At 41.5% G+C, this 57,671-nt stretch carries 49 protein-coding genes (2 of these 49 cut by a window edge); 26 read left to right on the top strand and 23 right to left on the bottom strand.

Features of this window, described 5'->3' with window-relative positions:
* The 3 genes in view from lpxK to BDD43_RS01600 are tightly spaced (each overlapping or abutting the next) and all read left to right on the top strand, a layout consistent with a single transcriptional unit that may run on beyond the window.
* On the top strand, positions 1 to 334 hold the 3' end of the coding sequence (lpxK, locus tag BDD43_RS01610; protein ID WP_121195943.1) for a tetraacyldisaccharide 4'-kinase. 734 nt of this gene lie to the left of the window's left edge; only the last 334 of its 1,068 coding nucleotides appear in the window; its start codon lies beyond the left edge, outside the window; the stop codon is at positions 332 to 334.
* Positions 297 to 1,112, top strand: coding sequence for a purine-nucleoside phosphorylase (locus BDD43_RS01605; RefSeq protein WP_121195942.1), 816 nt, complete (start codon positions 297 to 299; stop codon positions 1,110 to 1,112). The genes lpxK and BDD43_RS01605 overlap by 38 nt, the downstream gene beginning before the upstream one ends.
* Positions 1,109 to 3,193 carry a putative porin gene (locus tag BDD43_RS01600; RefSeq protein ID WP_246001402.1) on the top strand — a complete coding sequence of 695 codons (2,085 nt, stop codon included), beginning with the start codon at positions 1,109 to 1,111 and terminating at the stop codon, positions 3,191 to 3,193. The genes BDD43_RS01605 and BDD43_RS01600 overlap by 4 nt, the downstream gene beginning before the upstream one ends.
* Before the next feature lie 85 nt (positions 3,194 to 3,278).
* Here BDD43_RS01600 and BDD43_RS01595 read toward each other — a convergent pair whose 3' ends face one another.
* From BDD43_RS01595 to BDD43_RS01585, 3 genes are all read right to left on the bottom strand, one after another.
* Positions 3,279 to 4,544 carry an asparagine synthetase B gene (locus tag BDD43_RS01595; protein ID WP_394339621.1) on the bottom strand — a complete coding sequence of 422 codons (1,266 nt, stop codon included), beginning with the start codon at positions 4,542 to 4,544 and terminating at the stop codon, positions 3,279 to 3,281.
* A gap of 86 nt (positions 4,545 to 4,630) precedes the next feature.
* Entirely contained in the window at positions 4,631 to 4,888 is a 258-nt protein-coding gene (locus tag BDD43_RS01590) for a type II toxin-antitoxin system RelE family toxin (protein WP_121195940.1), read from the bottom strand.
* A gap of 3 nt (positions 4,889 to 4,891) precedes the next feature.
* Positions 4,892 to 5,098 carry a hypothetical protein gene (locus tag BDD43_RS01585; protein WP_121195939.1) on the bottom strand — a complete coding sequence of 69 codons (207 nt, stop codon included), beginning with the start codon at positions 5,096 to 5,098 and terminating at the stop codon, positions 4,892 to 4,894.
* 155 nt (positions 5,099 to 5,253) lie between these two features.
* Between BDD43_RS01585 and BDD43_RS01580 the strand changes: the two genes are divergently transcribed.
* The gene (locus BDD43_RS01580; protein ID WP_121195937.1) at positions 5,254 to 5,715 is read left to right on the top strand and encodes a peptidylprolyl isomerase; all 462 of its coding nucleotides are present in this window, start codon (positions 5,254 to 5,256) and stop codon (positions 5,713 to 5,715) included.
* Between the two features lie 66 nt (positions 5,716 to 5,781).
* Positions 5,782 to 6,315: a DUF5606 family protein gene (locus tag BDD43_RS01575; RefSeq protein ID WP_121195936.1), complete on the top strand. Its 534-nt coding sequence runs from the start codon at positions 5,782 to 5,784 to the stop codon at positions 6,313 to 6,315.
* Positions 6,316 to 6,405: 90 nt separating this feature from the next.
* Here the strand turns inward: BDD43_RS01575 and BDD43_RS01570 are convergent, their stop codons facing one another.
* The 3 genes from BDD43_RS01570 to rlmH form a co-directional block, all read right to left on the bottom strand.
* Positions 6,406 to 6,720, bottom strand: coding sequence for a four-helix bundle copper-binding protein (locus BDD43_RS01570; protein WP_121201844.1), 315 nt, complete (start codon positions 6,718 to 6,720; stop codon positions 6,406 to 6,408).
* A 62-nt stretch (positions 6,721 to 6,782) separates the two neighbouring features.
* A complete protein-coding gene (locus BDD43_RS01565; RefSeq protein ID WP_121195934.1) occupies positions 6,783 to 7,733 on the bottom strand; it encodes a cation diffusion facilitator family transporter in 951 nt (316 codons plus the stop codon).
* A gap of 59 nt (positions 7,734 to 7,792) precedes the next feature.
* Positions 7,793 to 8,266 (bottom strand): 23S rRNA (pseudouridine(1915)-N(3))-methyltransferase RlmH, encoded by a 474-nt coding sequence (gene rlmH / locus BDD43_RS01560; protein WP_121195933.1) that lies wholly within the window; start codon positions 8,264 to 8,266, stop codon positions 7,793 to 7,795.
* A 73-nt stretch (positions 8,267 to 8,339) separates the two neighbouring features.
* Here rlmH and BDD43_RS01555 point away from each other — a divergent pair, with 73 nt between their 5' ends.
* Positions 8,340 to 10,160 (top strand): MutS-related protein, encoded by a 1,821-nt coding sequence (locus BDD43_RS01555; RefSeq protein ID WP_121195932.1) that lies wholly within the window; start codon positions 8,340 to 8,342, stop codon positions 10,158 to 10,160.
* Between the two features lie 18 nt (positions 10,161 to 10,178).
* On the opposite strand, the gene BDD43_RS01550 is transcribed toward BDD43_RS01555, so the two are convergent.
* From BDD43_RS01550 to BDD43_RS01520, 5 genes are all read right to left on the bottom strand, one after another.
* Positions 10,179 to 11,522, bottom strand: a complete 1,344-nt coding sequence (locus tag BDD43_RS01550) for a deoxyguanosinetriphosphate triphosphohydrolase (RefSeq protein WP_162847200.1) — start codon at positions 11,520 to 11,522, stop codon at positions 10,179 to 10,181.
* 625 nt (positions 11,523 to 12,147) lie between these two features.
* A complete protein-coding gene (gene recA / locus BDD43_RS01540) occupies positions 12,148 to 13,155 on the bottom strand; it encodes a recombinase RecA (RefSeq protein ID WP_121195928.1) in 1,008 nt (335 codons plus the stop codon).
* 109 nt (positions 13,156 to 13,264) lie between these two features.
* Entirely contained in the window at positions 13,265 to 14,026 is a 762-nt protein-coding gene (gene nth, locus BDD43_RS01535) for an endonuclease III (protein WP_121195926.1), read from the bottom strand.
* Between the two features lie 51 nt (positions 14,027 to 14,077).
* A complete protein-coding gene (locus tag BDD43_RS01530) occupies positions 14,078 to 14,275 on the bottom strand; it encodes a hypothetical protein (RefSeq protein WP_121195924.1) in 198 nt (65 codons plus the stop codon).
* A 514-nt stretch (positions 14,276 to 14,789) separates the two neighbouring features.
* The gene (locus BDD43_RS01520) at positions 14,790 to 15,380 is read right to left on the bottom strand and encodes an RNA polymerase sigma factor (RefSeq protein WP_121195922.1); all 591 of its coding nucleotides are present in this window, start codon (positions 15,378 to 15,380) and stop codon (positions 14,790 to 14,792) included.
* A gap of 243 nt (positions 15,381 to 15,623) precedes the next feature.
* On the opposite strand from BDD43_RS01520, the gene uvrA reads away from it, so the two are divergent.
* From uvrA to BDD43_RS01505, 3 genes are all read left to right on the top strand, one after another.
* Positions 15,624 to 18,440 (top strand): excinuclease ABC subunit UvrA, encoded by a 2,817-nt coding sequence (gene uvrA / locus BDD43_RS01515; protein WP_121195921.1) that lies wholly within the window; start codon positions 15,624 to 15,626, stop codon positions 18,438 to 18,440.
* 183 nt (positions 18,441 to 18,623) lie between these two features.
* On the top strand, positions 18,624 to 20,255 hold the full coding sequence (locus BDD43_RS01510) for an ABC transporter substrate-binding protein (protein ID WP_121195919.1): 1,632 nt from the start codon (positions 18,624 to 18,626) through the stop codon (positions 20,253 to 20,255).
* Positions 20,256 to 20,638: 383 nt separating this feature from the next.
* On the top strand, positions 20,639 to 21,532 hold the full coding sequence (locus BDD43_RS01505; protein WP_121195917.1) for an IS982 family transposase: 894 nt from the start codon (positions 20,639 to 20,641) through the stop codon (positions 21,530 to 21,532).
* Between the two features lie 117 nt (positions 21,533 to 21,649).
* Here the strand turns inward: BDD43_RS01505 and BDD43_RS01500 are convergent, their stop codons facing one another.
* From BDD43_RS01500 to BDD43_RS01485, 4 genes are all read right to left on the bottom strand, one after another.
* The gene (locus tag BDD43_RS01500) at positions 21,650 to 24,202 is read right to left on the bottom strand and encodes an outer membrane beta-barrel family protein (protein ID WP_121195916.1); all 2,553 of its coding nucleotides are present in this window, start codon (positions 24,200 to 24,202) and stop codon (positions 21,650 to 21,652) included.
* A gap of 249 nt (positions 24,203 to 24,451) precedes the next feature.
* Positions 24,452 to 27,439, bottom strand: coding sequence for a leucine--tRNA ligase (locus BDD43_RS01495; protein WP_121195914.1), 2,988 nt, complete (start codon positions 27,437 to 27,439; stop codon positions 24,452 to 24,454).
* Between the two features lie 93 nt (positions 27,440 to 27,532).
* Positions 27,533 to 27,958, bottom strand: coding sequence for a hypothetical protein (locus BDD43_RS01490; RefSeq protein WP_121195913.1), 426 nt, complete (start codon positions 27,956 to 27,958; stop codon positions 27,533 to 27,535).
* 49 nt (positions 27,959 to 28,007) lie between these two features.
* The gene (locus BDD43_RS01485; RefSeq protein WP_147425542.1) at positions 28,008 to 28,199 is read right to left on the bottom strand and encodes a hypothetical protein; all 192 of its coding nucleotides are present in this window, start codon (positions 28,197 to 28,199) and stop codon (positions 28,008 to 28,010) included.
* Between the two features lie 217 nt (positions 28,200 to 28,416).
* Between BDD43_RS01485 and BDD43_RS01480 the strand changes: the two genes are divergently transcribed.
* From BDD43_RS01480 to BDD43_RS01440, 9 genes are all read left to right on the top strand, one after another.
* On the top strand, positions 28,417 to 29,295 hold the full coding sequence (locus BDD43_RS01480; protein ID WP_121195910.1) for a cell division protein FtsX: 879 nt from the start codon (positions 28,417 to 28,419) through the stop codon (positions 29,293 to 29,295).
* Positions 29,295 to 29,573, top strand: a complete 279-nt coding sequence (locus tag BDD43_RS01475) for a DUF3098 domain-containing protein (RefSeq protein ID WP_121195908.1) — start codon at positions 29,295 to 29,297, stop codon at positions 29,571 to 29,573. The genes BDD43_RS01480 and BDD43_RS01475 overlap by 1 nt, the downstream gene beginning before the upstream one ends.
* Complete coding sequence (locus BDD43_RS01470; RefSeq protein ID WP_121195906.1) at positions 29,570 to 30,358, top strand: undecaprenyl-diphosphate phosphatase; 789 nt, start codon at positions 29,570 to 29,572, stop codon at positions 30,356 to 30,358. Before BDD43_RS01475 ends, BDD43_RS01470 begins: the two co-directional genes overlap by 4 nt.
* 126 nt (positions 30,359 to 30,484) lie before the next feature.
* Positions 30,485 to 31,159, top strand: coding sequence for a tRNA pseudouridine(55) synthase TruB (gene truB, locus BDD43_RS01465; RefSeq protein WP_394339628.1), 675 nt, complete (start codon positions 30,485 to 30,487; stop codon positions 31,157 to 31,159).
* A 35-nt stretch (positions 31,160 to 31,194) separates the two neighbouring features.
* Positions 31,195 to 32,121: a bifunctional riboflavin kinase/FAD synthetase gene (locus tag BDD43_RS01460; RefSeq protein ID WP_121195903.1), complete on the top strand. Its 927-nt coding sequence runs from the start codon at positions 31,195 to 31,197 to the stop codon at positions 32,119 to 32,121.
* A gap of 140 nt (positions 32,122 to 32,261) precedes the next feature.
* Positions 32,262 to 33,314, top strand: coding sequence for a DUF2157 domain-containing protein (locus BDD43_RS01455; RefSeq protein ID WP_121195902.1), 1,053 nt, complete (start codon positions 32,262 to 32,264; stop codon positions 33,312 to 33,314).
* A 63-nt stretch (positions 33,315 to 33,377) separates the two neighbouring features.
* Positions 33,378 to 34,628 carry a DUF2130 domain-containing protein gene (locus BDD43_RS01450; protein WP_121195900.1) on the top strand — a complete coding sequence of 417 codons (1,251 nt, stop codon included), beginning with the start codon at positions 33,378 to 33,380 and terminating at the stop codon, positions 34,626 to 34,628.
* 414 nt (positions 34,629 to 35,042) lie between these two features.
* On the top strand, positions 35,043 to 35,603 hold the full coding sequence (locus BDD43_RS01445) for a C40 family peptidase (protein ID WP_121195899.1): 561 nt from the start codon (positions 35,043 to 35,045) through the stop codon (positions 35,601 to 35,603).
* 156 nt (positions 35,604 to 35,759) lie between these two features.
* On the top strand, positions 35,760 to 37,664 hold the full coding sequence (locus tag BDD43_RS01440) for a tetratricopeptide repeat-containing sensor histidine kinase (RefSeq protein WP_147425541.1): 1,905 nt from the start codon (positions 35,760 to 35,762) through the stop codon (positions 37,662 to 37,664).
* On the opposite strand, the gene BDD43_RS01435 is transcribed toward BDD43_RS01440, so the two are convergent.
* A complete protein-coding gene (locus tag BDD43_RS01435; RefSeq protein ID WP_121201843.1) occupies positions 37,633 to 38,253 on the bottom strand; it encodes a LysE family transporter in 621 nt (206 codons plus the stop codon). The two genes, BDD43_RS01440 and BDD43_RS01435, sit on opposite strands and share 32 nt — an antisense overlap.
* Positions 38,254 to 38,340: 87 nt before the next feature.
* Between BDD43_RS01435 and BDD43_RS01430 the strand changes: the two genes are divergently transcribed.
* Entirely contained in the window at positions 38,341 to 39,267 is a 927-nt protein-coding gene (locus BDD43_RS01430; protein WP_121195896.1) for a cobalamin-binding protein, read from the top strand.
* Here the strand turns inward: BDD43_RS01430 and BDD43_RS01425 are convergent.
* The 4 genes from BDD43_RS01425 to BDD43_RS01410 all read right to left on the bottom strand — a co-directional run bounded on the left by BDD43_RS01425 (position 39,264) and on the right by BDD43_RS01410 (position 44,672).
* Positions 39,264 to 41,306 (bottom strand): TonB-dependent receptor, encoded by a 2,043-nt coding sequence (locus tag BDD43_RS01425; RefSeq protein WP_246001401.1) that lies wholly within the window; start codon positions 41,304 to 41,306, stop codon positions 39,264 to 39,266. The genes BDD43_RS01430 and BDD43_RS01425 overlap by 4 nt on opposite strands.
* A 109-nt stretch (positions 41,307 to 41,415) precedes the next feature.
* Positions 41,416 to 42,714: a PQQ-dependent sugar dehydrogenase gene (locus BDD43_RS01420; protein WP_121195893.1), complete on the bottom strand. Its 1,299-nt coding sequence runs from the start codon at positions 42,712 to 42,714 to the stop codon at positions 41,416 to 41,418.
* 56 nt (positions 42,715 to 42,770) lie between these two features.
* A complete protein-coding gene (locus BDD43_RS01415) occupies positions 42,771 to 44,036 on the bottom strand; it encodes a hypothetical protein (RefSeq protein WP_121195891.1) in 1,266 nt (421 codons plus the stop codon).
* Between the two features lie 114 nt (positions 44,037 to 44,150).
* Complete coding sequence (locus BDD43_RS01410) at positions 44,151 to 44,672, bottom strand: NADPH-dependent FMN reductase (RefSeq protein WP_121195889.1); 522 nt, start codon at positions 44,670 to 44,672, stop codon at positions 44,151 to 44,153.
* Positions 44,673 to 44,916: 244 nt separating this feature from the next.
* Between BDD43_RS01410 and BDD43_RS01405 the strand changes: the two genes are divergently transcribed.
* From BDD43_RS01405 to lepB, 5 genes are read left to right on the top strand one after another with little or no spacing between them, the layout of a single operon-like run.
* Positions 44,917 to 45,723: a ParA family protein gene (locus BDD43_RS01405; RefSeq protein ID WP_121195888.1), complete on the top strand. Its 807-nt coding sequence runs from the start codon at positions 44,917 to 44,919 to the stop codon at positions 45,721 to 45,723.
* Positions 45,723 to 46,664: a ParB/RepB/Spo0J family partition protein gene (locus BDD43_RS01400; RefSeq protein WP_121195886.1), complete on the top strand. Its 942-nt coding sequence runs from the start codon at positions 45,723 to 45,725 to the stop codon at positions 46,662 to 46,664. The genes BDD43_RS01405 and BDD43_RS01400 overlap by 1 nt, the downstream gene beginning before the upstream one ends.
* 2 nt (positions 46,665 to 46,666) lie before the next feature.
* A complete protein-coding gene (locus tag BDD43_RS01395; RefSeq protein WP_121195885.1) occupies positions 46,667 to 47,356 on the top strand; it encodes a DUF5683 domain-containing protein in 690 nt (229 codons plus the stop codon).
* Positions 47,353 to 48,111, top strand: coding sequence for a 4-hydroxy-tetrahydrodipicolinate reductase (gene dapB / locus BDD43_RS01390; protein WP_121195883.1), 759 nt, complete (start codon positions 47,353 to 47,355; stop codon positions 48,109 to 48,111). The genes BDD43_RS01395 and dapB overlap by 4 nt, the downstream gene beginning before the upstream one ends.
* 4 nt (positions 48,112 to 48,115) lie before the next feature.
* Positions 48,116 to 49,579: a signal peptidase I gene (lepB, locus tag BDD43_RS01385; RefSeq protein ID WP_121195881.1), complete on the top strand. Its 1,464-nt coding sequence runs from the start codon at positions 48,116 to 48,118 to the stop codon at positions 49,577 to 49,579.
* Between the two features lie 286 nt (positions 49,580 to 49,865).
* On the opposite strand, the gene BDD43_RS01380 is transcribed toward lepB, so the two are convergent.
* Positions 49,866 to 52,883, bottom strand: coding sequence for a glycosyltransferase family 117 protein (locus BDD43_RS01380; protein WP_121195880.1), 3,018 nt, complete (start codon positions 52,881 to 52,883; stop codon positions 49,866 to 49,868).
* Between the two features lie 161 nt (positions 52,884 to 53,044).
* Positions 53,045 to 54,961 carry a DUF3857 domain-containing protein gene (locus tag BDD43_RS01375; protein WP_121195879.1) on the bottom strand — a complete coding sequence of 639 codons (1,917 nt, stop codon included), beginning with the start codon at positions 54,959 to 54,961 and terminating at the stop codon, positions 53,045 to 53,047.
* Positions 54,962 to 55,391: 430 nt separating this feature from the next.
* Here BDD43_RS01375 and BDD43_RS01370 point away from each other — a divergent pair, with 430 nt between their 5' ends.
* The gene (locus BDD43_RS01370) at positions 55,392 to 56,249 is read left to right on the top strand and encodes a sigma-70 family RNA polymerase sigma factor (RefSeq protein WP_121195877.1); all 858 of its coding nucleotides are present in this window, start codon (positions 55,392 to 55,394) and stop codon (positions 56,247 to 56,249) included.
* 78 nt (positions 56,250 to 56,327) lie between these two features.
* Here the strand turns inward: BDD43_RS01370 and BDD43_RS01365 are convergent, their stop codons facing one another.
* Complete coding sequence (locus tag BDD43_RS01365) at positions 56,328 to 56,654, bottom strand: hypothetical protein (protein WP_121195876.1); 327 nt, start codon at positions 56,652 to 56,654, stop codon at positions 56,328 to 56,330.
* Between the two features lie 149 nt (positions 56,655 to 56,803).
* Between BDD43_RS01365 and BDD43_RS01360 the strand changes: the two genes are divergently transcribed.
* On the top strand, positions 56,804 to 57,671 hold the 5' portion of the coding sequence (locus BDD43_RS01360) for a metallophosphoesterase (protein WP_246001400.1). 227 nt of this gene lie beyond the right edge of the window; 868 of the gene's 1,095 nt are visible here — the first part of the coding sequence; its start codon is at positions 56,804 to 56,806; its stop codon lies off the right edge, out of view.

Genomic DNA, 57,671 nt, shown 5'->3' with positions numbered 1-57,671 from the left:
CATTGCCAACCCGGCTCCGTTGTTAAACCATGTTAAAAAGCAGGCAAAACAGGTAATTCATCACAATTATCCCGATCATCATCAGTTTACCTTAAAAAATATTACTAAACTTGCCGATGAGTTTTTGGCTTGCCCGGCAGATAAAAAACTCATACTTACAACAGAAAAGGATATACAACGTTTACGTGAACACGAGTTGGTTGCAGGTTTTAAACAATTGCCGCTTTGGGTGTTGCCCATTGAGGTTCAGTTTTTAAATAACAACCAAGCCGGGTTTAATAATATTATACAAAACTATGTTAGACAATATAAGGCAAACCGCCAGTTACATTAAAAACCGCATTGGCAATTTTGAACCCGAAATTGGTATTATATTAGGCACCGGCCTGGGTGGCTTGGTTAGAGAGATTGAGATAGAAAAACAAATGATGTATTCTAACATTCCCGATTTTCCTATCTCAACGCTCGAGTTCCACTCCGGTAAATTAATATTTGGCCGTTTGGCGGGTAAAAATGTGGTGGCTATGCAGGGCCGTTTGCACTATTACGAGGGTTACAGCATGCAGCAAATTACCTTCCCGGTAAGGGTGATGAAAATGCTGGGCATCAAAACACTTTTTGTATCAAACGCAAGTGGTTCGTTAAACCCCGATTTTAAAAAGGGCGATTTGATGATAATTGAAGATCATATCAACTTACAGCCCGATAACCCGCTGATAGGCAATAACAATTCTGATCTGGGGCCACGTTTTCCGGATATGAGCGAGCCTTACAAGCATCACTTAATTGAGAAGGGTTTAAAAATTGCCGCCCATCATAATATTGCGTGCCATAAAGGTGTTTATGTATCGGTTACCGGCCCTAACCTTGAAACCAGGGCCGAGTATAAGTATTTGCGCATAATTGGCGGCGACGCTGTAGGGATGAGTACCGTACCCGAAGTAATTGTAGCTAACCACATGGGTTTACCCGTTTTTGCAATTTCGGTATTAACCGACGAGGGTTTCCCCGAAGTTTTGAAGCCCGTTTCGGTAGAAGAGATACTGGCCGTAGCAACCGAGGCGGAGCCTAAACTGACTATGATATTAAAAGAATTGATAGCCCAACTTTGATAACAAAAAAGCTTAAATATTTATTATTGCTGTTGCTATGCTCAACGGCCCCGGTTGCGTTTGCCCAGGTTACGCAGTCAACAAAGTTGCCAGTTGATAATACCAACCACATGCGCGATACGGTGCCGGTTACAAAGCCGTTAACCGACGACCAGATGCTGGATTCGCTTCGAAAAAAAGAGAATTCGAAAAAAGACAGTGTTATATTTAATTCTAAATTTATTAAAGTAACCAACGAGCGGTTGCTTAATGATAGTACACAGGTTTTTCCGTTAGATACCGGCTTAACTAATTACGAAAACTATAGCCCGCTTTACCAGCCGCGCAGCCCCAAAATTGGTTTGGGTAACCTTGGCCTTGCCGAACGCAATTTACTTTTTGAGCCCAGTAAAACCATTGGGTTTGATGTTGGCCAGCATTTTTTAGATGCCTATTTGCTGCACCCCGAGGATATACAATATTACCGGGCACGTGTACCGTGGACGAGTTTGTATTTAGTGAGCGGTGGGCAAATAGAGCAAATGTTTAAATTGGTACACACCCAAAACATTAAACCCAACTGGAATGTGGGTTTAAATTACAACAAATATGGGTCGGATGGTTTATACGCGCGGCAAAAGCCCGATCACCTTAATGCTGCATTTTTTAGCTGGTACGAATCGCCAAATAAACGGTACAATATTTTAGGCAACCTGTTTTTCAATAACCTTAAATCTCCCGAAAATGGGTCGATAACCAGCGATACCGTGTTTACAGGCACCGGCGGGCTAAGTTCAACCGGTATCCCCATCAGGCTCAATAACTCGCGCGATAACCTGAGCGATAATGGCTTATACCTTAAACAGTTTTATTACCTGGGCCGGGTTGATACGGTGGGCGGTGCCGGAACATCAAAAGTGTTGCCTACGCAGCGCATTGCTTACACCTTGTTTTACAACATACGCAAGTACCGCTTTTTGCAAGACGATTTAGATACCTACCACGTATTTCCCGATTTTTATTACGATAAAGGCGTCTCGCGCGATTCGCTGGCTTTAATGCATATCTCTAACGAGTTTTCGTATAGCTTTTACCTGCGGGGCAAATCATTAAAATTTGTAAAAAACGAGGCCAAGCTCGATTTGGGTATTAAGCACGATTATTACAGCTACTCGCAATACGTGCGCGATACTTTAACTACGCCTAACCAGCCGCAAACGGGTTTGCCTCAAATGGATCAAAAGCAGGCCAAATCTTTTCAGGACATCACCCTCAAGGCCAAAATTAGTTACCGCTTTAGCGATAGGATGGGCCTCGATGCCGATTTTCAGCAAATAGCCCAGGGCAGAGATTTTGGTGATTACCTGTACGAAGCCAAGCTAAACGTATCTGCCGGAGATAAAATAGGTAAAATTATATTGGGTGCTTACACCCAAAACAGCTCGCCACCGCTTGATTATACCAATTGGATAACCAACCATTACCGGTGGGTTATCACTAACTTTAAAAACGTTAAAACCACCAACCTGTCATTCAATTACATCAATAACAAATTACAGTTTGATGTAAAGGCCGAGTATTTTTTAATTGATAATTACCTGTATTTTGAGGCCGAACAAGGCGGTATTGATGCCTACCCAACTCAATTGGGCGCTCCTATTAATTTGTTAAAAATAAGCGTAAGCAAAAATATTATCCTGGGCAGGTGGCACTTTGATAACTTTGCGGTATACCAAAAAACCGATTACCAAAATACCCTGCGCACGCCCGAATTATATATCTACACTAGTTTATATTACAATAAACTGTTTTTTAACGTACTTAACTCAAGTATAGGTTTAAATGTACGTTACAATACGCCATACGCTGCCCCATCATACGCGGTAGGCCTGGGCGAGTTTTATAACGGCTCGGCAGTTAAATTTTCGTCGTACCCGGTTGCCACTGCTTTTATAAAAGCAACACTCAAGCGCACCAACCTTTTCCTGATGTATGATTATGCAAACCAGGGCCTGTTTAGTAACGGATACTACACCGTAAACCGCTACCCCATGCCAAGCGCCATCCTGAAATTTGGTGTATTATGGAGTTTTTATGATTAACCCCCCAACCCCCCTAAAGGGGGAGCTTTTTGATTGGCAAAGTATAACCGCCTTAATATTCCTCCCCCTTTAGGGGGTCGGGGGGTCATGTTTTCTGTTTCTTTTTCTTAGCTGCGGGGAATAGCACGTTGTTTAATATCAGCCTGTAGCCTGGCGAATTTGGGTGCAGGCTCAGGTCGGTTGGCGGGTCGCCTACTTTGTGTTGGTAGTCTTCGGGGTCGTGGCCTCCGTAAAACGTCCATTGGCCTTTGCCGTATTCGCCATGTATGTAGCGGGCCTCATTAAGCGTTTTGGTTTCGCCCATAATGGTAACGCCCGGTTTAATCAAATTTTCGCGATAAGCGGTGGTAAGCCCCATAAAGCCTTTAATAACCTTATCGTGGTTTTGGGTAAGCATGCTGGGCACCACATCCCACTTAGCCGAAAAATCAAACAGCGTAAAAAAATCGCGCGAACGCTCAACTATCCTTACCGGTGTATCGTCAATATTGCTAAACGAGTGCGACATGTAATTATTATCCAACGTAAAATTTTGAAAAGCAAAGGTTTGTGTAAAATCAAGCTTGCTCTGTGCATCCGGGTCGGCTGCGTCGCCGTCAAACATACGTTCGCAAATGTCGGTATTGCTGGCGGCCAGGGCAATATCAAAAGTATCGGTGCCGCAGCACATGGCAAATAAAAAGCCTCCACCGGCACAAAAATCGCGGATGTGCTGTGCCACAGCCAGCTTCATTTGCGATACCTTTTTAAAACCCAGTTTGTGTGCCATAGCCTCCTGGTTATTTACATCCTCAACATACCACGGGTACAAGCGGTATAGCTGATAAAATTTGCTGTACTGGCCCGTAAAATCTTCGTGGTGTAAATGCAGCCAATCGTATTTGGGTAAATCGCCATGTATCACCTCTTCATCGTAAATAACATCGTAGGGTATTTCGGCATATTTTAAAACCAGGGTAACGGCATCATCCCAGGGTAGTTTACTTTTGGGCGAGTAAACTGCCATTTTGGGGGCCTTTAGCAATTTAACCACATCCATATTAACCGATGGGTCGCTAACCTGGGTAATAATGGCGTTGGCCTTAACCTCGGGTATAATTTCGTAGCTAACGCCACGTATCTTGCATTCCTTTTCAATATCGGCATTATAAGCCATCATAAAACTGCCGCCACGGTAGTTGAGCAGCCAGTCAACCTCCTCGCCATTCTTCAAAGTCCAAAAAGCAATCCCGTATGCTTTTAGGTGATCCTTTTGCGCCTCGTCCATAGGTAGCAAAATAGACGATGCCCTGGTTATAAAAGCCGCAAGGCAAAAGGCAAAAGCTAAAAAGTATTTTACACGATGCTTCATTTTCAAAAGTAACGAATAATTGCAATTGGTATTGTTAAAATGAAGAACTATAAGGCTATACAGGAAAGGTGATGTCAAATGGAAGGTCAATCGTAAATATCTTTCCTGTGCCCCAGCGTTATGATATCAACGATAAGTTCCTGATCTAAAATATTGTAAATGATACGATAATTACCAACTCTGATTCTATAACCATCGCGTCCTTTTAGCTTTTTATACCCTTGTGGCCGGGGGTTTTGGGTAAGACTAACGATTGCTTCTTTGATATTTGAATAAAAAGGTGCGTTTATCTTTTCTAATTCTTTTACGGCTTGTCTGCTAAAATTTAAGGTGTAGTAGGGCATACCTTATTTTCGTTTAGCCTCTATCATGCTAAAAACCTCATCCATAGGGATGCGTTCGCCGGTATCGTTCTTTTTGGCTTCGTCATAAAGACGGATGTCTTCCAGGTCGTCCAATTCTTCCAAAATGGCGTCAAATTCATCAACCGGAATCACGACTAATGATTTATCGCCATTAGCATCTTTAATGTATTGTGGGTGCAACGTAAGCATGAGTTAACTCCTTTATGTAAAATTAACTATATTATAAATGTAGACCAAATTATTATATGCTTTCCAAAGTGCTTACCATCGTTTTATTTATCCGCTCTGCCTTTCCGCCTTCTGCTTTCTTTTACTAACTTTGCCGCTCTGAAATTTAGAACAAAATGAGTAAAGCGATAATTAAAACTGAAAAGGGCGACATGACCGTAGACTTCTACGAAAACGACGCACCTAAAGCTGTAGCCAATTTTAAAAAACTGGCTAAAGAAGGCTTTTATAACGGCATTGCATTTCACCGTGTAATACCTAACTTTATGGTACAAGGCGGTTGCCCGTTCTCAAAAGACCCTGCAACAGCTTACCGTGCAGGTAGCGGTGGCCCCGGTTATACTATTGATTGCGAATTAACCGGCGAAAACCAATACCATGATCGTGGTGTGTTATCAATGGCACATGCAGGCCGTAATACAGGTGGGTCGCAGTTTTTTATCTGCCACAGCCGCGCCAACACAGCACACTTAGACAGAAACCACACTTGCTTTGGCAAAGTTGTTGAAAATGTTGATATTGTTGATGATATTCGCCAGGGCGACAAAATAACAAGTATCGAAATTATTGAAGATTAAATAGCCGGGCGCAGGTAACACAACATATAACGTTTTGCTACCTGCACTTTGCTTTAAGCACACCACATGAATTTACACGGAATTGTTGCAGTATCGGGCAAACCAGGTTTATGGAGGGCATTGGCCCAAAATAAAACCGGTTTTATTTTAGAGAGCCTCGACGCTCAAAAAATAAAATTGGTAGCCAACTTATCAACTGCTAAACTGGCTGCTTTAGATGAGATAACCATTTTTAGCTACGACGAAGACATTCGTTTAAAGGATGTTTTGGCGAAAATGAAAACCGCCGCAAATGTGCCAGATACGAAGGCCGACGGTAATAAACTGCGTGCTTTTTTCAGAGAAGTTGCTCCGGACCACGATGAAGAAAAAGTATATTCGTCGGACATGAAAAAAATTGTTGGCTGGTTCCATATCCTAAAAGATATGCCTTTGTTTAACGAAGAAGAACCAGCAATAGCAGAACCTGTAGCAGTAGAAGCACCGGTTGCTGAAGAAACTGTAACAGCAGAAGCCCCACTTGCGGAAGCCGAACCAGAAGTAGTTGCCACCGAAAAACCAAAGGCTGCAAAAGCTCCTAAAAAGAAGAAAACAGAATAGAATTAGAATCAAGAAGCCAGACTCAAGAATCAAGAAAAGAAAGTGGCACAACCATTTTACATCTTGGTTCTTGAGTCTGGCTTCTTGCTTCTATTTACAAACTTCAGCGCAACGCCTGCAAGCTTCGGCGCAACGGCGGCAGTGTTCGTGCATATCGGCATGTTTGTCGCATTCTTTGGCACATGCTTCGCATATCCTGGCACACAGTTCACACAAATCTTCCGCAAAGGCCGATTGGCGGCTTAACCATTTAAGGCAAAGGTTACAAATATCGGCGCAATCGCGGCAAGCTTTAATACAGTCTGCATGGTCTTTTTCGCCCATTTCTATGCACTTGGTGGCGCATATCTCGCATGCTTTAAGGCAATTGAGGCAGGCTTCAATACATTCTTCAAGAGATCTCATATGCTTGTTAGTTTTTAATAACAACTACATATGGGTTAAATTGTTGGCGGTTGCTTCAAAAATCAGCAGTCAACCTGCTTGCATTTTTCGTTGCTAAACTCGGGTTCAAAAGTACTGTGGCTTATTTCCAGGTGCTCCAGCGCGTGGCGAAGCTCATGTTTAATATGGTCAAACTGCGGCATATCGTCCTTTTCAACAACCAAATGGGCCGTTAAAGCATTCTCGGTGGTGCTTAGTGCCCAAACGTGCATGTGGTGTACATCTACCACGCCTTTAACTTTAAGCAGTTCCTTTTTAATTTTCTCCAGGCTCATTTCTTTGGGCACACCATCAAGCGCAAGGCGCAAGCTATCTTTCAATAAGCTCCATGTGCCGCCTAATATTATTACGGCAATAATTATACTAACAATGCTATCTATCCAGTACAGGCCGGTAAAATAAATAACCAAACCCGATATAACTACCCCTAACGATACTATGGCATCAACCGCCATGTGCATGTAGGCACCTTTTACATTAAGGTCCTTCTCTTTATCCTTGCCGCCGCCGCGGGTAAATAGGTATGCTGTAAAAGCATTAACGCCAATACCAATAAAGGCAACCCAGGCAATGGTACCGCCGGCCATATCATGCACGGGGTGTATAAAGCGCATAATGGCCTCGTAAACAATTACGGCTATACCTGCAATAAGTATAGATGCGTTTACTAACGATACGATAATGGTTGAACGTTTATAACCATAGGTGTATTTTTTATTTGAACCAACCTTGGTTAATTTAAACGCCAGCAAAGCTAGGGCAAGGCTGGCCACATCGCTCAAATTATGACCGGCATCGGTTAATAACGATAGCGAACCGCTTATAATACCCATTGCAACTTCGATAATTACAAAGGCCGAATTGAGTATGATGCCCAAAACAAAGGCGGTATTAATATGATCTATCTTTGGGGCATGATCGTGGTGATGATGACCGATTCCGTGGCTGTGACTATGATCGTGACCTGCTGACATGCTGCAAAGATAGGCGTTTACGTATTAAACCAACATTAAAAACAGTTTAAACTCCGGGCTTATTGGTGATGGTAAGGTTCGCCTTTTAAAATGGTAAAAGCGCGGTAAACCTGCTCCACAAAAAAAAGGCGTACCATTTGGTGCGAAAACGTCATTTTAGATAACGATAGTTTATCATTCGCCCTTTTGTAAATGCTACCGTCAAAACCATAGGGGCCGCCAATAATAAACACCAGGTTGCTTACCGAAGCAATCATCTTTTTATTCAGCAAGTCGGCAAACTGTACAGATGTATGTTGCAAACCGCCCTCGTCTAACAGCATTACATAATCAGTTGCCGAAATGTTTTTAAATAGTAATTCAGCTTCTTTAGCCTTTTGTTGTTCTTGTGTTAGGGCTTTGGTGTTTTTAAGCTCGGGCAGGTCGATAACTTCAAATTTGATGTAGTGCTTTAGCCGTTTTAAATATTTTTCAATGCCATCTTTCAAATAAGCGTCTTCGGTTTTTCCAACAGTTAATAAAGTGATCTTCATCTGAAACAAAAGAACGAATATTTGAGGATAACAGCCCAATTTGGCTTTAATTTGTTGCTGAATATTTACCACTATGGAACAACAGATAATTGCCGATTATAACCAACGCATTGCAGCAGCGCAAGAGCAGGTTAATAAATATAAAAAACTGGTTGATACCTATTCGTTCACCAGGCTGGGCGCATTTTTACTTTTGCTTGTATTGGCCGTAGTGTCTGCCGTTTGGGTTGATTATATAATGCTATCGGTATCTGTATTTGCATTTATTTTAGTGTTTGGCTGGTTAGTATCCAAACAAAACGGGTACGATGCTCAATTGCTGTTTTTTAAAAATTTAAAAATTGTTAACGAGAACGAGGTAAGCAGTATTACGAGTCGGCTAAATATTTATGCTAATGGCGACCAGTACAGCGACGATAAACATTACTACACTGCCGATCTGGATATTTTTGGTCCTTCGTCTTTATTTCAATTAGTTAACCGTTGTGCAACTACGCCGGGCAACAATATGTTGGCGGGGTGGTTTAACGCGCCATCAAAAAAAGAGGTTATCCTGAGCCGGCAAAAAGCCGTTGAAGAATTGGCGGCTAAAAAAGACTGGAAGCTTAACTTGCAGGCATCCCTGTTATTTGCCACCAAGCACGATAAGGAACAACTTAAACGTTTATTTGCCTATCTTAATTTACCCATCGTTATTCCGCACGAAAAGTTGTTGGTAAACTATATTAAAGTAGCGCCAATTGTAATTTTACTAAGTTGTGTGGCTTCGTTTTTTTACCACGATGCCATTTATTTAGCTGTAGTAATTGGTTTGGTAAACGCGCGTATAACTACAGCAAACAATAGTTTGGTAGATAAGGCCGATATTTTAGCGGGCCGCATTGGCAAAGAACTAAGTAATTATGCCGAAGCATTTAAAGTAATAGAGAACGAAAGTTTTACCTCGGCACATAACCAGGCTGTAGCCGATAAAATAACCAACCAGCAAAATGGCGCGGTATCGGCAAATATAAAGGCGCTCTCAAGGCTTATTAACGACCTCAACATTAGGCTCAATTTTATTTTGGCTGCTGTATTTAATGTGTTTTTGCTTTGGAACGTTAGGCAGTTAATTGCTATTGAAAACTGGAAACGTAATAACCACGCCAGCATAGAGGGTGCTTTTGACGGTTTGGCCGAATTTGAAGCCATACTAAGTGTTGCAGGTTTGCATATTAATTACCCGGAATGGTGTTTCCCTCAAATTGCCGACGGCGAGGCTTACACCCTATCGGCAAAAGGTATTGCCCATCCTTTAATCAGCAGCAAAACGCGGGTTGAAAATGATTATGAGTTAGAAGATAGCTTAAACATTGATATTATCACCGGCTCTAACATGGCAGGTAAAAGTACCTTTTTGCGTACTTTGGGTATCAATACTGTACTGGCTTTAAGCGGTGCCCCGGTGTGTGCACAGCGTATGGAGGTTTCGGTAATTACCATTATCAGTTACATGCGAATTAAGGATTCGCTTAACGAGAGTACATCAACCTTTAAAGCCGAACTCGACCGGCTGCAAATGCTGTTGGCCGCTGTAGAGGGCCCCGAAAAAATATTCTTTTTGATTGACGAAATGCTGCGCGGCACCAATTCGGTAGATAAGTATAAGGGATCTAAGGCGGTTATTGAGCAATTGATACACAAAAAAGGCGTAGGCCTTGTTGCCACGCACGATTTACAGATAGCACTTTTAGAGCAAAAGTATCCCCGCTACATTCGCAATTTTTACTTCGATATCCAGGTAATTAATGGCGAGATGATATTCGATTATAAAATGAAACACGGCGAGTGCAAAACCTTCAACGCATCCCTATTGCTGAAACAAATAGGTATTGATGTGGATGCAGAAGATTGAGTTTTCCTTGTTTGATTTTTAACTCATGGACGGGAACGAAATACCTTTAATTTTCCTGAAAAGCTCTACCGCGTAAATATCCGTCATGCCTGATACAAAATCAAGCACGGTTTGTATTTTCGAATAAACATCGGCATTGTGCGTTAAAAACTGTTTGGGGATAAGTGCTATCAGCTTTTCGTGATATTTCGATCTGTTTTCCAGGTAGGCCGGAATAAACTCTTCGAGTAAGCCATTCATAACCTTATAACCCGCAATTTCAATTTGTACAACCGATGCATAGTTGTATATTTTTTTGATTGATACCGCCTCTATCTTTTTTAGTACCGATTGGTAGGGCTCCGCAATAACATCCATCAGCGATTGGTTAAAGGCACCATTCATAATGTTATCCTGTTCTCTGTAAAATATCTCCGAACATTCTTGTATCAGCGTATTGATTGCCCTTGCGCGCATATAGCTTATTTTAGCATCCTCGTCTTCAATATTTGCTAAGTATTTGGGCATGTTTTCACTATTGCACAAGGGCAGCAACAGTTCTTCCACTTCCTGGTACGATAATATACTCAGGCGGTGTGCGTCTTCCAAATCAATCACATTATAGCAAATATCGTCTGCCGCTTCAACAAGGTAAACCAGCGGGTGGCGTTGGTATATTAAGGGCTCATCACTAACCTTCATTAAATTTAATTCGCCCGCTATTTTTTCAAAACCCGCCTGTTCTGATTGGAAGAAGCCGTATTTTTTTTGATTGATAACGCCCTTAATATTACCCGCAACCGCTGCACAAGGGTATTTTGCTATAGAAGCCAGCGTACTGTAAGTTAAGGCATAACTGCCATTACCCCGGCCCGTAAAGGGATGTGTTAATATGCGCAGTGCATTGGCATTACCCTCAAAGTGTGTTAAATCCGCCCATTGTTCGGCCGTTACTTTGTCCTTGTAAATAAGGCCGTCGCCGTCGGTAAAATAGTATGACATTGCCGCCTCGCCCGAGTGGCCAAAGGCGGGGTTGCCCAAATCGTGAGCTAAACATGCGGAGGCAATAATATTGCCCACTTCGCTCATTAAAGGCAGCCGGGTATCAATATCGGGTTCGCTTTCGCGGAGCTTGTTGTAAAATATCCGCCCCAGCGAGCGGCCAACGCTGGCTACCTCTAAACTATGCGTTAACCGGTTATGAACAAATACACTACCCGGAAGCGGAAAAACCTGCGTTTTGTTTTGCAACTTACGAAACGGAGATGAAAAGATTAACCGGTCGTAATCCCGCTGAAATTCCGAGCGGGCATCTGCATAATTGTCGGTATATCTGTCTTCATAGCCCCATCGTTTGGCCGATAAAAGCTTGTCCCATTGCATCGTATTCATATCGGCTCAATATTACCACTATTTCAACATATTTTGGAGGCTAATTTAATTGAATGCGGAGACAGCCGCTCTCGGTGTATAATGCGAAGATTTTGAAGCGGGAATGAATTAAAGGCGTTGACCTGTACGGTTTTGATATGGAGAGAGGATATGGAGGGGTTTCCTCCTTGTTATTTAAGGATCTTCATCTCTCGCCTTTTCAACACCCACACTTTGGAGAGCTATCAGATGTACCATATGTTTTCTATACCCCGTAGGGGTTATAGGTCGGTAGAAAAAAATATCCGGAAAATAATTCGTGCCGGTAGGTACGATATAGACCGATTTTTATATCAAGCTATAAATAGGCCGTTAAGTATTGCACCTGCCGGCGCAAAAAAATCATTGTTTATTGTTTTCTACCAACCTGTTGCACCTACCGGCGCAGTTACTCAGATAAAATGAAAGATGTGGGTTATACGTAGTGCTTCATAGGAGAATAAAAAACGCAATGGTAGCGAATGATACACAGAGAAGCCCAAGTAATTATACTATAGCCACTCCACCTAAGTGCAATAAAAAAATAGCGATGGGCTTTCGCCTATCGCTATCATTCACATTATATATTTAAAAACTATTAAACTTTCTCCAGTTTTTCGCCGGTAACAACGGCTCTAATTTTTCCTTCCAGTTCTTCCATCAATTCGGGGTTATCCAATATTAATTGTTTAACTGCGTCGCGGCCCTGGCCAAGGCGGGTTTCGCCATAGCTAAACCACGAACCTGCTTTTTTAACAACCTCGTATTCAACGCCCAAATCAATAATTTCGCCGGCTTTGGATATACCTTCGCCAAACATAATATCAAACTCGGCTATGCGGAAAGGCGGTGCAACCTTATTTTTCACTATTTTAACCTTAACCCTGTTGCCCGATACCTCGTCGGTATCTTTAATTTGCGATACCCTGCGGATGTCCAAACGTACCGAAGCATAAAACTTTAAGGCGTTACCACCGGTGGTAGTTTCGGGGTTACCAAACATTACACCAATTTTTTCGCGCAGTTGGTTAATAAATATGCAGCAGCATCCGGTTTTGCTAATGGTGCCGGTTAGCTTACGCAAAGCCTGCGACATTAAACGTGCCTGTAAACCCATTTTAGAGTCGCCCATCTCGCCTTCAATTTCACTCTTCGGTACTAATGCCGCAACCGAGTCAATCACGATAATATCAATAGCACCCGAGCGGATTAGGTTATCGGCAATTTCTAAAGCTTGCTCGCCGTTATCTGGCTGAGATATTAAAAGGTTTTCAACATCTACACCTAATTTTTTGGCGTAGTATTTATCAAAAGCATGCTCCGCATCAATAAAGGCAGCAATACCGCCATTTTTTTGGCACTCGGCTATAGCATGTATGGCTAAAGTTGTTTTACCAGATGATTCCGGTCCGTAAATTTCAATTACACGGCCTTTAGGTAAACCGCCAACACCAAGGGCAATATCCAAACCTAACGACCCGGTTGAAATAACTTCTATGGGTTCAATGGCGGTATCGCCCAATTTCATAATGGTACCTTTACCGTATGATTTTTCCAGCTTATCTAAAGTAAGTTGTAATGCTTTTAATTTTTCTACGCTACTCATATTGATATATATTGTGTGGGTGTAAATATACTAACTAAATTAGTAATTACTAATATTTTTGGTAAAATATTTTTTTGTTTGGTAAACTTAGCCATACGGGCCTATCAAATCAAATATCTTTATCCACACTTCGCTTTTTTAGCTCCAGGCTTATTACATCAATTTTACGTTTCTTTTTAGCGGCCTCGGCCTTTTTTATTTGGGCCGCTTCCTGCTTTAACAGGTAGGTTTCGGTGTGGGTGCGCTCGTAATATTTACAAAACCAGGTAAGTGGGCAAACATCGCATTTTGGGCTGCGGGCAACGCATATATAACGGCCATGCAAAATAAGCCAGTGGTGGGCAATAGCTAAAGTATTTTGGGGCAGGTGTTTTATTAATTGCTTTTCTACCGCTAGCGGGGTATTGGCATTGGTTGTTAAGCCAATACGGTTTGATACTCTAAACACGTGTGTATCTACCGCAATGGCAGCAACATCGTAAACTACAGATGCAATAACATTGGCTGTTTTTCGGCCAACGCCCGGCATTTTTTGCAGTTGGTTAATGTCGCTCGGTACTTCGCCGTGAAAAACATCAACCAGCATTTTGGCCATGCCAACCAAATGTTTGGCTTTGTTGTTGGGGTAGCTAACGCTGCGGATGTAGGTAAACACCTCGTCGGGTGTAGAAGCCGCTAATAATTCGGGCGTAGGGAAACGCTCAAATAATGCCGGAGTAACCTGATTGATGCGCTTATCAGTACACTGGGCAGAGAGGATAACAGCAACAAGTAATTGAAACGGATTGGTATAATGTAACTCGGTTTCGGCAACGGGCTGGTTCTTTGCAAAATACTCAACAAAGTGGCGGTAGCGTTCGGGTTTTAACATTTGCAAATATAACAACGGCCACTTTAAAGCAAGCGACGTTGTTATATTAAACTAACGTAAGTTTTGCGAATGATTTAAAATGCTTTGTACTGTATCAAACCGTGGGTTGGTCACCATTAAGTCCAAATCGGCACAAATAGAGTGGTAAAAAGTAGTTTCATCCACTCCAATATTTTCGATGGTGTCTTGCTCATTCATCTTCAAACTGTTAGGTGTTGAATTAATAGTTGTTGTAAAAATTTCGGTCATAAGCGTTTGTGAGATTAAATATAGATTAAAAACGTAGGCTTATGTTAATTATTTCACGGGGCGTATATTTTTTTCATCTAAATTTCATCTTTGTTATTATCAATACCTCAAACAACCTAAACACCCTTACCGGCATTGTAAGCGCATGTTATAAAACGCAAACCCACTTGCTATGTTATACAAAAAGCCAATTTTAATGGTTGTGCCATAAATTGGGCATGTCGGATTTTTTAATAGAAGCATAAACAGGGTGTTTTTTTTGCAGTGTGTTTGCACAGCATTTATCAAGGCTATTTTTCGAGACAGGGGGTTGGAGGCGGTATCGCTTATGCAAAAAAATAGCGATGCTTTAAAGCCATCGCTATTTGTAAAGTAGAATTTGCCCAATTGAGGGCGGAGTATGTAAATACTATTAGTTTTAAGTCAATAGTACTAAGTCTTCAGTCAAGAGTTAGATTATTCTTTTTTGGACTTAAAACTTAAAACTTGTGGCTAAAGACTATCCATCATGATATTAGTTATTGAGCTTAAGGCTGCTTTCTTTACTTTGCAGCATTTTGCGCAAATTATTGAGCGCATAACGCATACGGCCAAGGGCGGTGTTAATGCTTACTTCGGTAATATCGGCAATTTCTTTAAAGCTTAAATCGCCGTAATGGCGCATAATTAATACTTCCTTTTGTTCTGATGGTAAAAGGTGTATCAGTGTTTTTAAATCGCGGTGGGTTTGTTCGCGCACCAGTTTATCTTCAATACTTTCATCATAGCGGCCCAGCACTTCAAAAATATCAAAATCGTCGCCGTTGTTAATTACGGGTGTGCGTTTCTCTCTTCTAAAATGGTCAATCACCAGGTTATGCGCTATGCGTATCACCCAGGGTAAAAATTTACCTTCTTCGTTATAGCGGCCGGCTTTTAGGGTATTAATAACCTTAATAAACGTATCCTGAAAAATATCTTCGGCAAGGTATTCGTCCTTAACCAACAGATAAATAGAAGTATAAATTTTAGCTTGGTAGCGGCGTATCAACTCCTGCAAACCGCTCTCGTCGCCCGCTATGTATAGATGGATCAGATCTTGGTCACTCGTCAATTGGAAATCCATAGAATTCTACTTTATAGTCTTAATTAAATATACGAAATATGTGAAAGTAGAGTTGCTGCTATATGAGAATTGTTTAAGTGAGTAATAAGTTATTCAAATGAAATAATTATTTTGACAATTAGCAAATAATAAAATACAAAATTGTGGTTTTTTAACCAGCTTTAAGCCATATTTTTGCAACGGCTAAACAAATTAAGAACAATGTTCTTATTACACAAATAATTTAGGTTTTTTAACATTTAGATGAAGATAGCAGCAGAGAAGGATTCACAAAAATATATATTGATAAAGGGTGCCCGTGTCCATAATCTTAAAAATATGGACGTCGAAATCCCAAAAAACAAGCTTGTGGTTATTACAGGCATGTCTGGTTCGGGTAAGTCGTCGCTCGCTTTTGATACCTTATATGCCGAAGGGCAACGCCGTTATGTAGAGAGTCTTTCGTCATACGCCCGCCAGTTTTTGGGCCGAATGAACAAGCCCGATGTTGATTATATCCGCGGTATTGCGCCCGCTATTGCCATTGAACAAAAGGTAATTACATCAAACCCGCGCTCAACCGTAGGTACATCAACCGAGATATACGATTATTTAAAACTACTTTTTGCACGTATAGGGCGTACCATCTCGCCAATATCGGGCCACGAAGTAAAAAAAGATACCGTTACCAATGTGGTAAACTTTATAGGTGCTTTACCTAACGATACCACCATTACCGTTTTGTGTCCGCTGCACCCGCATAATAACCGCAGCCTAAAAGAAGAACTTGCTGTGTTAATGCAAAAGGGTTTTGTACGGGTAGAGTACCGTGGAAAGCTGGCGCGTATTGAAAGCATGCTGGAGGATATAGAAGTTGGTAACGAAACTTTAAAAGACGACGAGGAACTTAAAATAGTTATTGACCGGATTAACAAAAACGACGAGGATGAAACTTTAAGCCGCGCTGCTGATAGTGCCCAAACTGCTTTTTTTGAAGGTAAGGGCGATTGCTATGTGCGTTACCAGCAGCCGGATGGCGATACCGAGAAAGAACAATTTTTTTGCGACCGGTTTGAGCTGGACGGTATGCGCTTTGAAGAACCATCGGCCAACTTTTTTAGCTTTAACAACCCTTACGGAGCCTGCAAAAAGTGCGAAGGCTACGGCAAGGTAATTGGTATTGACGAGGATTTGGTTATACCCGATAAAAGCAAAACCATTTACGAAGGAGCCATAGCCCCCTGGCGTGGCGAAAAAATGCGCGAGTGGAACGATAAGTTGGTAAAAGAATCGTTAAAGTTTGATTTTCCAATCCACAGGCAATATAACCAGCTTACCGAAAAGCAACAGCAGCTTTTATGGAAAGGCAACAAGTATTTTAGAGGCCTCGACGAATTTTTTAAGGAACTGGAAGAGCAAACCTATAAAATACAATACCGCGTGTTGCTATCGCGCTATCGCGGAAAAACCAACTGCCCCGAGTGCAAGGGCAGCCGCTTGCGCCAGGATGCATCGTACGTTAAAATTGACGGCAAATCAATAACCGATATTGTTTTGATGCCGTTGGATAAAGCCTTCGAGTTTTTTAGAGATTTAAAGCTGAATGAGCATGATAACACAATTGGCAAGCGTTTACTGGTTGAAATAATAAACCGCCTCAACTTTTTAAACGATGTGGGCTTAGGTTATTTAACCCTAAACCGTTTATCAAACACGCTTTCGGGCGGCGAATCGCAGCGTATTAATTTGGCTACTTCGTTAGGTAGCAGTTTGGTAGGTTCAATTTATGTACTTGACGAGCCCAGCATCGGGCTGCACCCACGCGATACCCAAAAGTTGATAGGTGTTTTAAAGTCGCTGCGCGATGTTGGCAACACGGTAATTATTGTTGAGCATGAGGAGGAAATTATGCAAGCCGCCGATTACCTTATTGATATTGGCCCCGAAGCCGGCACGCACGGGGGCGAACTGATATTTACCGGTACTTATGATGAAATATTAACCGACCAGCACAGCCTCACAGGTAAATACTTGAGCCGCCGCGAAGAAATAGCCATACCCAAACACCGCCGCCCCTGGACGGATTTTATTGAAATTAAAGGTGCCCGCGAAAATAACCTTAAACATGTTGATGCCAAATTCCCCATTGGGGTTTTAACTGTGGTAACGGGCGTATCGGGCTCGGGCAAAACAAGTTTGGTTAAACGCATACTGGCCCCAGCCATACAAAAGGCTTTGGGCAACTACACCGGTGAGCAAACCGGAAGTTACGACAGTATTGAGGGCGATTATAAAAAAATTGAACAGGTTGAAATGGTGGATCAAAACCCTATAGGCCGTTCGTCGCGCTCAAACCCGGTAACTTATGTAAAAGCCTGGGACGAGATACGTAACCTATATGCCAGCCAAACGGCGGCAAAGGCGGCGGGTTTAAAGCCTTCGGCATTTTCGTTTAACGTGGAGGGTGGCCGTTGCGATACCTGCCAGGGCGAAGGCGAGGTAAAGATAGAAATGCAGTTTATGGCCGACATTTTTTTAACCTGCGAAACCTGCGGTGGCAAACGCTTTAAACAGCATGTGCTGGATGTAACCTACAACGAAAAAAATGTTGACGATGTACTGAACATGACCATTGACGAGGCGCTTGAATTTTTTGCCAAAGAAACCAAAATCATCAGCAAAATAAAACCTCTGGTTGATGTGGGTTTGGGTTATGTACATTTGGGCCAGTCGTCAAATACATTATCAGGTGGCGAGGCGCAGCGTATTAAGCTGGCATCCTTCCTGGTAAAGGGCAACAACGCCAATAAAACACTGTTTATTTTTGATGAGCCTACTACAGGCTTGCACTTTCACGATATTAAAAAGCTCCTCAAATCGTTTGATGCCCTGCTTGAGCACGGCAACACCATTATTGTTATAGAACACAATATGGACGTAATTAAATGCGCCGACTGGGTGATAGATATTGGCCCCGAAGGCGGCAACAACGGCGGCAAGGTTGTTTTTGAAGGCGTGCCCGAAAATTTAATCAAAGAAAAAAAATCGTATACCGGGAAATATTTGAAAGAGCGGTTTTAGCCCCACCCAACCCTCCCCGGAAGGGAGAAGCCCCATCCAACCCTCCCCGGTAGGGAGGGCTTAAAAGAATAATCGCAAATTAAAAGTCTTAAAAGTCTCCCCTACCGGGGGAGATTTAGAGGGGGCTTTACAGGGGGCTTTTGAAGCGGCTTTTTGAAGAGCCTTTTTGTATATTAGCCGTGTATGAAAGCACTTTACTTATACCTCATCCTCCTAAGCACACTCGCTTTCACATCCTGCAACAGCAACAAAAACACCGACGGCAAAACCATTTTCAACATGAACATGGAAGACGGCCTAACCTCGCTCGATCCGGCTTTTGCGCGTAACCAGTTTGCCTTGTGGATGGATAACCAGCTATACGATGGCCTGGTGCAAATTGATGATAGCCTGCACATGAAACCCTGCATCGCAAAAAGCTGGGATATTGCGGCAAAGGGAACGCTGTACACCTTCCATTTGCGTAACGATGTTTATTTTCAGGATGCTCCGCAGTTTGTAAATGGCGTTGGCCGCAAAGCCACCGCGGCAGATGTGGTATACAGTCTGAGTCGGTTGATAGACCCTAAAGTGGCATCATCAGGCTCGTGGATATTTAGTGATAAGGTTAAAGATAAAAACTCCTTTGTGGCGGTTAATGATACCACTTTCCAGATACAGTTAAAATTTGCTTTCCCGCCGCTTATCAGTTTACTTACGGCGCAATACTGCTCAATAGTGCCGCACGAAGTGGTTGATTTTTACGGTAAAGATTTTAGGAGCCACCCGGTTGGCACCGGTCCGTTTAAATTTAAGTATTGGAAAGAAGGGGAGGTGCTGGTGTTGCTTAAAAACGAAAAATATTGGGAAAAGGATACCGATGGTTCGCGCCTACCGCATTTGGATGCCGTGCGGGCAACCTTTATTAACGATAAGCAAACGGCCTTTATGGAGTTTATTAAAAAAAAGCTTGATTTTTTTAATGACATTGACGGCAGTTACCGCGATGATATTTTAACAAAATCGGGCGAGATAACTACCAAATACAAGGGTAAGTTTCAGTTTAACAGCCGTCCTTATTTAAATACCGAATACGTGGGTATGCTGGTTGATACTAATTTGCCCATTGTAAAAGCATCGCCGTTAAGGTTTAAAAAAGTAAGGCAGGCCATTAATTATGCCATTGATAAAAAAACTATGATTAAGTACCTGCGCAACAGCGTAGGCACACCGGGCTACCAGGGCTTTATCCCGAAAGGGATGCCCGGCTTTGACGACAAAGCTGTAAAAGGCTATACGTATGATCCCGAAAGGGCAAAGAAACTGTTAGCCGAAGCCGGCTACCCTGGCGGAACAAACTTGCCCGAAATTTTGATTAGTGCCACCACTACCACCCGTAACCTGATTGAGTTTATACAAGGCGAATTAAACAAGGTAGGCATACGCAGCCGCGTTGAAATTACACAGCGTGCTAGTTTGCGCGAACTCATATCAAAAAATGGTGTCAACTTTTTTCGTGGTACCTGGATTGCCGATTATCCGGATGGGGAAAATTACCTGTCGGTATTTTATTCGAAAAACAAAATACCTTTCGGGCCAAATTATACAGGTTTTAACAATAAACAGTTTGATGCCTTGTTCGAGAAATCGTACACGGTGGTAAACGATGCAGAGCGTTTTAAACTATACCAGCAAATGGATCACATAGTAATGGAAGAAGCACCTGTTGTAGTGTTATACTACGATAAACTGGTTAACCTGTACCAAAACAACATAACCGGCTACAGCAAAAACTCGCAAAACTTATTGGTGCTGAAACGGGTTAGGAAGTTGTGATATGTGATAAGGAATGAACCACATCATTAAATCTGCACCGTTAGGTGCAATAGCTCGGTAGAAAACAAAGAGCGATCGTTTTTTTGCGCCGTTAGGCGCAATACTTAACAGACTATTTATAGCTCTATATAAAAAACGGTCTGTATCGTACCTATCGGCACGAACTTATTTCCGGATATTTTTTCTACCGACCTGTAACCCCTCCGGGGTATAGAACATGACATACCTGATAGTTCTCAAAAGTGCGGGTATTGAAAAGCAAAAGATGCAGATTAGTTAGTATAAACCTGAGTTCGATTAATAAATGAGATAATATTTGTCAATCAAAGGAAATGTAAGTATATTTAAGTATCTGACATTCAAATATTTAAATACATTTCCAGATGATTGACTACGATAAAATTACTGATATTTTTTGTATTGTTGACGAGTTTTGCAAGGACTTTGATGCCACTACCCAGCCATTCCTGTTAGGTAAGCCATCTAAACGCCCTCCAACCATGTCTAAAAGCGAGATCATATCCATTTGTATGCTTTTTCATTTAAGTGGCTTCCGGTGTTTTAAACACTTCTATATCTTCTATCTGCAAAGGCACATGCAGCGTGAGTTTCCTAACACCGTATCCTACAACCGCTTTGTAGAACTTAGCCAAAGTGTGCTGATGCCCATGTCTATCTTTCTCAAAACCTGCTGCTTAGGCTTATGTACTGGCATTTCGTTCGTTGATTCTACACCGATAAGGGTATGCCATACCAAACGGATTAAAAGAAATAAGGTATTTAAAGGCATTGCCGAAGTAGGCAAATCAACCATGGGCTGGTTTTATGGCTTTAAGCTCCATATCGTCCTTAGCGACAAGGGTGAAATACTCAACTTCGCTATTACACAGGCCAACGTAGATGACCGGGAACCACTTAAAAACGAAGCTTTCCTGAAAGCTGTTTTTGGCAAACTGTTTGCCGACAAAGGCTATATATCAGAAAAACTGACCAAAATATTGTTTGTTGGTGATATACACCTCATAACCAATATCCGTAACAATATGAAAAACAGCCTGATGACCATGAACGACAAAATCATGCTCCGCAAGAGATCGGTCATAGAGACTGTTAATGATGAACTCAAAAACATCTGCCAGGTCGAACATGCAAGACACCGCTCTTTTACTAACTTTATCACTAATATCGTATCCGGATTGATCGCTTACTCATTTCTCCCTAAAAAACCTTCCATATCCTACCAACAAAATCGATCTAATCAAATTCTTGCTTTCTGATTAATCGAACTCAGGTTATAAATGAAAAAATCCTTTACAAACGGCTGGTTTTCTGTATACCTGCCGCTTGTAAAGGATTTTCATCACTGTGGTTGAAATAACAACCTTTATGGCTAATTACCGGCCTGGGCCGCTTGAGGAGTCACCTTGTTTTAAGTCGTCGTTGTTAACGCCTTTCTTTTTCTTTTGCGTCGGATCGTTCTGATCTGCAAATTTTACCTTGCCAAACGCATAGCTAAATGATATACCGAAAGAACGGAAAGGGAACTGGGTGTTGCTAAACTGTGTATAACCCGCACCTTTTAAGTTGGTATTGAAGGCTTTGTTTTCCCAAAACGGATCGAAAGTGTTTAAGCCAAGGCTTGCCTTTTTATCCCAGAACTCTTTTTTAACACCAATTATCCATAAGCTGAATGATGGGGTGGTACCCTGTATAGTACGTTTAGGAGAGTTCAATATAATGAATGATTCGGCAGCCCAACCACCTTTTAAATTTACCGACTGGCCCAAAAACGCATTGTAATTTATATACGTTCCGTTTTGCGATGCATCAATAATATAACCGCCCTGTGGGTTTGGGTTATAGGTATAGGCATTGATGCTACCGCGTATAGTTAAAATTTTAATGGGATTAATTGAACCAAAAAAGCTTGCGCCGAACGAATTGTTATGGCCAATGTTTTGATAAGTGGTTATCGTTCCGCTTGTGGATGTACTACCACTAACATTGGTGAAGGGAACGGCAATACCCTCTATTAAGTTGCTGGTGTATTTGTAATATGCCGAAATGTTAATTACCGAAGCACCGATATAGGTAGAGTAATTTAACTCGGTATATTGCGAAATTTCGGGTTGCAGTTGCGGGTTACCCTCTGTTATTGCGGTAGGGTTAGTTTCGTTTCTGTACGGATTTAAAAAAGTTAAACTTGGGCGTTGTATACGCTTGGTGTAAGTTAATTTATAGGTTGAGTTTTTTATGGTTTTAGATAAGGCCAGCGTTGGTATAAAAACGTTATAGCTGTTATCAAACGATGTTAAACCACTTACTGCACTGTAGGGGTCGCCATGTATTTGGGTATTCTCCAAACGTGAGCCTACCTGTAATGCATAGCTTTTAGGCAACGTGAATGTTAGTACAGTATAGCCCGAGTAAATATTTTGATTGTAAGTATAATTGTTTGAAAGCCCGCTGTTGTAAGTAAAACTGGCTGGGTCAACATCCAGATCGGTAGATGAACCTGTATAGCTGTCGTATACGCTGCTTAATCTGCGGAAGATACTTTTACCACCTGCCTCAATTTTAAATTTATCGTTAACAGGTAGGGTATAATCAGCCTGAAGCGTGTATTCATTGTTAACGCCGTTATTTACCGATCGTAAATCGTTTATCGTAGTTGTTGTGTATACCGATGTTGAATTAAAATCGGTTATGCCATGGCTCCATTCGCCGGCAATATCTATCTGGTGACCTTCCTTTTTAAACTTGCGGATATAATCGTTATTCCAGTCGAAACCACCAAATGTAGTTTTGCTGTTTGATCTTGATAAATAATCTATCAAACTTTTAACTGCAGGTTGGGCTGCTGTGCTTGCTGTAGCCGCCTTGGCAGGAACATCAATGCTTCTTTCGGCGTCCGAATTTCCATCAGCCTTAAAACCACCCTGGTTAAGTGCTATGTTTGAGTTAAAGCTGTTATAGCTATTAAAATCGTAACTTAATGCTCCCGAACCCCTGTAGCCATACCTGCTTATTCTGCTCGAGCTGGTTGCATGAGTGTAATTGGTAGCATCAAAATCGGTACCCGAAACGGTGTGGCTGGTTTGTGGCCAGGTAAAGTTACCGCCAAAATTGCCGGTTATGCTTAAACGGTTTTGATTGATGTTTAAGTTGGCGTTACCATTGTTTTGCCTTGTACCTACGCCACCGCTAACCGAGCCGCTTACGCCCGATACGTTTTTAGATTTGGTTACGATATTCAATATACCAGCCGAACCTTCGGCGTCGTACTTTGCAGATGGGGAAGTAATTACTTCCACACTTTTAATCTGGTCTGCCGGGATAGATTTTAATACGTCGGCCAGGTTGTTGGCCATAGCACCCGATGGTTTTCCGTTAATTAAAACCTTCACATTTTGGTCGCCGCGTAAGGCTACGTTGCCGTTAATATCAACAGATACTAAAGGTACTTTACGCATCACGTCGGTAGCGTTACCACCTTGCAGGGTAATATCCTTTTCGGCGTTAAATACTATTTTATCAATTTTGGTTTCTATAACGGCGGCAGTGCCTGTAATTTGCACGGTATTTAATGTGCTTGCCACGGCGGCTACATTAATGATGCCCATGTTAAAATCGGGTTTTTCGGGCGTGGTGGTCACCGGGTCTACGGTTTTGGTACGGTAGGTAGGGAACGAGATCACTATTTTCCATTTACCGTTTTTAACTTCGTTTAATTTAAAGTTACCTTTTTCGTCGGTTAAAACACCGTTGTTGGGCACCTTGCCTCCGCTGCGGTATATGGCTACCGAGGCAAACTCCAACGGTTTATGAGTAGCCGAATCAAGTACGGTACCCGATATACGGCCAACAACGCCGGTGGCACCCCCAATTTGGGCCTTAACCGATGCCGTGATAAACAGTATAGCTATAAGTGTAAAAAATTGTTTCATTTTTATTGTTTTGATATTAGAGGCAAAAGTAATTCAAATGTTACTACAAGGCGCATAATTTTTTGCCATTATAGAATTGTTACATTGTTTTATTTAAAAGAATGCTAAACGGAGCGCACACTTATACGTAAGTATAAAAGCGGTGTTTTAACCACAGGATTGGCACAAAGAGGAAAACACAAAGGTTCACAGAGCCTTTTAATGCGCTGTGAACCTTTGTGTAAAATTATTGTGAGTGTGTTAAACTAATTAGATAACCAGGTTAATAATACGGCCTTTTACAACAATGATTTTTTTAAGCGGCTTACCATCCAGGTATTTTTGAACGTCGGCATTGTTGAGTACTATACTTTCAACCTCGCCGGTTTCAAGAGACAGAGAAATGCTTAAATTCATTTTGGTTTTGCCGTTAAAGGAAATAGGGTAAGCAAACTCGTTTTCAACCAGATACTCGGCATTAAATTTAGGGTAGTCCGCGTATGATAGTGTGCCTGCCTCGTTACCTAACAAGGTCCACAATTCTTCGCAAATGTGGGGCGCGTATGGCGATAATATCACCACCATATTTTGCAGAATAGAACGGTTGTTACACTTTAAATCGGTTAACTCGTTAACGGCAATCATAAAGCTTGATACCGAAGTATTGAACGAAAACCTGTCAATATCTTCCTCAACCTTGCGGATAATTTTGTGCAACGATTTTAACTCGGCCTTGGTTGGCTCAGCATCCGACACCTTAAACTCCCATGCCTCGTTATGGAACAAACGCCAAAACTTGCGTAAAAATTTAAACACGCCCTCAATGCCATTGGTGTTCCAGGGTTTACTCTGCTCAAGCGGGCCCAAAAACATTTCGTACATGCGCAGGGTATCGGCACCGTAACGCTCAATAATTAAATCAGGGTTAACGACGTTCAACTTCGATTTCGACATTTTCTCAACTTCACGCAAGCAAATGTATTTGCCATTCTCGTCAAGCTCTATTCCTTTGATATGTAATGCTCTAAATCTATCACTTTTTTTAAATTCTTCTACATCTAACTCATTTGTTAATGAATTTACCAAATCTATATTTATATGTAAAGGCGCTATGGCTGACATTTCCCTATCAAATGATGCATCTAAGCCAAAACTGCGAGCTTTATTTAAACTATGTTGTATTAGTTTAGAAGTCAAATCATCATACTCTCCAATAATTGCTTTGTCGTAAGAAGATTTAGGAATTATATATTTATCTGGTCCATCATAACCTCTCATTATTGCTGCCGGCCCTTCTGAACCATTTGCAATTGATACACCAACACCAAATCCATATACAAAAGCACTAACACCCTGTATCATCCCTTGGTTAATCAGCTTCTTGAAAGGTTCTTCTTCAACAACCAAACCAATGTCCTTCAAAAATTTATTCCAAAAGCGGCTGTATAATAAGTGGCCGGTGGCGTGCTCGCTTCCACCTATGTATAAGTCAACATCTTTCCAATAAGCTATGGCTTCTTTGCTTGCAAACTCGTTAGGGTTTTGCGCATCCATGTAGCGGTACCAGTACCAGCTTGAACCCGCCCAGCCGGGCATAGTCGAAAGCTCGTATTCGTAAGATTTAGAGGGGGCACTGTACTTCCAACCCTCGGCCCTTGCCAAAGGTGGTTCGCCGCTTTCGGTTGGCAGGTATTTATCAACTTCGGGTAGTATCAGGGGTAGTTCGCTTTCCTCTATTAAATACGGTAAGCCGTCTTTAAAATAAACGGGTACGGGCTCACCCCAGTAACGTTGGCGGCCAAAAATGGCATCGCGCATGCGGTAGTTTATTTTGGCGTAACCTGCGCCAATTTCTTCCAGTTTGGCAATTACGGCGGCGGTAGCTTCTTTGTAGCCTAAGCCATTTATAAAGTCCGAATTAATGTATTTACCTTCCTTGGTTGGGTCGGCCTCGGTTTCAATATTCTGAATATCGATGATCGGAATAATGGGCAAATTAAAATGTTTGGCAAACAAATAATCTCGCTGATCGCCCGATGGCACACCCATAACACAACCTGTACCATAGCCCGCCAAAACATAATCGGCAATCCAAATGGGTACTTTAGCACCGTTTAGCGGGTTAATTACGTAGCTTCCCGTAAATGCGCCCGATATGGTTTTGGTATCGGCCATACGGTCGAGTTCGCTTTTCTTTTTGGTTTGCGCAATGCAGGCATCAATTTCTGCCTTTTGCTCGGGCGTAGTTAATGCCTGTACCAACTCATGCTCCGGTGCAATAACAATGGTAGTTACCCCAAAAATAGTATCAACACGGGTGGTGAAAACTTCTAAAAACGTAGCGTTGAGTCTTGAGTCTTGAGTTTTTGGTACTGTGTCTTCTAACTGAAATTTCACCATCGCGCCAACGCTTTTGCCTATCCAGTTGCGTTGCATTTCTTTCAGTGGGTCTGGCCAGTCAATTTTGTCCAGGCCCTGTAATAAGCGTTCGGCATAGGCAGTAATGCGCATACTCCACTGCATCATCTTTTTTTGCTCAACAGGGTAGCCGCCGCGCTCGCTAAAACCGTCTTTCACCTCGTCGTTAGCCAATACGGTACCTAAGGCAGCGCACCAGTTAACTGTGCTTTCGCGAAGGTAGGTAAGGCGATATTTTAATAACTCGGTTTGTTTTTCATCATGGCTCAATGCTTTCCATTCCTCTGCTGTAAAGCTGGCGGTATCATCATCGCTAACCGCATTGATACCTTTCGATCCATTTTGTTCAAAATGCTCCGCCAATAAATCAATTGATTGTGCTTTATCGGCATCCTTATTATACCAACTGTTAAACAGTTGCATAAAAATCCACTGAGTCCACTTATAATAATCCGGCGAACTGGTGCGCACTTCGCGGCTCCAGTCGAACGAGAAACCTATCTGGTCCAGTTGGCGGCGATAGGTGGCAATGTTATCTTCGGTAGTAATGGCCGGGTGCTGGCCGGTTTGTATGGCATATTGTTCGGCAGGTAGCCCAAACGAATCGTAACCCATAGGGTGCAACACATTAAAACCCTTTAAACGTTTATAACGCGCAAAAATATCGGAAGCGATGTAACCCAGCGGGTGGCCAACATGCAAGCCCGCCCCCGATGGGTAAGGGAACATATCAAGCACATAATACTTGGGTTTTGACGATTGGCTATCGGCCTTAAAAGTTTGATTGGCGGCCCAAAACTGCTGCCATTTTTTCTCGATGTCTTTAAATTGGTAATCCATTACGCTATTTTCCGAATGAACTGCAAAAATAGTAAAAACCCTAACAGGTTGATAGGGTTAATTGATTACTTTAACCTTTTGATAATAGACGTGTTATTTTTTTAACGAGTGCGTATATTCGATATATCCGTAGCCTGAGTATTTGGGGCCTTCAACAATGAAAGTAAAAGTGCCATTGTCAATATTAACCACCCTGCATGGGTTATCAACCCCCGGACTTAAAGTAAACCGTGTAGTTGAGTTGATTGTATAAGTACCAGTTAGGTGCGTGCCTGGTACCAGGTTTTCAACGTAAGTGCCGTCCCCATTAAACTGAATATAATCTCCGGACACACCCGTATAAGAACTTTGTTGCCCGAGCAGCTTTCCATTAGTGTCATAGTTATTGCCAACTAAACTAACGTAATTCCACCTGCCTGTCATTTGTGTTTTCAGATCGGTTGAAGTAGAAGCCTGGTCTTTTTTACAGGCGGTAAAAACTAAAAATAATAAAATAATCAGCGTATAACTTTTCTTCATAAGGTAAAGAAAAGCTTTTTTTATTAGATTAAAATTAACAATCTGTTAACTATTTCTTATTCGAGTGTACGGGCTGCTCTTCGTTCTCATGCTTTTTGGCTATGTTCTCATTCTCAGGTTCATCGGCGTGGTATTCTTTATCCTCGCTTTTTACCACGCTTTTATGCCCGTTATCCTGTGGGCGGTGCGTAGGGGTATCTGCCGGTGATGGTTTATCGTGGTCGTTTGCTTCTTTTTTCATGGTGATGATATTTATATTGTATAAACCATTAGCTATGCGAATAGTTTTAACATGGCGCAATCCCCCAATAACTCAATAACAAATAGCCAATAACCACTCCCAAGCGTTAATTTTTGTTAAAATAATTACCCCAATAGTTCGGCTGCAAAATTTAAACAGAATAATATTTTACCTTTATGGCAACGTTTTTTTATTTTCGCAGATAGTTTAAAGCAACATGGAAGAATTTGAGGCCAGCATATCGGCAAAAAAAACCAAGGCAATATATATATCAACAGTATTTGGTATTGCTATGGTATTATTGATGATTGGCCTTTTGGGTTTGATATTGGTACATGCCAATAACCTGTCGCGCTATGTAAAAGAAAACATAGTACTTAATATTATAGTTGACGATGCCGCGCACGAAACCGACGTGATACAACTTAAAAAACAGCTTGACCAAAACCTGTATGTAAAGGATGCCGAGTACGTGAGCAAAGAATTAGCTGCCCGCAACCTGCAAAAAGACCTCGGTAAAGATTTTGTAAGCTTTTTAGGCTTTAACCCCCTGCCATCATCAATAGACGTGTATTTAAAGGCAGATTATGCCAACAATGTTAATATAGACCAGTTTAAGGCACAATTGCTAAAAAACCCATTGGTTAAGGAAGTGATCTACCAACGATCGTTAGTTGACCAAATGAACCAAAACTTAGGCTCAATTAGTTTGGTAGTTTTGGCTTTCGCCGGAATTTTCCTGGTAGTTTCGGTAGCGTTAATTAACAATACCATCAGGCTGGCCATTTATTCGCAGCGTTTTTTAATTAAATCTATGCAGTTGGTTGGCGCAACAAAAGGGTTTATCCGCAAACCGTTTTTATTGTACGGTATATGGCACGGCTTATTGGGCGGCCTTATAGCCGTTATATTGCTCATAGGTATGCTTTACCTGGCAACCATCCAAATACCCGATTTGGTTATACTACAAAGCAAAGCCGAGTTTGGCATTGTATTTTTAGGAGTAGTGGGTATAGGTATCTTAATTTCGGTATTGAGCACCTACTCGGCAGTGAGCAAATTCTTACGTTTAAAAATTTACGACCTTTACAGATAATGGCACAAAAACAAGTTAAACCTATTATAGCACAGCCGGTTAAAACAGCCGAAGCCCGTGCTTCACAAACAACAGCACCGGCGCAATTTGTGTTCGGTAAACAAAACTACCGCATATTTTTAGTAGCTATAGCCGTAGTAGTTATTGGCTTTGTGCTAATGAGCGGCACTACCGATATTTACGATACCCGTAAAATTGTTATAGCACCCCTTACCGTATTAGGTGGTTTCGCCATTGGCTTTTTTGCAATATTTAAAAAACCTGCTAACAAAGCATGAGCATACTACATGTAATTATCCTTGCTATAATTGAAGGGATAACAGAGTTTTTGCCCGTATCATCAACCGGGCACATGGTTATTGCAAGTTCTTTGATGGGTATAGATAAGGATGACTTTGTAAAACTCTTTGAAATTGTAATACAATTTGGAGCTATCCTTTCGGTAGTTGTATTGTATTTTAAACGATTTGTACGTTCGTTTGATTTTTATGTTAAGCTGCTTATAGCTTTTATCCCTGCGGCTATAGTAGGGGTATTGTTTAAAAAGAAGATCGACCTTTTGTTAGAGAGCCCACTGGTGGTAGCCATAACGCTGCTGGCTTACGGTATTGTGCTTTTATTTGTCGATCAATGGTTCAACAAAGTTGAGGTTGACGATTCGAACAAGATATCAAACGCCACAGCTTTTAAAATAGGCTTATTTCAGTGTTTATCCATTATTCCGGGTACTTCGCGCTCGGCAGCAACCATAGTTGGTGGTATGTCGCAAAAATTGAGTAGAACCGCAGCCGCCGAATTTTCATTCTTTTTGGCTGTACCTACCATGTTTGGCGCCACCTGCAAAGCGTTGTGGGATTACAAAAAAGACCACGCCGTTTTATTTACGGGCGAACAACTTAAGTTTTTGGTAGTGGGTAACGTTATCGCTTTTGTGGTAGCCATGCTGGCCATCAAAACCTTTATTACTTTTTTGGAGAAAAAAGGCTTTAAATTATTTGGCTACTACCGTATTATTATTGGTATAGTGTTAATAGCAATGTATTTTACCGGGCATTTGGCCTAAACAAAATCACAAAATTAAATGCTGAATTTTGGAATTTATCCGGAATTCAGCATTTGTTATTTAATAGAAACATCGTTGACTGAATCGAACTCAAAATTCCGGAAATTTAATTTTACCGAAGGCGAAATGCTATTGGTAAACAAGCCTTATAATTGGACGAGTTTTGATGTGGTTGGCAAAATACGCAACTCGTTAAAGCCGCTAAAGTTAAAGGTAGGCCACGCCGGCACGCTCGATCCGCTGGCTACCGGGCTGCTCATTATTTGCACCGGTAAACTTACCAAGCAAATAGATACCTTTCAGGCCGAGGAAAAAGAGTACACCGGCACCATGATACTGGGAGCCACCACGCCATCCTACGATATGGAAACCGATGAGGATGAAAAATTTGACATCGGCAATATTACCGACGAACAAATACTGAATAACACCGCGCAGTTTACCGGCGACATACAGCAATACCCCCCGGCACATTCGGCAGTGAAAATTAATGGTGAGCGCCTGTACGAAAAAGCGCGCCGTGGAGAAGAAGTGGAACTGCGTTTACGCTTTGTAACCATAAGCGAGTTTGAAATAACCCGTATTGCCTTACCCGAAGTGGACTTTAGGGTTGTTTGCAGCAAGGGTACATACATCCGCTCGTTGGTGAACGATTTTGGTCGGGCCTTAAATAATGGCGCATATCTGTCAAAACTGCGCCGAACCCGCAGCGGTAATTTTAACGTGAGCGATGCCTTTGAGGTAATGGAATTGGTTGAGCATATCCGATTGTTAAAAGTTGAGCCCGAATTGCTTAAATAACCTATTTTTGCACGTATAACATTCCCCGCCAGTACATGAAGATCTATAATAATATTGACGATTTTGAGTTGATAGAAAACGCCGTTGTAACCATTGGCACATTTGATGGCGTGCATACTGGTCACCGTAAAATTATAGCTAAAATACAGGAGCTTGCTAAAGAGTGCGGCGGCGAAACGGTTATACTAACTTTTTTTCCGCACCCGCGGATGATTTTGAACCCCGAAGACCAGAGCCTTAAACTCATCACCACCATAAGCGAAAAGGCTCAACTTTTAGAAGAATTAGGGGTTGACCACTTAATAGTTACCCCGTTTTCACGGGATTTTTCAAACCTATCGGCCCTGGAGTATATTCACGATGTTTTGGTGGCTAAAATTGGCATCAAAAAAATTGTGATAGGTTACGACCACCGTTTTGGAAAAGACCGCAAAGGCGGCCTTGAAGATTTGCAACGCCTAAGCAAAGTTTACGAGTTTGAGGTAATAGAAATACCCGAACAGGATGTTAATGATGTTGCCGTAAGCTCAACCAAAATACGCACGGCACTATTAAGCGACGATGTTGACCTGGCTAATCAGTTTTTAAGTTATCCTTTTTTTATCACCGGCAAGGTTATCCGTGGCGATCAAATTGGAAGGCAAATAGGTTACCCAACGGCCAATATCCTTATCCCCGAAAGCTACAAACTAATACCTGCCGACGGCATTTTTGCAGTTACCGTTGAGCTGCAAAGCGGTGTATACAAAGGTATGGCTTACATAGGGCACCGCCCAACCATTAACGGCATGACGCGTAATATTGAAGTTAACATCTTCGATTTTAACGAAGATATTTACGACCAGCAAATCCGCATGCATTTCCATCATTTTGTGCGTAGCGATATTAAATTTACCGGGCTCGATGAGCTTAAAATTCAATTAGCCAAGGATAGGGAAAGCGTGTTAGCGTTGTTAAAATAACATCTATCCCAATCATGTCATTGCGATTGCCACGCTTTCGCTCGCAACCACATAGTTTTTTATTTCTTGTAGTAGCCACCGTATTACCAATAGCGCGATTTAACAGATAACCCCTATATTAGTGTTTTACAACATCGCCTTTGGAAAAACTCGACCTCGATAAACAGGAAAGCGAATTTTTAAATCACGCCATTAACCATTGGGAAAAGGAAGGGCTTATTGATAAAGCCGTAGCCCAAACGCTCAGGCAGTCGTATGATATTAAGGGTTTTGATTGGATGCGCCTCGCCAAGTACTCGTTTTGGATAGCGCTTATCTGCGGCGGCATATCGTTCGGCTGGTTTATTATCGACGATGCGTTTATCAACTACATCAAAAAACTTTATTACACCCCAAACATTGTTATTGCCATCATATCGGCAGTAGCTGCTGTAGGGCTGTTTTTGTGGGAACGGCGCTTAAAGCGGATTTCTCCCGAAAAGGTTTTTAGCAACGAGGCTGTAACCTTTATGGCTGTTTTATTTACCGCCCTATGCATAGCATACCTTGGTAAAACGTTTGATAATGGTTCGGGACATTTTTCACTGCTTTTCCTTGTTTCGGTATTTGTGTATGGCATACTGGCCTGGAATATGGCGTCGCAAATGATATGGCTTTTTGCTCTCATTTCGCTGGGAAGTTGGTTTGGCAGCGAAACGGGCTATCAAACACATTGGGGCTACTACTTTTTAGGGATGAATTATCCGCTGCGCTTTGTACTGTTCGGCGGGGTTATCGTAACTGCTGGGGCAATACTAAAAAGTAAAACATGGTTTAAGCAATTTGCCGATATTACTTATATCACGGGCTTATTGTACCTTTTCCTTTCGCTATGGTTTTTGTCGTTTTTTGGTAACTATGCCAATTTCGATCAATGGTGGCCGGTTAAGCAAATCACGCTGTTTTATTGGGGCATTATTGCAGCCGCTTTTTTTGGCGGATTTTTGTTTTACGGGTTAAAAAATAACGATGTAATAGCCCGCGAGTTTGGCATAACTTTCCTCATCATATTAATCTATACCAAATACTTTGAGTATTTTTGGAGCAACACCAACAAGCCGCTTTTTTTTGCTATCCTGGCTGTTTCGTTCTGGTTCATTGGCCGCCGGGCCGAGAAGATATGGAACGTAAGGAGTGCTAAAAGGGAGAAATAAGGGCTTCTGGGACGAAAAAAATCATACAATTAAAAGCAACTTTCATCATTCTATATATTGAGTATGGCTACAGAAGTTAAGTGTCCGGGATGCGGTAATGTATTTCCTTTAGAGGAAGCCATGACCGAGGAGTATAAAAAGGAACTGCGCGAAAAGATGCAAACCTTTACCCGCCAAAAGGAAGATGAGTATCAGCGCAAGCTGGACGAGTTTAGCAAAAAGGAGCAACAGCAATTGTTGCAGTTTGAGCATAAGTTGAACAGCGAAAAAAAAGCTTTGCAGTTGAGCCTGGAAGAAAACCTGCGCAAAACCATAGCCGCCGATTTTGAGAACGAGTTAAAAATGTTGCAAAGCAATAATAAAGATGCTGAGGAAAAGCTCAAAGCTTCGCGCTTAAAGGAGCTGGAATTTTTGCAGAAAGAACAACAGTTAAAAACCCGCGAAGAAGAAATGGAAATTAATCTGCAACGCAAATTGCAGGAGCAGCGCAACGAACTGGCCGAACAAATACGCAAGCAGGAAGCCGAAAAAAGTTTGCTTAAAGATAGCGAACACCAAATGCTGATAATGGAATACAAGAAAAAACTGGAGGACCAGAGCAGGCTTGTTGAAGAAATGAAGCGTAAAGCCGAGCAGGGTTCTACACAGTTGCAGGGCGAGGTGCAGGAGTTGGTTTTAGAAGAATTATTACGCAACAGTTTCCCTTTTGATGTGATAAGCGAGGTGGGCAAAGGTGTTAGAGGGGCCGATTGCGTGCAAACCGTGCGCAACCAGTTTGGGCAGGAGTGTGGCCGCATCATCTACGAAAGTAAACGCACTACAGCCTTTGGTGGCGATTGGATTGAGAAGCTTAAAAAAGATATGCGCGCCAACGGGGTTGATGTTGCCGTTATTGTTACCCAGTGTTACCCTAAAGGGATGGACTGTTTTGGCGAGCGCGAGGGCGTTTGGGTATGTTCGTTTGAAGAGGCGAAGGCTGTGGCGTCGGTACTGCGCGATGGTATTATCAGGCTGTATAATGCCACACGGTCGCAAGAGAACAAGGGCGATAAAATGCACCTGCTGTATGATTACCTTACCGGGACAGAGTTTTCTGAACAATGGAAGGCAATTCGTGAAGGGTTTATGAGTATGCGTATATCCATTCAGCGTGAGCGCGATGCGATGGAAAAGCTTTGGAAGGCCCGCGAAAAACAATTGGAAAAAGTATTACTGAATGCGGCCCATATTCGTGGTTCTATCGAAGGTATTGCCGGCAGCGAGAACATACAACTAAGCTTAACCGATGATACCGATGAGCTGTTAATTGAATAATTGAGTTTGCTTGTTACAGCATCGTGGCTTCATAAAAATAAAAAAAAGGCCGGGATCGTACCCACAGATACCCGGCCAAAGCACACCATTAACTATACACTAAACTAAAATCAATTTTAATTACTCCGGTTAAATTAAAATTGATAACCGGAACTTGCCTTTTTAAATGGCATTAGCTTGATAGCAAGCTATATAAGCTATAGATTCTTACAAGCAATTTTACGGCATTCCCAAAAAAAGGTTTCATTTTATGAGGCGTAATTCAAAAAAAACAGTTATGTTAATTTTTTTAATCAAAAATTAACATAATGATACATTTTAGGCCTTTTGCTTAGTGAATTATTCAATTTTCCTAAAAAATAATGCTGGTAAGATTTCAATTGTCAAAAAAAAGTAATATATTGCAGGTGAAATATGAAGCCTTACCTGTCAGTTTTTTTCTTTATTTTGTTTAGTTGCGTTGCTTTAACTGCAAATGCGGCGCATAAACCAAAAAATAATTCGGCAGTTAAAGATAAAGGAGCTAACTCAACTGTAAATACCGCCGAAGTTTGTGCCGATGATATTTTATATTTTGCCGAAACATTAATAGGCACTCGCTACAGAACTGCCGCTGCTAACCCCTTGTATGGTTTTGATTGTTCGGGGTTTGTAAGTTATGTTTTTAAAAATTTCAATTTTGCTGTGCCGCGTTCTTCGTGCGAATTTATCAGCGTAGGCGAAAAAATAAAACTTGAGGATGCCCTTCCCGGAGATATTATTTTATTTACTGGTACAAGTAAAAAGAGCCGACGCATTGGTCATATAGGCATTTTGGTGAGTAACCAAAATAGCGAAGTAACATTTATTCATTCAACATCGGGTAAAGAACATGGCGTTACCATTACCGCAATGGACGACCGGTACAAACGCAGGTTTGTACAAATAATACGTTTGCTGAAACAGAACGACGAGCCTCAAACAGCTACCTTATAATCCAAACTTTTTCCTGCCAAAATAAAATGCCATTTGTGCGGTTTGTAGCCTATACCGTAACCTTTTGGATTGCAATACCGTATAAATGCTATTTTAACTATTTTGATTAAATTATTACTCTGCCGATTACGCCAAACAGGCCATTATGTTGGCTTAATGCTTATTTTAATAATAAGCTCTACCCCGTACTCCAAAGCTCAACAGCGTGAACTTGATAGTTTAGAAAGTGTATTGCGAAAGCATCCCAAAAAAGATACTGGCCGGGTTGATATACTCAACCAGTTATCGTTAATGTATTACGATACTAAATCAAGCCGGCTTAAAATCTATGGTAACGAGGCACTAAGTTTATCGCTCCGGTTAAATTACAAACCCGGCCAGGCAATGGCTTATAAAAATTTAGGATTAGGGTACCTTGCAGCCAACGCAAACCCGGTTGCGCTTGATTATTTTAGTAAGGCCCTCAACATATTTACCGCCCTGCACGATAATTTGAATACGGCCCGCGTGCTCAATAACATCGGTTATTTTTATGGCCTGATAAAAGACTATGACCAAGAATTGAATTACATGTTAAAGGCTTACAACCAGGCCAAAGGTTCGGGTAATGCAGCAGTTTTAACCGTACTTTTAGGAAACATTGGTAATGCTTACGAAATGGGCAACCGGTTTGAAAAAGCACGCCAATATTACATCCAGTCGTTAAACCTGGCTCAACAAAAGCAAATAACCGGCGGCGTTGTTGCCGCTTATTCTAATTTAGCATCGGTTAGCCTGAAGGAAAAAAAATATGCCGAGGCCATGCAATATTGCGACAAGGTTTTGCTGTTAAAAAGCGTGAGTGATAATTTTAAACCGCGCGATTTGGCTAATATTTATACCATAAAGGGTAAAATTCATTACAACTTAAAGGAGTATGATAAGGCCAGGCAAATGTTTACCGAAAGCTCGGCAATAGCTGGTTTTATTGGTAACGCCGAGTATTTAAGCCAAAATTACTACAGCTTATATCTTTTAGACTCTATAAAGGGCGATTTTCGCGGAGCTTTAAAAAATTATTCGCAATACGTCAAACTTGATGATAGCCTTGTTGATGTTAATAAAAACATATTGGCTTCGTTGTACCAGGTAAAATTCGATTCGGAAAAGCGAATTGCCGAAAACTCCCGTTTAAAAATTGAGCAGGAAAAAAATACAACCATTATTGGCCAGCAGCATACCAGCCAAATAGTGCTTATTGTTGGTTTTTTAATTATATTAATTGGTGCTGTTTACTTGTTTAGGATAAATAACCAGGTGAAAGCTAAAAGCCAAATAATTGAAGAGCAAAACCAGATATTGGAAAACAACAATATGGTGAAGGATAAGCTGTTCTCGGTAATATCGCACGATTTGCGGAGCCCCATAACCCAGGTGATAGGTTTGCTTGATTTGTGGGAAGCAGGCGAAATGAACCAGGCAGAAATGGCAGTTGTAACCCCAGCCGTTAAAAGCAGCATCAGGCATACGCTGGAGCTGCTTGATAATTTATTAATATGGTCTAAAAATCAATTACAGGGTTTTAATTTTAATCCCTTGGTTTTTGATTTGAGGTACCTTGCTACCGAAAACATTAAAGGGTTGCAATCGCTAATCCAAAAAAAGCAACTTGTTGTTAAAAACGATATCAGGCTTGATACCTTGGTTTACGCCGATATGGAGATGATAAAAATTGTGCTGCGCAACCTCATATCCAACGCTATTAAGTTTACTCCCGATAAAGGTATTATCCGCATTAGCAGTTACACTAAAAACAGTGAGATTATAATTTGTGTTGAAGATAATGGCATAGGTATTAAAAGCGGCGATCAGGATAAAATATTTTCCTTTACATCGCACACCACCCTGGGTACCGCTAACGAAAAGGGTACAGGGATAGGCCTCAAAATATGCCGCGATTTTATTGAACTAAACAATGGCCACATTTGGATGCATAGCGAAGAGGATAAGGGTAGCAAATTTTATATTTCGCTGCCGCTTAATATTGCTGCTATGCCCAAAACAACAGCTGTAGCTGTTTAATAATGTGGTAAAGCGCAAAGGCAAAAAACAAAGCAGCAATACAGGTATTGATGGCGCGGGTGCTTAACTCAAACTTACTTTGAAAATAACCAGCTACTCTGGAGTATATAAACAGGCATAAAAACGCCCCCGCTGCCGAGCCTAAACTAAAAATAATAAGTGGTAAGGTGCCTGTTGTTATCCATCCGTGGGCAATTACGTAAGTTCCGCATATCATCCAAAACGGTATCTGCATGGGGTTTACAAAGCCTAATACAATGCCATATTTTATACTGTCGTATTTAGAGTAATCGGTGGTTGGTGCTTTTTTCCGGTTTATCCAGGTAACAAGGGCCAGGGTAGTAAAAAGTACTATCATCACCCAATCAATAATAATATCCAGTTTTATTTGGCCCGCCAGCCAGTTTGCCGCATGAATAATGAACCAGGTAAAAAAAAACTCGATGCACGAAAACGCTATGATAAAGTAAAGGGCTTGTTTAGTGCCGCGGTTTATAGCAATTTGAACCAGCGTTAAATTGATATTTCCGGGCGGAATATAACCCATAAAGTTAATGGCCAGCCCAAGTAAAAAGGTTAAAAACATCATTACCCAAATTAAGGGCTTTTTGCGCTTACGTGCAATTTTTAATGAGATGAGGCATTGCATACCATAGATTTGTACATTTGCGCAATAATGACAAACCGTAATATTATTTCGCTTTTACCCGCAGCTACCGAAATTGTTTGCGCCCTGGGGCTGGAGCAAAACCTGGTGGGCCGCTCGCACGAATGCGACTATCCCTTATCCATTCAAAATTTGCCGGTATGCAGCCAGGCTAAATTTATGCCCGGCTCAAGCAGCCAGCAAATTGACAGGCAGGTAAAAGAGATACTGAGCGATGCTTTATCCATCTACACCGTAAATAAGGAGTTAATTAAACAACTAAAACCCGATGTGGTAATAACGCAGGCGCAGTGCGAGGTTTGTGCAGTAACCCTTAAAGACGTAGAACTTGCCTTAGAAAATTTGCTTGATAAAGATGCAAGTATCATATCGTTACAACCCAATACGCTTGCCGATATAATTACCGATATAAAATTAATTGCTGACGCCCTGGATGCAGCCCCGGAAGCTGAACTTTTAATTGAGAGGCTTAACGAGCGCATTGATATTGTTAAGCATAAAATTAAATTTATTGCCGATAAACCAACGGTAGCCTGCGTAGAGTGGATTGAACCCTTAATGTTAGCCGGAAACTGGACACCCGAACTGATTGATATTGCAGGAGGCCAGTCTGTTTTAGCCGAAAAAGGCAAGCACTCGCCATTTGTGCAATGGGAGGCAATACAACAACAAGACCCTGATATTATAATAGTTGCGCCATGCGGTTTTGCTATGGAACGCACCATGAGGGAGATGAGCCTGCTTTTAGCTTTACCTGGCTTCGCCGAAATGAAAGCCGTTAAAAACAACCGTTTATATATTGCCGATGGTAACCAGTATTTTAACCGCTCGGGCCCGCGCATTGTGGATACTGTAGAGATACTGGCCGAAATTATTAACCCCAAACAATTTATATTTGGTTACGAGGGCGAAGGCTGGATAAAGTTTTCGGTTTAAAACTTAGCATTAACGCCTACAAAATAATTTCGCGAAGGCGCGGGGTTATAATACCGGGCTGCTGCCGCGTTCAAATCATTGCCCAGGCTATACCGCTGGTTTAGCAAGTTATCGGCCCCGGCGTATAAGTTAAATTGTGATTGGCCTATCAGCAGTAACCAACCTGCCTTTGCTTGCAGTAAATGATAGCTTGATGCATAAACGGTATTAGCGTCGTTAAGCGGTGCTTTATCGGTAAAGCTATACTGTGTAAATACATAAAAACGCTGCGGAAGCAAGGCATATACACTGCTTACTAAGTTGTTTTTTGGTACTCCGGTTAAGTTATTGCCCGAAAAACTTGTTGTTGCATTGCTATAATCCCGAAAGGTGAATTGGCTGTAAGTGTAGCTTTGGTTAAATTGTAATCCCCGCAAAAAACCAATAGCTTTTTGCCTGAGTAGCCAACCCGTAAAATAAACCTCCAGGCCTGGCTGGTTGGTGCCACCTGCATTAATATAATACGTTGAGCCATCGGGGTGCATTTGCTGAATAATGGCGTTATTGAGCCGGTAATAAAATACCGAAGCATCCAGCAAAAAGCGTTCGCTTTTATCGCGCAGCCTAAAACCTGTTTCGTAATTATAACCATCCTGGGCTTGTAGCAGCGGGTTTATGGTATGGTCGGTTGGCCTAACTTCTGCGGTGGTAGGGGTGGAGTAACCGCGGCTTACGGATGAGCGCCATATCAAATTATTGGTTATTTGGTAAGATGCTGCCAGCCTCGGCATTAGCTCGGCATTAAACGGCCTTTTAATAAAACCGGTTTGTGCAAGCGGGTACAGGTTTTGAAACTGGTACTGGTAATTATTAAGGCTAAGGGCGGCCTCGATAGTGAGTTTTTGATTGATGTGGCCCTCAAAACGGGTAAAAATAAAACTCTGTATGGTATGGATATAGTCCTGCGTTTGCGTGGTGTCTTTATTGCCGTGGTTGTTTCCGTAGTTGCCTATGTCCGAATTGGTTTGTTGCCATTCGCCGCCCAGGTTCAATTTCCAGGTAAAGTTTTGTTTAGGTTTGCCCGATAGTTCAAAATAAGTGCGCAGACCAATTGTGTTTTCGGCCCGTTGCTCATATGTGGTGAACGATGGGTTTGTAAAGTTAACGTGGGTGCCAAAAATAGAAAATACATTGCGTAGCGTTGGGGTTAGCCGCATATTATTTACTAAACCACCAAACAACATTTTACTATAAACAGCAGCTTTTAAATCCTGTGCGGACGGCGTTGCTTTGGTGGCCAGCCGTGCATCCTGCGGGTTGGTTTGAAATTGCGCCAGCGTGAGCCCTCCGGGAGTTTGATAATTCATATCCGAATAAAATGCAATTGCCCGTAACTGGTGACTGCCCGCATAATTAAGCTGATTAATAAGCTGGAAATACTTGCGTTGCATACTGCTGTTTTGCCGGTAGCCATTGTAATTTTGATATGCTTCGCCAATATTAAGCGTATTGTTTCCGGTTTTGTTTTGAACGGACGCCGTTTGATGCAGCAAACCAAACGAGCCACCATTAATACCAAGGCTAACCGTATTACTATGGGCATGCTTATCAACTGGATTTATTAAAACAACACCGCCGGAGTTGGCGCCAAATAAACTACCGTCGGGCCCTTTTAGTATTTCTATGCTGTTAATACTGTTTACATCAATGGCGTTTAAATAGGTATTACCGCCGGCATCGGTTAAGGGTATTTCGTCAAAGTAAATTTTAACATCGCGTACACCGAACGGGGAGCGCAGCAAACTGCCACGAATAGCCAGCCGGTAACTTCCCGGCGAACGTTCTTCCATGCGCACACCCGGCACAGTATTGAGGATATTGACCAACGAATTGCCGGATTGCAAGCTTAATTGCCCGTTATTTAAAACGCTTGCCGATGCAGGTATATTAAGCAACAATTGCTCCGAAAGGTAACCCCTAACGGTTACCTGGTTTAGGTGGTGGCTGGTGTCTGCACGGCTGGTATCGCGCTTTTGGGCAGCGGCTGTTAAACTTGCCATAACAACAATAAACACAAACACTAATTTGCAAAGCTTGTAAGGCATAGTTTAAAAGCAATAAATATAGGCTTTTAGAGTTATTTGTAAACTTTTTAAAGGCACAATATAATTAGGGGTTTACGCTCACCTTCCATATTTTGTTGGATGTATCATCGGCTATTAATAACGCTCCATCTTTGGCAATGGCAACGCCAACCGGGCGGCCATGTACCTGGTGCTTTTCGGCATCCGCAATAAAGCCGGTTAAAAAATCTTCGGGTTTGCCGGGTTTGCCATGAGTAAAAGGGACAAACAGAACCTTATAACCAACCAGTGTAGAACTGTTCCACGAGCCATGCTGCGTTACAAATGCACCGCGCCAGTACTTAGCCGGAAAAGCCTTTGCAATATAAAAGGCCAAACCCAATGATGCTGTATGCGCACCTAAAGAAACATCGGGCACCAAGGTTTTTTTAACCATGTCAGGCCGTTCGCCTTTATGGTTTGGGTCTTCGTGCTGCCCAAAGTAGGCGTATGGCCAGCCGTAAAATGCACTATCTTTGACACTGGTTAAGTAATCGGGTACTAACTCGTCGCCCAAATCATCGCGCTCGTTAACCGATGCCCAAAGCTGGTAATTAAACGGATTAATACTGATACCTGCCGGGTTGCGTAAACCACTGGCATAAACCCTTTGTTGCGAACCATCGGGCTTTATCTGCAAAATATCGGCCCTTCGAACTTCGTTATCCATGCCGTGTTCGCCGTCGTTACTGCCCGAACCTACCGAAACAAATAAATGCGTGCTATCGCCGCTCACAATTACATTGCGTGTCCAGTGGTTATTGTATCCGCCGGCGGGCAGGTCGAGTAATTTTTTGCCCGTTGCGGTAATGCGTGTTTGGCCCTGCTGATATGGGTAGGCCCATAAACCATCGGTACAGGCAACATAAAAATAATTGCGCCAAATAAGCATCCCGTAAGGTTGGTTTAAGCCGCTTAAAAATACTCCAAGGTTTTGCGGCTTGCCGTTTACCTCTCTAAATAAAATAATATCGTTTTTGCTTTTGCCCAGGTATTGCGATTTTGTGATGCCTAAAATAGCTGCGCCCCAACGTTTAACCGTGCCAAGCTCGGTATTAGCTTCCGAAACAAATACATCGCCGTTGCGACCCACATAAATATTGCGGGGGTTGGTTAAGCTATCGCCAAACAGGCTTACTTTAAAACCGGCAGGTGCTATGGGCATTGCCTTGTTCCAGCCAATAACATCGCAATAAACTTTGGTGCTTTTTGTGGCGTAAGGTGCAGGCAGTTCAATTGTGCCAATGCCTGTGGCTACACTGGCTTTACTTTGGTCGGCCTGTTGAGGTGGCGAACAGGCGGCAAACACCATGATAAAAAAAAGCGGGGCCAGTATTTTTTTCATACAGTTAAGTATCAATAGAATTTGATACTTAACTGATGGTGTTGATTTTTGTTTGGCTACTTTTTACCGAACAGGTAATTGATGCCCGCTTTGTAAAAAGCAATGTTAAGAGGGGTGTTTCTTGAATTAACACTTCCCTCGGGACTAAATCCTACATAAATATCAAATTTGTTATTAAGCGTAAAGCCTGCCTTTGTAGTTACATCGATAAGTAACGAACTTGAATTATTAAACGTTAGAACGTTTGAGGTGACAAAAGCGCCATCGAATAAAGAATAATAGCTTGTATTACGTTTCTCATTTGAAATGAATGAGGCATTAAACCCTACACCCACAGCTAAATATATTTTAGCGGTGGGTTTGTTATAAAAATTGTATAAAAATTGGGGGTTAAGGGTAATTATTTTTTGATTGAACGTAATGTTTTCTGCCAAAAGCAGCCCGTCGGCAGCGCCTTGCAAATTGTAATTGCCTTTGTTAGCGGTTACGCTTAACTCGGTACGTATGAGTACGGTTCCAACATTTTTGTTAAAAAAGGCATCCATGCCAACATGCACTTCAGGGAAAAAATTTACCGTGGAAGATGTGCTGTTTAAATAGGCGGTGCCTTGGCTGGTAGTTTTGGTGCCGTTTGCTGCCAGGCCAACATAAAACCTCAACCCATTTTGGCTTTCAACTTTAATTTTACTTTGTCCGTTCGGCCCGTTTATTTTGCTGACTATTTTTTGTAAATCGCTTTCGCTGTAATCAGAAAACTGGATTTGATTGGCTGTTTTTTTGTCGGCAGGTTGGTAGCGGGCAATTAGTACCTGCAACTGGCGCCTGTAAATAGTTTGAGTAACCGTTTTTGATCCGTCTTCGGGGTTTATAAACACGCGGTACGTTAATTCAGTGGGGACCGAGTTGCCTTCGGCTATAAAATACCGTGTTTTAAGGCTATCGGTAAAGCTATATAACGATACATTTTTACCGCCGGTGATTAAGCGCAAAAATACGGCACTGGTTGTCGAAGAGCTATCCATTCCTGTCGATAAGTCGGAAGTGTTGGTTTTAGCCATACTTATGGCTAACGTAAACCGCTTGTAATATTCAAAACCGGTAACAGCAAAGGCCTGTGTATTATTGGTGTTTTGTTTATCAACCTGGGTATTATTGCCCGTTTTAAAATTAATGCTTTTGGGGTTTTGGTTCCAATCTTTGTAATCAACAAAACCTTTTACAGTATCGCCATTTAGGTTTATAATGTAGCCTGGTTTGTAATTGCTTTGAGCTAAGGTAATTAGCGGAATAAGTAATAATAGTGTAGTAAAATATTTTTTCATTGATGATAATAGGTTTGATTTGCCTTAAATATAGGTTTTTTTCATAAAAAAAATAAACCGTATTATTATCAATGAAAAACAGGAGGCTTTTGCCAGTGGTAACTAGCAGTTTGCTTAATATTTTATAAATTTATCTATCTGTTCGTTAGTAAATTTAATGGTTTCGGGGTTCGAGAGGTCGCCATCTTCGGTAAACTCGTTTTTAATTGCTGTGATGTGGATTTTTAAGGGCATCACATGCAAATTTACGTAGTTACAAATACCGGTAAAGTGTTCAACACCGCGTATATTACCATATCTGCCGGATGACAGGCCCACCAAAGCGGCCTTTTTATCATAAAAGCTATCCGGAAAAGTGCAGGCATCAATAAATACTTTTAACACACCCGGGAAACTGCCATTATACTCGGGTATTATAAAAATAAACTTATCGGTGGCAGTTATAGTTTCTTGTATTTTATCAAATTGTGGGCTCCGTTTGCCATAAAGGTCGCTCACAATTAAATTATCGGGCAGTTGCGCCATTGATAATATGCCGGCTTCAACACCTTTATTGCCTAAAACTTTTTGGTAATATTTAGCCAGTTTAAGTGTTGCGCTGCCTGGGCGGTTAGTACTGGCAATTATAGTTACCATTTATATATTTTGTTTGTAAGTTAGCATTAGGTGTAGATTACAGAATTGTTTAATTTTGTATCTTTAACCCGGTTTAAACATTGCGAAAGTATAAATTTCTGTTTGTAATTACAGCCGGGAGTTTGTTTTAAATGCAATGTGCTTGCTAGTAAAATTTATTAACTGCTATTTATAGTATTGCCCATAAGTGTTCGTTTAATATAGTACCAGCCAATTTTAAGGTTAAAAATTTATAAAAAATATAATGAGTAAAATTATTGCTTTAGCTAATCAAAAAGGTGGCGTAGGTAAAACCACATCATCTATTAATTTAGCTGCATGTTTAGCTGTACTGGAGTTTAAAACTTTGCTTGTAGATGCCGATCCGCAAGCAAATTCCACATCGGGCATCGGTTTCGATCCGCGCAATATAAAAAATAGCATTTACGAGTGCATCATCAACGAAGTTCACCCGGATGATGCAATTCAGAAAACAGACACTCCTAATCTTGATTTATTACCTGCCCATATTGACCTTGTAGGTGCCGAAATAGAGATGATTAACCTTACCGACCGTGAGTATAAAATGAAAGGGGTTTTGGATAAGGTGCGTGATAAATACGACTTTATTATTATTGATTGTTCGCCATCGTTAGGTTTAATAACCATTAACGCACTTTCGGCTGCCGATTCGGTAATTATACCTGTACAATGCGAGTATTTTGCATTGGAGGGATTAGGCAAACTATTAAACACAATAAAAATTGTACAAAACAGGTTAAACCCTAAATTAGAAATAGAAGGCATTTTATTAACCATGTACGATGTACGCCTGCGCTTATCAAACCAGGTAGTAGAAGAAGTTAAAACCCATTTTGAAAACCTGGTGTTTGACACCATTATACAGCGTAACACCCGTTTAAGCGAAGCACCAAGCTTTGGCCTATCGGTAATTATGCACGATGCAAGCTGCAAGGGCGCTATAAATTATTTAAACCTTGCACGCGAAATTATACGTAATAACGGTTTAGTAGCGGTAGAATCGGACTTTACCAGAGCAACAATAGAATAATGAGTGTAGAAAAGAGAAAGGCGTTAGGGAGAGGATTAAGTGCACTGTTAAATGATTCTGCAGATGTAGTTCCAAATACCAGACCGACGGCAGATAATAGCAACAACAACAATAATAGGGATAGTGTTAGCAGCAGTCCGCAGGTAAATGATATGGGTTCGGTTAACGAGATCCGTATCAGTGAGATAGAAGTAAATCCTTATCAGCCGCGTACCGAATTTGATGAGCAGGCCCTGGCCGAGCTTGCCGATTCGATCAAATTGCAAGGATTAATACAGCCTATTACCATACGCAAGGTTAGCTCCAATGCTTACCAGTTAATATCGGGCGAGCGCCGTTTGCGTGCTTCCAAATTGGCAGGTTTAACACAAATACCCGCCTATATACGCCTTGCCAACGACCAGCAAATGCTGGAAATGGCACTCATAGAAAACATACAGCGCGAAAACTTAAATGCCATTGAGGTTGCATTAAGCTTTCAACGGATGATTGAGGAGTGTAACCTGCGGCAGGATGAACTGGGCGAACGGGTAAGCAAAAACCGATCGACGGTTACAAACTATTTGCGCTTACTAAAATTACCACCAGCTATACAGGCATCTATACGCGATGGGCAAATTACAATGGGCCATGCCAAAGCACTCATTACCATTAGCGACCCGGTTAACCAGTTGTTTTTGCATCAGCAAATTTTACAAGGCGGCCTATCGGTACGCAGGGTTGAAGAGCTGGCGCGCGATCTGCAAAATGCACCACAAAAAAAGGATGTAAAAAAGCCGGCCGGTTTACCCTTCCAGGTACAAAAAATAGAAGACGATTTGGCTTCGAGGTTTGGTACCCGTGTTAAGGTTAAATTGGGGCAGCAAGGCAAAGGGGCTATTGAAATACCCTTTTTATCCGAAAACGATTTAGGCCGTATTCTTGAAATGTTGGATTGGTAGGCATGTACAGGCATTTACTTTTTATTGTTTTTATATTTGTTTTTTTTGAGGCCAAGGCTCAAATTGCAGATACCACCCAACATCGCAATAAAAAGGATAGTTTAAATATGAAGCGCGATTCGCTTTTATCTAAACCCTTTGTACCTAAAGTTAAAAAGCCAAAAGTTTACCATCCCGATAGTACCCATAGCCCGCGTAAAGCGGTGATGCGGTCGTTATATTTCCCTGGCTGGGGGCAAGTATATAACAGGCATGGCTTATGGTGGCGGTTGCCGGTTTTATATACGGGTTTATACTTTTTGGTAAAAAACGTATATGTTAACGGGCGCGATTACAATTTATTTTTAGCGGAATCTGAATGGCGCTCGCACGGACGGCAGGGAACCGAACCGCTGCCGCTTTACAAGCAAGGTACCGATTATATTGTAATAACAACCGTAAGCGACCAAACCATTTACAATTACAAAGATAACCTGCGCCGCAACCGCGACCTCAGTATATTTGGTATAGTGGGCGTTTGGGGCGTAGCCGCCATTGATGCCTATGTTGAGGCCAAGTTTATCCATTCGTACAGTATGGATGATAACCTGAGCTTTAAAATTGCGCCATCGCTGATGAGCACGCCAAGTTATGCTTCAAATTTTAATACTACCTTTACTCCTTCATTAAAAATAACATTCTTTTTACGATGAAAATAGCCTTATTGGGATATGGTAAAATGGGCAAAATAATTGAAAAAATAGCCCTCGACCGTAAGCACGAAATTGTATTAAAAATAGATTACACCAACCTTAACGAGCTTACCGTTGAAAACCTTAAACAGGCCGATGTAGCTATTGAGTTTAGCACGCCCGATTCGGTTTTAAACAACATTGCCAAGTGTTTTGAGGCCAACCTGCCTATTGTTATTGGTACTACCGGCTGGTACGGCCAACTGCAAAACATAAAAGACGAATGTATTGCGGGTAACAACGCGTTGCTTTACGCATCTAACTTTAGTGTAGGCGTTAATGTGTTTTTCCATGTGAACAAGTTGCTGGCCAAACTGATGAATAATTACCCTTATTATGATGTGCAGGTTGAAGAGATTCACCATACCCAAAAGCTGGATTCGCCAAGTGGTACAGCCATGACTATTGCCGAGGGTATTATTGATAACATGGAAGGCAAAACCGAGTGGGTAAACGTGCTTGAGCACGATGGCAGCACGGGTATTGATATGGTAAAAAATAACCAGGTGCTTATCGAATCGTTAAGGATAGATAGCGTACCGGGCACGCACACGGTGATCTATGATTCGGAAGTGGATATGATTGAATTTAAGCACACAGCACACAACCGCAATGGTTTTGCTTTGGGTGCCGTAATGGCCGCCGAATGGTTAAAGGATAAGAAAGGGTTTTTTAGTGCTGCCGATATGTTTAATTTTGACGTTTTAAGTAAATAATATAATGAATGTAGTATATTTTGTAATAGCCGTTATAGTACTTATAGTACTACCATACATCGGATTGTGGAAATTATTTGAGAAAGCGGGTGAAGCTGGATGGAAAGCATTCATTCCTATTTATAACTTATATGTTATGATAGAGCTAAGTGGTAGACCTAAATGGTGGGTGATACTTCTTTTTATACCGGCCATTAACATTATTGTTGGTGTTGGCATAACCATTGATTTTATAAAATCATTTGGTAAGACCTCCTTTGGCGATATAATTAAAGGGGTAGTATTACAATTTATATATTTACCCATTTGGGGGTTTGATCCCAAAACTCAATATTTAGGTCCGTCAACAAGCGAAGAGTTCAAAGAGAAATATCAAAAAAATATAAAAAAATCGTCTACTCAAGAATGGACAGAAGCTATTATATTTGCCGTTGTAGCTGCCACATTAATCCGCACACTGTTTATTGAGGCCTACACTATACCAACACCATCAATGGAGCGGTCGCTCCTGGTTGGCGATTTTTTGTTTGTAAGTAAAGTAAACTACGGTGCCCGCACACCCATGACGCCCGTTGCCTTCCCTTTTGCACACCATACCATGCCTTTATTAAATACCAAGGCTTATTGGGACGGTATTAAATTGCCTTATTATCGTTTGCCGGGATTAAGCGAAGTTAAAAAAGGCGACGTAGTTGTATTTAACTACCCGGTAGATGCCGATTCGCCACTTTATCGCCCGGTTGATAAGCGCGAAAACTATATAAAACGCTGCCAAGGAACCCCCGGCGATACTGTGAGCGTGGTTGATGCGCAGGTTTATGTTAACCGCAAAGCCGCACCTAACCCGCCGGGTGCACAAACACAATATAACCTAAGCTCGTCCAGCCAGTTAAATCAAAAGATATACGATGATTTGGAGGTAACCTATTACCCCAACGATGTGTTGCCTACCATGACAAAGGATGCTTTTAACACACTTAAAGGTTATTCGCAAGTAGCTATAAGCCCTGTAATTGCAAAGCGCGGTACTGGTGATCCATCTGTTTTTCCAAACTTTCGCAACTTTACCAAGCTGTATCCTTTAAACGGGAAAACACCTCAATATAATTGGAACGTTGATAACTTTGGGCCTATTATTATCCCTAAAAAAGGATGGACCGTAAAACTGGATAGCTTAACCATGCCACTTTATGGCCGCGCCATTGAAGTTTACGAGAATAACAAGGTTGTTATTAAAGGCAATGATATTTTTATAAATGGTACTAAAACCGATACTTATACCTTTAAAATGAATTATTACTGGATGATGGGCGACAACCGCCATGATTCGGAAGATTCACGCTTCTGGGGCTTTGTTCCCGAAGATCATATTGTTGGCAAGGCTCTGTTTATCTGGATGAGTTGGGACGATAACGCGTCGTTTATACACAAAATACGCTGGAGCAGGCTATTTAGAGGAATACATTAAGAACAAAAGTAAGAGTCCCCATTTAATGAGGGCACTTAAAAAGTACAGTACCAAAATGGGGCAGTTCATCAAATCATGAATTGCCCCATTTTCTTTAAGCTCTAAGTGGTTTTTCTCAACCATCATTTTCTATAGCCGATTATCAGGGCTTCAAATTCAATTTTTGCATCACTTTATTTATCTGGTTAATTTTTAAGTTACTTTTTCAGTGCAAAAACAAAAGCCTTCGGTTTTGTCCGGAGGCTTGAGTTTGTTAATATATATAAAGGATTGATTTGGGCTGTTTTTATCTGCCTTGCAGTGGGGCAAATTTGTTACTATAGTCTTTAAGTTTGGCATATAGTTGCGCGCTCAACTGCGGCTGATTGTTATTGCGCGTGGTATCAACCATAGCACTTAACAACGACATCGATATTTGAATGTTACGAATATCAAGGCCTCCGCTTTGTTTGTCCATCAAGTTATAGTTATACTCTAATTGGTCGGTAACGTAGTTGTCAACACTTTTAATGTACCTTGTACCTATACCATAGTCATGTAGTTTGTATGCGGTTTCGGCCAAAATATATTTTTTGCTGGCAGTATCAATATCCGGGTTAATATCGGGCATTTCGGCATCAAACTTATGCAGCGCGTTAAGGGCCAATTGTGTTTTGCCATCTTTTATCAATCCGTTGGCGAGGTTAATAAAAGTTGTTTCCATAAGGTCGTAAAATTGCAGGGTCGATACATTGTCTAAATACCGGGCTGTTTTATAATTCCCGAATTTAAACTTGGCCATTACGTTATTATACATCACCAAACTATTGGTTTTGCTATATTCGTCGTGTTGGGTGGTATCTGGTTTTAGTGGTAGCAGGCGGTAGGTAAAGCCCTCTTTATACAAATAAGGTTGCAAGCCGGCCATACTGGCTGTATTGCCGGTAGTGGTAAAGCAAATGGGGCGTTTCCAGTTGTTGTGCGCCAAAATATCTATCATAGCCAGGTTATCTTTAGTAATATAATTACCCGGAAACTGCCACTCCAAAGTTTTAGCAATTTTATTTTGTTGTTGCGCGCTTACAACGCCGTTTTTAATTACTTCGTTGGCATCAACTGTTAATTTAAAGTTTTTGGTTGGCAAATAGTTTAGTTTTTCGCCATTAGAGTATTCAACCTTGGCGCGTTCGTCGTCGGATGTGATGAAATCAAAAACCTCCTTCACTTCAACAGCTCCTGCAATTTTAGCATCATTGTAATAAATCACATCGCGGGTGCCATCCTTAAATTTATCAAAATTCATGGTTATAGGCAGCGGTGCCGATTGGTTCATTTTGCCCTGCATTTGGTGTACATACCAATCGCTGCCAAATAAACTCAGGCAAACAATGCGCACATCGGGCCTTATGCCCTCCACTTCCTGGTTGTACCATAGCGAGTAGGTGTCGTTATCGCCATAGGTAAACAAAATAGCATCTTTTGGGCACGATATTAAAAAGTTGTAAGCCATATCGTGCGGCGTTAATTTGGTCGACCGGTCATGGCTCTTCCATTCCTTCACGCCAATTAATACCGGCACAGCCAGGCAAATAGCAAACGAGCCTATGGTGGCAGTGCGGGCATTGAGCCATTTGCGGGTAAATTGGGTTACGGCTATTACGCCGAGGCCTATCCATATCGCGAAAGCATAAAACGAACCTACATACGAATAATCGCGCTCGCGCGGCTGGAGGTTGTTTTGATTAACATAGAGTACAATGGCAATCCCGGTGAAAAAAAAGAGCAGCGTGATTATGATGGCATCATTTTTTCTCTTCCTGAAATGGTATATCATCCCCAGCAAGCCCAGTACCAGCGGAACTGCATACAAAGGCGTATATGTTACCCCCTGTGTTATTGATTTGGGCAGGTGCTTGTTGCCGTCAAATATGCCACTCGTCCAGTTGCCATCAACACTGCTTGCATTTTGCTGCCCGTCGGCATCGTTATAGCGGCCCACAAAGTTCCATAAAAAATAGCGGGCATACATTTGGTATATCTGCCAGTTCAACAACCATTTTAAGTTATCGGCAAAGGTTGGGCTTTGGCCGTCGGCAATGTTTAAAAAGTTTTTGTAAAACTGCACGTTTTGGGCATACTGGGCGTCTTGCTCGGTACTCCATATGCGGGGTAAAATGGTTGTATGGTCGTAAGTATAGCTCATCTTTTTGCCCGCTTCTTCGTACTTTGTTTTTCCCTTACGGTAAATGGGGCTGCCTTCGCTTTGGTCGGTTATTTTGGCATCATAGTAAGGGCCGCTTAATAAGGGTGTTTCGCCGTATTGGGTGCGGTTTAAGTAGCTGTATAGCGTAAAAGCGTTATCGGGATGGGTATTGTTTAAATTGGTATTAGCCGTTGCCCTGATGGGTATGTAAGCGAACGAACTATAGCCGAAATAAATAAAAGCCAAACATAACAGTGCCAAATTGAGCAAGGGCTTTTTATTGCGGATGCTGTACCTAATGCCATAAACCATAGCGCCAATTAACAGTGCAAAAAACACAATGGCGCCGGTGCCAAAAGGCATACCCAAAGTATTAACAAAAAACAAATCGAAATAAGCGGCTATGTGTATGGTGTAACCCCTTATGCCAAACTGTACCAGGGCCAATATAGCAATGCCGGCAAAAAATGCCGCAATACCTGTTTTGGCATTAATGTTTGTATACCTGCGGAAATAATAAACCATTGCAATAGCAGGTATGGTAAGCAAATTGAGTAAGTGTATGCCAATAGATAAGCCCATAATGTAGGCTATTAAAATAATATACCTATCTGCGCCCGGTTCATCGGCGTGGGCATCCCACTTTAATATGGCCCAAAAAACTATAGCCGTGCAAAGCGACGACAGTGCAAACACAATAGTTTCTACAGCCGAAAACCAAAAGGTATCGGTAAAAGTAAATGCTAAGGCGCCAATTAAACCCGCGGCCATAATAACAGGGGTGTTTAATTTGCCCTCTTTTTTGAGTATGAGCTTTTTGGCCAGTGCCGTAATGGTCCAAAATAAAAACATGATGGTTGCACCACTGGCCAATGCCGACATTAAGTTAGTGAAATATGCAACCTTGGTATTATCGCCCAGCGAAAGCAGCGAGAAAGCTTTACCCAACATGGCAAATAATGGATAACCCGGCTGGTGCGATACCTGCAACCTAAAGGCGCACGAAATAAATTCGCCGCAATCCCAAAAGCTAACAGATGGTTCGAGCGTTAAAATGTAAGTGGCCGAGGCTATTAAAAAGCAAAGCCAGCCTAAAAGGTTGTTTAGTTTTTTGTATTGCATGTTGGTGAAAAGTAAAGTTTTACCATATAGTATTGAAGCCAATTTCAACACTATTTTTAGTAAAACATTGACATTTAACACCTTTTAACATCATTTAACATTTGGCAGGTTAAGCTAGGGGAGAAAATCTCCCCCGCATTAAATCTGTTTAATAATGAAAATCATATCTTTTTTAACACCACAGGCTCATTTAAAAAGCTATACATCTGTTTGTAAAACTCGCGGATAGCTGCATAATTTTCAGCAAAATATAGCGATTGCTTGTGGTTAACAGCCATGCGTACCCTAACCATGCCATTTTCTTCGGTTACTATGCGTTTAAAGGTAATGGTACCATCTGGTATGGCAACGCTTACGTTTTTGGGCAGCGCGTCTAACTTATAGCCATTGGGTAGTTTGTAAAAACCGCTAATGGTGTAATTATGCCTGTACCCAAAATCAATATCCGATACCCGGTTTTCTTTCATAAACGGGTTGGCACCCATTAAGTTAAACAGGTTTATGTTAAAGTAAAGATATCCTTCGGCCAGGCCGGTAAGCTCCTGCTCAAAGGCAATTTTTTGTTTTAGCGGTAAAGTATCAACATCCATATCCTCAAATTTTATGGATGATATTTTTAAGCCCGTATAATCGTTGGTAAGGGATGTTAAATATTTTTCTTCGCCATTAGTTTTGTAGCTTTTTATAGCGTTAATTTTGTTACGGCCCGTGCTTGATATTTCTGTTGTGCCGGCCATTTTTCCGTTTGCATTAACCTCTGCGTTAACAAATATGGATTGAATAGCAGGTTCTTTTTTTTCTAAAAAAAGTGCATCATGGTGGTTTTCATCCGGGTCTATTTTCAAGCCAAAATGGTTCAAATAGTCCTCTGGTATTTCATTAAACTGGCCATACTTGTCTGATGCATCTAAAACATAACAGCGCGTGCTATCAACACGTAGGTAAACCACCATATTGTTAAATATATAAGCATCAGGGTTGGCCACATTTACCCGGCCATGGTTTTTGGTGCTTACCAGCATCGGGAAGCTTTTTACGCCGACTTTTTTTAGCAAGTGATAAACCATCATATTAATCTCGCCCGAGTAGCCGGTTTGTTTGTTCCAGGCTGAAGATACGCCATCAAACGAAAAAGGAGCATGTTTTTCGTTCCAGCGCATGTGCTCTTTAACTGTATTAAAAATGTACGATATTTTTTCATTGTCGCTTGCCATGCTTTTTGCCTTGTCAATAATTATTTTTTCCTGGGGTAAGCCTTTGTCAAGGCCGGATGAAAATTCCGGAATCTCCATATACTTATTGCCCACAATTTGCCAGGTAAAGTTGAGGCGGCTGGCAAGGGTATATTCCAACCGTTGTAAATTTGTTTGCCGGCTAGTCATAAAAGGCTCGTCGGGTAACGATGGTATATTGGCAAGAGCCCTAATTTGTCTAAAATCGTCAACACCGCCAACGGCTTTCGCAAAGGGTTGCCTAACATAAGGTATAGCCCTAAAAGTTACGCCCGTTGGTAAGTCGGTATCAATTTGGCTGTACCTGGTTGGGATTTCACGCTGAAAATACCATGTAGGAAAGCCTCCCACATAAAAGGTAAATTCCACTTCAATAACCGAACCCGCCCTTACATTAGGAAATGGAAATACCATAGCGGAATGCTCACGATCTACCGTTTCGGTATAAATCGATTTTTTATCTAAGGGGCTGGCAATAATCTCGCCATTCTCTAAATTCAGCGTTTCAGCTTTTAAACCCGATAATTGTTTCTCCATTAGGGTGCTCAAATATTCTATCCGGAAGTTGGCTACTCTTTTACCGGCCTCATTAAAAATTTTTATGCGCACATGTTTTTTGATGTATACGCCTCCGTCTGATGTAATGGTTCCTTTATCAAAAAGTACCTCGGCATTGGCGTCTTTTTCAAAATCGCAGGCTTTCATGGTCATGTCGTCCATACTTATTTTGCCGTAGGGTTGCAAAGCATTTGGCGGTATTTGGGCACTTTGGCTTGTGGTAACTATTGTTTGGGCGTTGGCGGCAAATACCAATAGTAAAAAAAGGCTGGTAAAAAGTTTAGTCATACTTGTGTGATAAGATATATGCTAAATTTATAAAATCTGCGTTTAATAAGAGTAGTATGTATTAAATATTTTGATTGAATTAAATAGCGAAAGCTACAAAACAGATGATTATTTTGATGTTGATAAATTAATTTAATAAACTTACCTTTGCACCCGCGAAACATCTTGAGATAAAATACGTTATACATAAACAAAGTACACAAAAATTAAAAAAGCAACCCGCTCCGGCAGGCAAAAAATGCCGCTAAAGGGTTCAATAAGGTAAAATTGTTTATAAAATGTTGTTATTTCAGGATAGTGTCATTTAAGTGATAAATGTTTATTTATACAACAATTTTAATTTAATTTTTTTCGTTTATCAATGTGACGAAACAATTTAGTACATTGTACAGCATAAGGGTACAATAATTTATTTATGTTATTATAACAAATGAGACAACTCAAAATATCCCAATCCATTACAAACCGCGAATCTCAATCGTTAGATAAATATCTGACCGAGATTGGCAAAGTAGACTTGATAACCGCTGATGAAGAAGTTATATTGGCACAAAAAATCAGGGAAGGGGATCAGGCTGCTTTGGAGCGCCTAACAAAAACTAACCTGCGTTTTGTTGTATCAGTAGCTAAGCAGTATCAAAACCAGGGCCTTACCCTTGGCGATTTAATTAACGAAGGTAACCTGGGTTTAATTAAAGCGGCAAAACGCTTTGACGAAACTAAGGGTTTCAAATTTATTTCGTACGCCGTTTGGTGGATTCGTCAGTCTATTTTATCGGCTGTAGCCGAGCAGTCACGTATTGTTCGTTTACCATTAAACCAAATCGGGTCGTTAAACAAAATCCGTCAGGCCTTCTCTAAACTGGAGCAACAATATGAGCGTGAGCCATCGCAGGCAGAATTAGCCGACATATTGGAAACTACCGAAGACAAGATCAGCGATTCGTTAAGTAACTCAGGCCGTCATGTATCCATGGACGCACCGTTTGTACAAGGCGAAGAAAATACTTTGTTAGACGTTTTGCAAAACAATGAGCCTACCACTGATGATTACTTGATGGAAGAATCGCTTTCACAAGAGATCATGCGTTCGTTGGTTACTTTAGCCGAGCGCGAGCGCGAGGTTATTGTATTGTTTTTTGGCTTAGGTAATAACTACCCTTTATCGTTAGAAGAAATAGGAGAGAAATATAACCTTACCCGCGAACGTGTTCGCCAGATAAAAGATAAAGCTTTACAACGTTTACGCCACACTTCGAGGAGTAACCTATTACAATCGTATTTGTAATAAATACAGTTTTAAAATAACAAAAAGAGGCTCCCGGAAAAATTTTCCGGGAGCCTCTTTTTGTTTTATGCAGATTGCTTAATTACCTATGTGGCGGGCAACCCGGTTTTCCTGATGGTTTAACCGTGCGGTTTCGTGGCTGGTTAAATGGCCGTTGTGGCGCATTGCCATTCTGCTTTCTTCTTTTCTTATCCGGTAATCGTTGCGTTGTAAACGTGCGCCCTCCCTGTACGACATTTTGCCTTCCTTCACCTCTTGGTGAATGCGGCGGTCCTGGTTAGCCAACCTGTGGTTTACTTCGGCGCGGCGTGGATGGGTATTGTCAAAACGGGTTTGAGCAAATGATGAACTTGATATTCCGAGTATGGCGATCATGACTGACATGATTAATGCTTTAGTTTTCATAATAATTTATTTTTTGTAAGTATGACGGATAATAAGCACCAGGGTTTAGTGGTGACTCGCTTGTAGCCTAAACGTTACTTTATTGTGCAAAATGCTTAACCATTTACGTAAATGTTTGTTGATGCTGCTAAATACAGTAGATTTATTGGATGATGATGCGCCGGTTTTTAAAAAATATTTTAAGCAAACCCATTGGAAAATTAGCCGACAAGTACGACTCAAGGCCCGACCAAAAGCGGGTGTTTGCAGCCTTAACCGAATTAAATCAGAATATTAAAACTAACCCCGGTAAAAAAGGGCCTGTTATTGAGTTTGATGAGCAGCAGCAGTTTATCATATTTTCCGATCAGCATAAGGGTACAAAAAACGGCTCAGATATTTTTGCTTTCGCGGAACAGAATTACATAGCAGCGCTCGATCACTACAACAAAAATAATTTTACCTATATTAATTTAGGCGATGGCGAAGAGCTTTGGGAAAATACTATTGCCCGTGTAAAACGGAAAAATAAAACCAGTTTTACTAACGAACGCTTATTTGCCGATAGGGATGCCTTTATAAAGATATTTGGCAACCACGATTTATATTGGGATAACGACCCGCTTGCTCCCTTGTTTATTGAGCGCATTTACGGGCGCAAATTGCCAATTTACGAAGGCGTTATACTGCAATGCAAAATTGATGGTAAGCCCTTGGATATATTTTTAACTCATGGCCACCAGGGCGATTTACAAAGCGATGGCAACTGGTTTAGCAAATGGTTTATTGCTACCATATGGGGGCCGCTGCAAATGTACCTGCAACTTAATTTGAATACACCATCGGTTGACGACCATTTGAAGACCTTGCACAACACCATGATGTTTAACTGGAGCGCATTACAAACCAATGCCTTGCTTATTACCGGGCACACCCACCAACCTGTTTTTGAATCGCTCACGCACCTGGAGCGCATGTATCGCAAAATGGACATCGCAAAAGCCGACAACGATACTGCTACCCTTAAACTGATAGAAC

It is taken from the genome of Mucilaginibacter gracilis, from assembly GCF_003633615.1.
In the GTDB taxonomy this organism is placed as follows: Bacteria; Bacteroidota; Bacteroidia; order Sphingobacteriales; family Sphingobacteriaceae; genus Mucilaginibacter; species Mucilaginibacter gracilis.
Note: the sequence above shows the minus strand (reverse complement) of the source record. Positions and strands in the feature narration are given on the sequence as shown.

Coding starts and splice junctions, on each gene's coding strand:
- BDD43_RS01605 (WP_121195942.1), top strand. CDS start 297: ATGTTAGACAATATAAGGCAAACCGCCAGTTACATTAAAAACCGCATT.
- BDD43_RS01595 (WP_394339621.1), bottom strand. CDS start 4,544: ATGAAGCATCGTGTAAAATACTTTTTAGCTTTTGCCTTTTGCCTTGCG.
- BDD43_RS01590 (WP_121195940.1), bottom strand. CDS start 4,888: ATGCCCTACTACACCTTAAATTTTAGCAGACAAGCCGTAAAAGAATTA.
- BDD43_RS01585 (WP_121195939.1), bottom strand. CDS start 5,098: ATGCTTACGTTGCACCCACAATACATTAAAGATGCTAATGGCGATAAA.
- BDD43_RS01580 (WP_121195937.1), top strand. CDS start 5,254: ATGAGTAAAGCGATAATTAAAACTGAAAAGGGCGACATGACCGTAGAC.
- BDD43_RS01575 (WP_121195936.1), top strand. CDS start 5,782: ATGAATTTACACGGAATTGTTGCAGTATCGGGCAAACCAGGTTTATGG.
- BDD43_RS01570 (WP_121201844.1), bottom strand. CDS start 6,720: ATGAGATCTCTTGAAGAATGTATTGAAGCCTGCCTCAATTGCCTTAAA.
- BDD43_RS01565 (WP_121195934.1), bottom strand. CDS start 7,733: ATGTCAGCAGGTCACGATCATAGTCACAGCCACGGAATCGGTCATCAT.
- rlmH (WP_121195933.1), bottom strand. CDS start 8,266: ATGAAGATCACTTTATTAACTGTTGGAAAAACCGAAGACGCTTATTTG.
- BDD43_RS01555 (WP_121195932.1), top strand. CDS start 8,340: ATGGAACAACAGATAATTGCCGATTATAACCAACGCATTGCAGCAGCG.
- BDD43_RS01550 (WP_162847200.1), bottom strand. CDS start 11,522: ATGCAATGGGACAAGCTTTTATCGGCCAAACGATGGGGCTATGAAGAC.
- recA (WP_121195928.1), bottom strand. CDS start 13,155: ATGAGTAGCGTAGAAAAATTAAAAGCATTACAACTTACTTTAGATAAG.
- nth (WP_121195926.1), bottom strand. CDS start 14,026: ATGTTAAAACCCGAACGCTACCGCCACTTTGTTGAGTATTTTGCAAAG.
- BDD43_RS01530 (WP_121195924.1), bottom strand. CDS start 14,275: ATGACCGAAATTTTTACAACAACTATTAATTCAACACCTAACAGTTTG.
- BDD43_RS01520 (WP_121195922.1), bottom strand. CDS start 15,380: ATGGATTTCCAATTGACGAGTGACCAAGATCTGATCCATCTATACATA.
- uvrA (WP_121195921.1), top strand. CDS start 15,624: ATGAAGATAGCAGCAGAGAAGGATTCACAAAAATATATATTGATAAAG.
- BDD43_RS01510 (WP_121195919.1), top strand. CDS start 18,624: ATGAAAGCACTTTACTTATACCTCATCCTCCTAAGCACACTCGCTTTC.
- BDD43_RS01505 (WP_121195917.1), top strand. CDS start 20,639: ATGATTGACTACGATAAAATTACTGATATTTTTTGTATTGTTGACGAG.
- BDD43_RS01500 (WP_121195916.1), bottom strand. CDS start 24,202: ATGAAACAATTTTTTACACTTATAGCTATACTGTTTATCACGGCATCG.
- BDD43_RS01495 (WP_121195914.1), bottom strand. CDS start 27,439: ATGGATTACCAATTTAAAGACATCGAGAAAAAATGGCAGCAGTTTTGG.
- BDD43_RS01490 (WP_121195913.1), bottom strand. CDS start 27,958: ATGAAGAAAAGTTATACGCTGATTATTTTATTATTTTTAGTTTTTACC.
- BDD43_RS01485 (WP_147425542.1), bottom strand. CDS start 28,199: ATGAAAAAAGAAGCAAACGACCACGATAAACCATCACCGGCAGATACC.
- BDD43_RS01480 (WP_121195910.1), top strand. CDS start 28,417: ATGGAAGAATTTGAGGCCAGCATATCGGCAAAAAAAACCAAGGCAATA.
- BDD43_RS01475 (WP_121195908.1), top strand. CDS start 29,295: ATGGCACAAAAACAAGTTAAACCTATTATAGCACAGCCGGTTAAAACA.
- BDD43_RS01470 (WP_121195906.1), top strand. CDS start 29,570: ATGAGCATACTACATGTAATTATCCTTGCTATAATTGAAGGGATAACA.
- truB (WP_394339628.1), top strand. CDS start 30,485: ATGCTATTGGTAAACAAGCCTTATAATTGGACGAGTTTTGATGTGGTT.
- BDD43_RS01460 (WP_121195903.1), top strand. CDS start 31,195: ATGAAGATCTATAATAATATTGACGATTTTGAGTTGATAGAAAACGCC.
- BDD43_RS01450 (WP_121195900.1), top strand. CDS start 33,378: ATGGCTACAGAAGTTAAGTGTCCGGGATGCGGTAATGTATTTCCTTTA.
- BDD43_RS01445 (WP_121195899.1), top strand. CDS start 35,043: ATGAAGCCTTACCTGTCAGTTTTTTTCTTTATTTTGTTTAGTTGCGTT.
- BDD43_RS01440 (WP_147425541.1), top strand. CDS start 35,760: ATGCTTATTTTAATAATAAGCTCTACCCCGTACTCCAAAGCTCAACAG.
- BDD43_RS01435 (WP_121201843.1), bottom strand. CDS start 38,253: ATGATGTTTTTAACCTTTTTACTTGGGCTGGCCATTAACTTTATGGGT.
- BDD43_RS01430 (WP_121195896.1), top strand. CDS start 38,341: ATGACAAACCGTAATATTATTTCGCTTTTACCCGCAGCTACCGAAATT.
- BDD43_RS01425 (WP_246001401.1), bottom strand. CDS start 41,306: ATGGCAAGTTTAACAGCCGCTGCCCAAAAGCGCGATACCAGCCGTGCA.
- BDD43_RS01420 (WP_121195893.1), bottom strand. CDS start 42,714: ATGAAAAAAATACTGGCCCCGCTTTTTTTTATCATGGTGTTTGCCGCC.
- BDD43_RS01415 (WP_121195891.1), bottom strand. CDS start 44,036: ATGAAAAAATATTTTACTACACTATTATTACTTATTCCGCTAATTACC.
- BDD43_RS01410 (WP_121195889.1), bottom strand. CDS start 44,672: ATGGTAACTATAATTGCCAGTACTAACCGCCCAGGCAGCGCAACACTT.
- BDD43_RS01405 (WP_121195888.1), top strand. CDS start 44,917: ATGAGTAAAATTATTGCTTTAGCTAATCAAAAAGGTGGCGTAGGTAAA.
- BDD43_RS01400 (WP_121195886.1), top strand. CDS start 45,723: ATGAGTGTAGAAAAGAGAAAGGCGTTAGGGAGAGGATTAAGTGCACTG.
- BDD43_RS01395 (WP_121195885.1), top strand. CDS start 46,667: ATGTACAGGCATTTACTTTTTATTGTTTTTATATTTGTTTTTTTTGAG.
- dapB (WP_121195883.1), top strand. CDS start 47,353: ATGAAAATAGCCTTATTGGGATATGGTAAAATGGGCAAAATAATTGAA.
- lepB (WP_121195881.1), top strand. CDS start 48,116: ATGAATGTAGTATATTTTGTAATAGCCGTTATAGTACTTATAGTACTA.
- BDD43_RS01380 (WP_121195880.1), bottom strand. CDS start 52,883: ATGCAATACAAAAAACTAAACAACCTTTTAGGCTGGCTTTGCTTTTTA.
- BDD43_RS01375 (WP_121195879.1), bottom strand. CDS start 54,961: ATGACTAAACTTTTTACCAGCCTTTTTTTACTATTGGTATTTGCCGCC.
- BDD43_RS01370 (WP_121195877.1), top strand. CDS start 55,392: ATGAGACAACTCAAAATATCCCAATCCATTACAAACCGCGAATCTCAA.
- BDD43_RS01365 (WP_121195876.1), bottom strand. CDS start 56,654: ATGAAAACTAAAGCATTAATCATGTCAGTCATGATCGCCATACTCGGA.